The sequence below is a fragment of the Stenotrophomonas maltophilia genome (genome assembly GCF_002799245.1).
Classification (GTDB): domain Bacteria; phylum Pseudomonadota; class Gammaproteobacteria; order Xanthomonadales; family Xanthomonadaceae; genus Stenotrophomonas; species Stenotrophomonas maltophilia_S.
Window position 1 is genome coordinate 1 of sequence record NZ_NEQV01000001.1, and the last position, 52,638, is coordinate 52,638.

The following is a 52,638-nucleotide window of genomic DNA, read 5'->3' on the forward strand; positions in this document are numbered from 1 at the left end:
GGGGCGGTGTGGGTTGGCAGGACCGTTGGCGCCATGGATTGCGCCATCGAGCCCCCAGGGACGGGTTTACGGCGTGTCCTGCCAACCCACACCGCCCTGCCATCCTAAAGAATGCCCGCTTCTGCTGTTGCTTCTGCTATTGCTGCTGAGGTTGCCGGCCAGCGGCCGGCACTACCACGGGTGCAGGGCGCAGCCCTGCCGATCCCCCCTCAACGGCGGCGGCGCTTGCGGTCCACGTACAGGGTCTTGGCGATGCTCAGCACGATGCCGACTGCGATACCTACCACGCACCCCAGCAGCAGGTTGTCGGCGCTCAGGCCTACGCCCACCCCCACCACGGTGGCGATCACCATTTCGACGGTGTGGGAAATCGGTTCGGGCTTCGGGGCGGACATGCAGGCTCCAGCATCAGGTCGGTTCATCGGTGGGGCCAGGGGCCCGGAAACGACGAAGCCGGGTTGCCCCGGCCTCGTCTGGTGTCACGTGCAGCGGGCCGTCAGTGCGATTCGGCCGGGCCTGCGATCGGCGGCAGCGGACGGGCGTCGCCGCCCTTGTCGTTGCCACCATCCTTGTTCGACTTGTTCCAGCCGGCCGGCGGCGGCGGATCGCGGCCTTCCATGATGGCGTCGATCTGCGGCGCATCGATGGTCTCGTACTGCAGCAGCAGCTGGGACATGGCGTGCAGCTTGTCCAGGTTGGCCGTCATCAGCTCGGTGGTGCGCGCGTAGGCTTCGTCGAGGATGTTGCGGACTTCCTCGTCGATGCGACGTGCCGTGTCGTTGGACACGCTCTTGTGCTGGGTGACCGACCGGCCCAGGAATACCTCGTCGTCCTCTTCGCCATAGGCGATCGGGCCGAGCTGGTCGGACAGGCCCCATTTGGTGACCATGTTGCGGGCCATCTTGGTGGCACGTTCGATGTCGTTGGAGGCGCCCGTGGTGACCTTGTCGGCACCGAAGATCAGCTCCTCGGCCACACGACCACCGTACAGCGAGCACAGCTGCGACTTGATCGCCACGCGGTTCATCGAGTACTTGTCGCCTTCCGGCAGGTACATGGTCACACCCAGCGCACGGCCGCGCGGAATGATGGTGACCTTGTAGACCGGGTCGTGCTCGGGCACCAGGCGGCCGACGATGGCGTGACCGGCTTCGTGGTAGGCGGTGAGGGTCTTCTCCTCTTCGCTCATGGCCATCGAGCGGCGCTCGGCACCCATCAGGATCTTGTCGCGGGCACGGTCGAAATGGTCCATGCGGACTTCCTTCTCGTTGCCACGCGCGGCGAACAGGGCCGCCTCGTTGCAGAGGTTGGCCAGGTCCGCACCGGAGAAGCCCGGGGTACCGCGCGCGATCACCATCGGCTCGACATCATCGGCCAGCGGCAGCTTGCGCATGTGGACCTTCAGGATGTGCTCGCGGCCCTTCACGTCCGGCAGGCCGACCACAACCTGGCGGTCGAAACGGCCCGGACGCAGCAGCGCCGGGTCCAGCACGTCCGGACGGTTGGTCGCGGCGATCACGATCACGCCTTCGCCGCCTTCGAAACCATCCATCTCGACCAGCAGCTGGTTCAGGGTCTGCTCGCGCTCGTCATGACCGCCGCCCAGGCCGGCGCCACGGTGGCGACCGACGGCGTCGATTTCGTCGATGAAGATGATGCAAGGGGCGTGCTTCTTGGCCTGCTCGAACATGTCACGCACGCGGCTGGCGCCAACGCCAACGAACATTTCCACGAAGTCCGAACCGGAGATCGAGAAGAACGGCACCTTGGCTTCACCGGCGATGGCCTTGGCCAGCAGCGTCTTGCCGGTGCCCGGCGGGCCCACCATCAGCACGCCGCGCGGAATCTTGCCACCCAGCTTGGTGAACTTGGACGGGTCGCGCAGGAAGTCGACCAGCTCGCCCACTTCTTCCTTGGCCTCGTCGCAACCGGCGACGTCGGCAAAGGTGACCTTGATCTGGTCTTCGCCCTGCAGCTTGGCGCGCGACTTGCCGAAGGACATCGCGCCCTTGGCACCGCCACCACCGCCCTGCATCTGGCGCATGATGAACAACCAGAAGCCGATGATCAGGATGACCGGCAGGAAATTCATCAGGATCGCACCCAGGGAGATGCCGCTGGACGGCTCCTCCTGGACGATTTCCACGTTCTTGGTGCGCAGCACGTTGATCAGGTCACGATCGAACGGTGCGGTGATGGTGGACGACTGCCCACCCCGGGTGGTGTAGGTCAGCTGGCTGGTGCCGCCGCGCATGTCGCCGCCGAAGGCGACCTTCTGCACGTTGCCGCTGTCCACCTGGTCCAGGAACTGCGAGTACGACGCACCCTGCGCCCCAGCCCCGGAGGTCTTGGGCGAAAAGCTCTGGAAGACCACCATCAGCACGACGGCGACGACCACCCATAGCAGGAGGTTCTTGGTCAAGTCGTTCATCCTCATTGGCTCCGGTGTTCCTCTCAGTGCTGGCGTTGCGTTGGGGTCGAACTTGCGTACGTTGCGAGCTTACTTCATGTGGGCGCGTTTTCCCTGACCCAAGGCATACACCTCGGGAGAGCGCTTGCGCGAGGCTTCCGGCTTGCGGATGGAGACCTTGTCGTACCGGCGGCGCATATCGCGCACGTAGTCGTCAAAGCCCTCGCCCTGGAACAGCTTGATCAGGAACGCCCCACCGGTCTTCAGGTGGTTGTCGGCAAAATCCAGTGCAAGCTCCGCCAGGTGCATCATCCGCGGCTGGTCGACCGCGCCCACACCACTCTTATTGGGGGCCATGTCCGACAGCACAAGGTCTACCGGCTGATCCCCGAGCATGGCTTCAAACTGCGATAGGACGGTTTCTTCCCTGAAGTCACCATGAAGGAACTCCACGCCGGCCAGTGGCGGCATGTCCAGGATGTCCAGGGCCAGCACGCGACCGGTGTCGCCGATCTGTCTCCGAACCTGCTGAGACCAGCCCCCCGGCGCCGCGCCGAGGTCGACCACCACCATGTGCGGCTTCAGCAACCGGTCACGTTCGAGCAGCTCTTCGAGCTTGTAGGCGGCGCGCGAGCGCATGCCTTCGGCCTGCGCCTTCTTCACGAAGGGGTCGGAGAAGTGTTCCTTGAGCCAGCGCTGGCTGCTTTTGCTGCGGGTAGCCATTGAAAATAGGGGCTGATGGGGTCCTCATGATACCCTGATCGCCCCATTCAACCGTGTTTTCCTGCATGTCCATCGCCCTGACCGCCTCCCAGACCCGTTTCCTGCGCGGCCAAGCCCACGACCTGAAGGCCCTGCTGCAGACCGGCGGCAAGGGCGTGACCCCGGCCTTCATCGCTGAGCTGAACGAAGTGCTGGAGCGCCACGAACTGGTCAAGGTGAAGGTCGCTGCCGAGGATCGCGACGCCCGTGACGTGATGATCGGCGAGATCGTCGAAGCCACCGAAAGCGCGCTGGTACAGCGCATCGGCCACGTTGCCGTGCTGTACCGCCCCAGCAAGGAACAGCGCCAGATCGTGCTGCCGCGCGGCTGATCGCCCTACTGCCATGCAGCTGAACCACGAACCGCCTGACTACGCCTACAGCCTGCGCGCCGCCGATGGTCGCTCGGCCAAGGTCAATGACCAGGTGCTGGACAGCAGCTTTTTCCTGACCCCGGACCAGCTGGTCGCCCGATGGCCGGTGGCGGGTGCCGCCGCGCTGCAGGTAGCTGACCTGGAGCCGATCCTGGCGATGAACCCGGCGCTGATCGTGCTCGGCACCGGCGACCGCCAGGTGTTCCCGCCGGCGGTAGTGATGGCCGCCTGCCTGTCACGCGGCATCGGCCTGGAAGTGATGAACAATCCGGCCGCCGCCCGTACCTTCAACATCCTGGCCGGCGAAGGCCGCAAGGTTGCAGCCGCCTTCATTCTGGAAGGCTGAACGCTTGAGCCGCCGAGCATGGCCCGGCGCCATCCTGGATCACAGCCTGTCCGTAGCGCCCGAGCCCATGCTCGGGTGGCGGCGCGCAGCGTCGTGAAGAGCAGCCGAGCGCAGGCTCGGCTCTACCGGTGGCAGTGGCAACCGGGATATCCGTAGCGCCCGAGCCGATGCCCGGGCGGCGGCGCGCAGCGTCGTGAAGAGCAGCCGAGCGTGGGCTCGGCTCTACCGGCGGCAGTGGCAACCGGGATATCCGTAGCGCCCGAGCCGATGCCCGGACGGCGGCGCGCAGCGTCGTGAAGAGCAGCCGAGCGTGGGCTCGGCTCTACCGGCGGCAGTGGCAACCGGGATATCCGTAGCGCCCGAGCCGATGCTCGGGCGGCGGCGCGCAGCGTCGTGAAGAGCAGCCGAGCGTGGGCTCGGCTCTACCGGCGGCAGTGGCAACCGGGATATCCGTAGCGCCCGAGCCCATGCTCGGGTGGCGGCGCGCAGCGTCTGAAGAGCAGCCGAGCGCGGGCTCGGCTCTACCGGTGGCAGTGGCAACCGGGATATCCGTAGCGCCCGAGCCGATGCCCGGGCGGCGGCGCGCAGCGTCGTGAAGAGCAGCCGAGCGCGGGCTCGGCTCTACCGGTGGCAGTGGCAACCGCGATATCCGTAGCGCCCGAGCCCATGCTCGGGCGGCGGCGCGCAGCGTCGTGAAGAGCAGCCGAGCGTGGGCTCGGCTCTACCGGCAACAGTGGCAACCGCGATATCCGTAGCGCCCGAGCCCATGCTCGGGCGGCGGCGCGCAGCGTCGTGAAGAGCAGCCGAGCGTGGGCTCGGCTCTACATATCGGCACGCCGGGCATTGCCCGGCGGGACCGCATCTGTTCGCATCAGCGCGCCGGCAGGTACTGCTGCGGGTCGACCGGCTTGCCGTTGTAGCGAATCTCGAAGTGGACCATGTCGCGGTTTGCGCCGGTGCGGCCCATCTCGGCGATCTGCTCGCCAGCCTTCACGCTCTGGCCTTCGTTCACCAGGCGCTTGCGGTTGTGGCCATAGGCCGACAGCCACTGGTCGCTGTGCTTGATGATGATCAGCTCGCCGTAGCCCACCAGACCGGCACCGGAGTAAACCACCACGCCATTGGCGGTCGCCTTGACCGCCTGGCCGCTGGTGCCGGCGATGTCCACGCCCTGCTTGGTCGCGTCACCGGCCACGTAGCGGCCAACGATCGCGCCATCGGCCGGCCAGCGCCAGGCGATGTTGCTCTTCACCGGACCGACCGGTGCCGGCGCCGGCGCGGTGCTGCCACCACTGCTGCCACCCGAGCGCGGCGGGGTAACCACCGTGGTGGGCGCGCGGCCACCGCTGGCGCCGGCCGGATACAGCCGGATCACCTGGCCCGGATGGATGGTCGAGGGGTTGTCCAGGCTGTTCCAGGCAATCAGGTCCGCCGGAGTGATGTCGTGGATGCGGGCCAACGCATAGATGGTGTCGCCCTTGCGCACCACCACGGTCTGCCCGGGCTTGGGCACCGAGGTCTTCGGCGTGGTCACGCCACCGGCGTTGCCGCCGCCCGGACGGACCACGGTGGCGGTGCCGCAGGCGGCCAGGGTGGAAACCAGCAACGCCAGCGCGCCGATGCGCACTCCCTTGCTCAGACGATCAGGACTCATGCGAACTTCGACCTCCATACAAGCCAGGCGATCAGCACCACCACCAGCGCGGTGGCGATCCAGCCCAGCGGTTCAATCCAGCGACGCAATGCCGCTTCGGCACGCGCACCACCGATACGGATGACCGCGGCCAGCACGAATACGCGCTTGCCGCGACCGATCAGCATGCTCAGCAGGTACTGCGGCATCGGTACGCCGACGATACCCGATGCCCATGTGAAGACCTTCATCGGGATGGGCATGAAACCGCCCAGCACCAGGAAGGTGAACACCGCCCACGGCGACTCGACCATCTTCGCCTGTACGGTGGTGATGCCCTGCTCGATCGCCGGCAGCATGCCCAGCGCTTCGAACAACGGCTTGACCGCCTCGAAAGCGTAATGACCCAGCGCGTAGCCGACCAGCGCGCCGACCATCGAGCCAGCCAGGCTGAGGGTGGCGAACCACCAGCCGCGCTTGGGCTGGGCCACGCACATCGGTGCCAGCATCACCTCCGGCATCACCGGGAAGATGATCGCCTCGAAGAAGCTCAACACCGTCAGGTAGGTCGGCGCCCGTTCGTGCGCCGCCCACTTCATCGCCCGCTCGTACAGCGGCCCGAAAATCTTCATGCAACCCTGCTCCGTGGATTAGTCGAGCATGCCAGACAGCAGCGGCACGAACGTGACCGGCGCCAGCACGCGTTGTTCGATGCTGCCATCGGGCTTGCGGTCCAGCTGCACCAGTGACTGCCCGCCCGGGCCACCGACCGGCGCCACCAGGCGCCCGCCTTCGGCCAACTGCCCGACCAGTTCATCGACCAGTGCAGGCGCGGCGGCGGTGACGACGATGGCATCGAACGGACCGTGCTCGGCCCAGCCGGCGCGGCCGTCGTCATGCTTGGTGCGGATGTTCATGCCCAGTGCGCGGAAGCGCTTGCGTGCCTGGCGCAGCAGGTCACCGATGCGTTCCACGGTGTAGACCTCCAGGCCCAGTGCGCCGAGGATGGCGGCCTGGTAGCCGGAGCCGGTACCGACTTCCAGCACGCGCTTCGGCGCGACCTGGAGCACCGCCTCGGTCATCCGCGCAACCACCCAGGGCTGCGAGATGGTCTGGCCATGTCCGATCGGCAGCGCGGTGTCTTCATACGCGCGCGAGGCCAGTGCTTCATCGATGAACAGATGGCGCGGCACCACCCGGATCGCGTTCAAGGTGGACTCGTCGACGATGCCGGCCTCACGCAGGCGGTCGACCAGACGATCACGCACGCGCTGCGAGGTCATGCCGATACCGACGGCTTCCGGCTGCAGTCGCAGGCGTGGACTCATGCCGGCCGGTCCAGCGCGGCACTGAGGCCGCCAACCCAGCTGGCCACTTTCTCCAGCGCCTGGTAGCGGGTCAGGTCGACCTGGATCGGGGTGATCGAGATATGGCCGGTGCGCACCGCGTGGAAGTCGGTGCCGGGGCCGGAGTCCTGCTCACGGCCGGCCGGGCCGATCCAGTACACCTCGTTGCCACGCGGGTCCTTCTGCGCGATGCAGCCCTCGGCACGATGGCGGTTGCCGAGGCGGGTGACCTCGAAGCCCTTGACCTCGCCCCATGGCAGGTCCGGCACGTTGACGTTGAGGATGGTGTCAGCCGGCAGCGGATCGGCCTTGAGCCGGGCGACGATCTCCACCGCGGCACGCGCGGCGGTCTCGAAGTGCTTCGGATCGTGGTTGCGGCTGACCAGCGAGACCGCCACGGCCGGCAATCCCAGGAAGCGACCTTCCATCGCCGCCGAGACGGTGCCGGAATAGATCACGTCGTCGCCGAGGTTGGCGGCGTTGTTGATGCCGGACACGACAATGTCAGGCTCGAATTCAAGCAGGCCGGTCAGCGCCAGGTGCACGCAGTCGGTCGGTGTACCGGCCACCGAGACGGTGTAGTGGTCGATGCGCTTGAGCCGGATCGGCAGGTCCAGGGTCAGCGAATTGCTGGCACCGGAGCGATCGCGGTCGGGCGCAACCACCGTGACTTCGTGTCCGGCCTCGCGCAGGACCGAGGCAAGCATCCGGATGCCTGCAGCGTCGACACCATCGTCATTACTGACCAGGATTCGCATCTTCGATTTAACCGCTTGATTTTCCAAGAATTCGATTCCATCACCGTGCAGTGTGGGCGGGACCGTCGCGCTTCCCTGCGGAAGCCGTCGACCCTGCAAGGGCATCGTCTATTGTGCCGCATGCGAGCCGCCGGTCCTACCCTGCCGGCGGTCACGACCGACATCGAACCGTCATAGGCAGACCCGCGCCGGCGGTTTACCCTGTGCGCATGTCGCACCCTGAAGACGAAGATCCGGCCGCGCTGTTCCGTGCGGCCATCGGCGAAGTGACGCCGTTGCGCAAGGATGCCGAGCCGGCGCCTGCTGCGCCCCGGCCGAAGCCGCGCGCACGCATGGCCGAACGTGACGAGGCCGAAGCCGCCGGCGAGTTCGCCCGGCTGCTGCGTGACAGTACGCCACTGGAAGCCGGCGACGTGGCCAGCTATCGCCGTGACAACCTGCCACCACGCCTGTTCCAGCGCCTCAAGCGCGGCCAGTATTCGGTGCAGGACGAGCTGGACCTGCACGGTGCCACCGCCACGCAGGCGGAAACCCTGCTGCGCCAGTTCCTGCTGGAGGCGCATGCACATGAATATGGCTGCGTGCGCATCATCCACGGCAAGGGATTGCAGTCCGATGGCGGTGCACCGGTGCTGAAGAACCTGGTTGATCGCCTGCTGCGGCTGCGCAACGACGTACTGGCGTTTCATTCGGCGCCGACCGGGCAAGGTGGCACCGGCGCGGTACTGGTGCTGCTGGCACGCCGCTGAAAAAAAGGGGACGGAGGGAATTAAGTCGTTTGTGCCACAAACGACTTAATTCCCTCCGTCCCCTTTTTCTGTCAGGGCTGTGAGGCGTCTTCGATCGGGCCGAGCTCGTGCAGCACGGCGGTGGCGTAGCAGCCCGGCGGCAGCGCGAACGACAGCTCCAGCACGTCATCGGCCAGCCATTGGTGCTGCAGCAGCGCCGGGCGCAGGCGCAGTGCACGGCGCTCCTGCTTCAGGCGCGCGTCTTCCAGGCCGGCCCGCAGTGCTTTTGATTCTTCATCATCCAGCGCGGCCAGCTCCAGCTCACGTGCCGCGTCGGCACTGCGCAGCTCGCCCTCGCCCCACAGCGGTGCACTGGGATGGATGTCGAAACGTGCCAGGCGCTCGGCCAGCACATCGGTGTACGCCTCGGGGCCGAATACACTGCGGCTGCCATCGAGCATCCACACTTCACCGTCCAGCGGCTGATCCCAGTTGCCCTGCTCCACGCGCGCGGCCAGCACGCGATTGAACAGCGCCGAGCGGGCGGCTGACAGCAGCAGCGAACGCTGGTCCTTGCGCATGCGGCGGCCACCGAACATCGCCAACGCCGCCGGCACGTTGCCACCATCGCGGCCGAAACGCTGTTCGCCAAACCAGTTCGGCAGGCCACGCCCGGCAATCTGCTGCAGGCGCTCGCTGATGGCGGCAGCATCGCCGCGCACCTCGCGCAGCACCAGCTTGAAGCGGTTGCCGGCCAGAGCGCCGCGCTGCAGCTTGCGGTTGTGCCAGGTGGCTTCAAGCACTTCGATCTCGTCGCTGGCCAGCTCGGCCAGATCCGGCGCAATCCGCTTGGGCAGGTGCACGCTGAAACGCTGGGTCGTGACCGCATGGCGATCCTTCATGCCAGCGTAGCTCACCGCCATTTCCGGCAGGCCCGCCCACTTGGCCAGCACCTTGGCCACATGCACGGTATTGGCCCCACGCTTGCGGATGTGCAGCAGCAGATGCTCACCTTCGCCGGTGGCCTCGAACGCCGGCAGTTCATCCACCTGGAAATCTTCCGGCGTGGTGCGGATGCGCGCCGTCAACAACGGCGCACCAAACGCCAACGGCAGCGGGATCATGCCGCCACCAGCAGCACAACCGCCTGTGCGGCAATGCCTTCACCACGGCCGGTGAAGCCCAGCTTCTCCGAGGTGGTGGCCTTGACGCTGACCGCATCCAGCGGCAGCTGCAGCAGGCCGCCGATGCGCTCACGCATGGCCAAGGCATGCGGGCCGACCTTCGGACGCTCACAGATTACGGTGATGTCGGTGTTGCCGACGCGCCAGCCACGCTCGCGCAGCAGGCTGTCGCAGTGGCGCACGAAATCGCTGCTGTCGGCGCCCTTCCAGCGGTCGTCACTCGGCGGGAAATGCTGGCCGATATCGCCCAGCGCCAGTGCGCCGAGCATCGCATCGCACAGGGCGTGCAGGATCACGTCGCCATCGCTGTGCGCGAGCACGCCACAGCTGTGCGGCACGTTCACCCCGCCGAGCATGATGTGATCGCCTTCGCCGAAGGCATGGACGTCGTAGCCCTGGCCGATGCGGACGGGCGGGAACGGTGCGGTGCTCATGGATGCAACCCTTGCAACAGGGCCGCGCGGACGGTCAGCCGGCGCGGCGGGAAAGTACGAATTCGAACCGGTCCAGATCGGCCGGGGTGGTGACCTTGAAGTTGTCCTCGCTGCCTTCCACCAGCAACGGGCGCTGGCCCTGACGCTCCATGGCCATGGCTTCGTCGGTGACTTCAACACCGGCGGAGGCGGCTTCGGACAGCGCGCGGCTGAGCTGGTGGCGGCGGAACAGCTGTGGTGTCAGTGCGCGCCACAGACGCTCGCGCGGCTCGGTGCCATCGATGCCACCGTCGTCGCCCGCGCGCTTGAGGGTGTCGCGCACCGGCGCAGCCAGGATCGCCCCGACCGGATCGGCACGACCGACTTCAAGCAGGCGGCCCAGGTCGGCCAGGGACAGGTTGGGCCGCGCGGCATCATGGACCAGCACGAATTCATCGGCGCGCACCGAGTCCGGCAGCGCCTGCAGCCCCGCGAGCACCGAGGCGGCACGGGTCGCGCCGCCGATGCAGGTCAGTACCGGCTTGCCGGTCCATTCATTCCAGCCCGGCCAGTCGGCATCGTCCTGGCCGATCACCACCATTGCGCCGGCCACGGCCGGGTGCGCCAGCAGGGCGTCCAGGGTATGGGCGAGCAGGATCTGCCCGCCCGCCTGCAGGTACTGCTTGGGCAGCGGCGCGCCGAAGCGGGTGCCACGGCCCGCAGCCGGAACCACCACCCAGATCGCCGCGCTCATGGCACGTCCGCCGGGTGTTCGCCGGCCTGGGCATTGACGCCTGCGGCGGGCTGCGCCGGACGGACCGGCGCATCCTCGACCACGCGGTAGAACTTCTCGCCGGGCTTGATCATGCCCAGCTCGCTGCGCGCGCGCTCCTCGATGGCGGACTGGCCTTCCTTGAGGTCCTTCACTTCGGCGGCCAGCGCGTCGTTGCGCTGCTGCAGACCCTCATTGTCCCGCTCCTGGTTGGCGACCTGGGCTTCGAGCATCATCACTTCACCCGAATTGCCCGGACCGAACCAGAAGCGGTACTGCAGCCAGCCCAGCAACAGGGCCAGCACCAGCAGCATCCAGCGCCAGTCGCGCATCGGCTCAGCGCTTCAGCGAAACGAACGCGTCACGACCGGCGTAACGCGCGCCGGCGCCGAGGGCTTCCTCGATGCGCAGCAGCTGGTTGTACTTGGCCACGCGATCGCTGCGGCACAGCGAGCCGGTCTTGATCTGGGTGGCCGTGGTGGCCACCGCGATGTCGGCAATGGTGGTGTCTTCGGTTTCGCCCGAGCGGTGCGAGACCACGGCGGCGTAACCGGCACGGTCGGCCATGGCGATCGCTTCCAGGGTTTCGCTGAGGGTGCCGATCTGGTTGACCTTGATCAGGATCGCGTTGGCGGTGCCCGAGTCGATGCCTTCCTGGAAGATCTTCGGGTTGGTCACGAACAGGTCGTCACCGACCAGCTGCACCTTCTTGCCGATGCGATCGGTCAGCAGCTTCCAGCCGGCCCAGTCGTTCTCGGCCAGGCCATCTTCAATCGTGATGATCGGGTACTGCGCGGCCCAGTCGGCGAGGAAGTCGACGAACTGCTCGGAGGTCAGGCGCTTGTTCTCGCCGACCAGGTTGTACTTGCCGTTCTCGAAGAATTCGCTGGAGGCCACGTCCAGGCCCAGCAGCACGTCTTCACCGGCGGTGTAGCCGGCCTTGCCGATCGCTTCGAGGATGGTGTCGAGTGCTTCGACGTTGCTGCGGAAGTCCGGCGCGAAGCCACCTTCGTCGCCCACCGCGGTGCTCAGGCCGTGGCCCTTCAGCACCGACTTCAGCGAATGGAAGATTTCGGTGCCGGCGCGCAGCGCTTCGGAGAACGAGGTGAAGCCCACCGGCAGCACCATGAACTCCTGGAAGTCAACGTTGTTGTCGGCATGCGCGCCGCCGTTGATGATGTTCATCATCGGCACCGGCAGCGACGGGGTCACACCGGTCTTGGCTGCCAGGTACTGCCACAGCGCCTGCTTGTTCGATGCAGCAGCAGCGTGCGCGGCGGCCATCGAAACACCCAGCAGTGCATTGGCGCCCAGGCGGCCCTTGTTCTCGGTGCCATCGAGGTCGATCAGGCGGCGATCAAGGCCAGCCTGGTCGCCAGCCTCGAAACCCTTCAGGGCATTGGCAATGGTGGTGTTGACGTTGTCGACGGCCTTGCGCACGCCCTTGCCCAGGTAGCGGGTCTTGTCGCCGTCACGCAGCTCGACCGCTTCCTTGGTGCCGGTCGAGGCGCCGGAGGGAACTGCGGCGCGACCGAACGAACCGTCCTCCAGGATGACTTCGGCTTCCAGCGTGGGGTTGCCACGGCTGTCGAGGATTTCACGGGCGTGGATGCTGCGGATCGTACTCATGGTCGGGCCGGTTACCTGTCTGGAGAGGGGGCGACAAAACGAATGCCGCGTGATTATCCCCGGCTGCCCGCCACTTGCCAAATAGCCTGGCTGGCGTCAGCCCCAGCTGGACCCGATGACCACCAGCAGCAGCGACACCAGCAGCGTCAGCAGGGCACCGGCAATCGCCGAACAGATGGCCCCGCGCCGGCGTCGCCAGGCCAGCACCATCGCCACCAGGCTGCCGACGAAGGACAGGCCCAGCGTAGCCAGCGCGGCCAGTATCCAGTACTGCATGGCCTGCATCCCGTGGTTGCCATCACCCGGCGAGCCGAAGCTGGCAGCAAAGGCCAGCACGCCCATCAGCAGGGAGGCCCAGGCAAGCACGGACAGCCCCAGCGCGATCAAGCCCCAGGGCCAGACACGCGCCGCCGTGATCGTATTCATCAAAGCAATCCGTAGAACAGGGCGCCGAGCCACAGCGAAAGCAGGATGACCGCCAGCGCGGCGGCCACCTTGCCACGGTTCAGGCGCCAGGCCAGCACAGCCGAAGCCACGCAGCCCACGGCAGCCAGCAATTCCCCGGCCAGCAGCGCAATGAAGTACGCCCGCAGATTGAGCGCGCTGCCGCCATCACCCGGTGGTCGCACGGACGCAGCAGCGATCAGCACCAGCCCGCACATGCCCAGGGTGAACAGCACGGCCAGGCCCAGTGCGACCAGGCCCCATGGCCACTGTTTCCAGTGCCGGCGATGGCGCTGGGCTTCCAGCGCCACCCACGGGTCACGACTCACGCGAAGCGCGAGAAGCCGTGCTTCTTGGTCACCGCGTCGAGCTCCATCAGGGTCTCGAGCAGCGCCTCCATCTGGTCCAGCGGCCACGCATTGGGGCCATCGGACAGGGCCTTGGACGGATCCGGATGGGTCTCGGCGAACAGGCCGGAGATACCCACCGCCACGGCGGCGCGGGCCAGCACCGGCACGTGTTCGCGCTGGCCACCCGAGCTGGTGCCCTGCCCGCCCGGCAGCTGCACCGAATGGGTGGCATCGAACACCACCGGGCAACCGGTATCACGCATCACCGCCAGCGAGCGCATGTCACTGACCAGGTTGTTGTAGCCGAAGCTGGCACCGCGCTCGCAGACCATGATCTGCTCGTTGCCGGTGGCCTTGGCCTTCTCCACCACCGGCTTCATGTCCCACGGCGCCAGGAACTGGCCCTTCTTGATGTTGACCGGCTTGCCGGCCGAGCACACCTTGCGGATGAAGTCGGTCTGGCGGACCAGGAACGCCGGGGTCTGCAGCACATCCACCACCGAAGCCACTTCGTCCATCGGGGTGTACTCGTGGACGTCGGTCAGCACCGGCACGCCGATCTGCTTCTTGACCTCGGCCAGGACCTTCAGGCCCTCTTCCATGCCCGGGCCACGGAAGGCGGTGCCCGAGGTGCGGTTGGCCTTGTCGAAGCTGGACTTGAAGATGAAATTGACGCCGAGCCTGTCGGTGATCTCCTTCAGCTTGCCGGCGGTATCGAGCTGCAGCTGCATCGACTCGATCACGCAGGGGCCGGCGATCAGGAACAGGGGCTGGTCCAGCCCGACCTCGAATCCACACAGTTTCATGGCGTTTCCTTGTTGTCCGCGGCACCGGCCGGGCCGGTACGCTGGGGGTTGAAGCGTGCAAGATGGGGGCCGGCGGCCCCCATCACAAGTCAGGCGCGGGCTTCCTGCAGCAGCTTGCCACCGGCCTTGCGCTCGCGCGCGGCGCGGATGAAACCGATGAACAGCGGGTGGCCGTCGCGCGGGGTGGACAGGAATTCCGGGTGCGCCTGGCAGGCCAGGAACCACGGGTGTGCGTCGCGCGGCAGCTCGACCACTTCCACCAGGGTGTCGTCCATCGACTTGCCGGCGATCACCAGGCCCGCATCTTCCAACTGGGTGCGATAGCGGTTGTTGAACTCGTAGCGGTGGCGGTGGCGCTCGGCGACCACGTCCTTGCCGTACAGCTCGCGGGCCAGCGTGCCCGGCTTCAGCCGCTGCTCCTGCAGGCCCAGGCGCATGGTGCCACCCAGGTCGCTCTTGTCGTCACGCTTCTCGACATCGCCGGTGGCGGTGCGCCATTCGGTGATCAGGCCGATCACCGGGTTCGGCGACTGGCGATCGTTCTCGGTGCTGTTGGCGCCTTCCAGGCCGACCACGTTGCGTGCGTAATCGACGACGGCCGCCTGCATGCCGTAGCAGATGCCGAAGTACGGCACGTGCTGTTCGCGGGCGAACTTCGAGGTCAGCACCTTGCCTTCGAAACCACGGTCACCGAAGCCGCCCGGCACCAGGATGCCGTCGACATCGGCCAGTGCGGCCATGTCGGTGCCTTCCAGGTCCTGTGCCTCCAGCCACTTCAGGTTGACCTTGGTGCGCTGGCGCAGGCCGCCGTGCTTGAGCGCTTCGCCGACCGACTTGTAGGCATCCTGGTGATCGACGTACTTGCCGACCACGGCGATGGTCACTTCGTCCAGCGGGTGCAGGGTCGCATCGACCGCGTCTTCCCACATCGACAGGTCGACCGGACCCACCTTGTCGGCCAGCTTCAGCTGGTTGACCACGATCTCGTCCAGGCCCTGCGCGTGCAGGCCCGACGGAATGCGGTACAGCACGTCGACGTCCGGCACGCTGATCACCGCGCGCTCGGAGACGTTGGTGAACTGGGCGATCTTGCGACGCTCCGAATCCGGCACAGCCTGTTCGGAGCGGCACAGCAGCACGTCCGGCTGGATGCCGATCGAGCGCAGTTCCTTCACCGAATGCTGGGTCGGCTTGGTCTTCAGCTCACCGGCAGCGCCGATGTACGGCACCAGGGTGAGGTGCATGAACAGCGCCTTCTCCGGGCCACGCTCGGTGCGCACCTGGCGGATCGCTTCCAGGAACGGCAGCGACTCGATGTCGCCGACGGTGCCGCCGATCTCGACCAGTGCCACGTCGTAGCCCTCAGTGGCTTCATCGATGCAGCGGCGGATTTCGTCGGTGATGTGCGGAATGACCTGCACGGTCGCACCCAGGTAGTCGCCGCGACGCTCCTTGCGGATCACGTTCTCGTAGATGCGGCCGGTGGTGACCGAGTTCTTGCGGCTCAGGCGGGTGCGAACGAAGCGCTCGTAGTGGCCCAGGTCGAGGTCGGTCTCGGCACCGTCGTCGGTGACATAGACCTCACCGTGCTGGAACGGGCTCATGGTGCCCGGGTCGACGTTGATGTACGGGTCGAGCTTCATCATCGTGACCTTCAGGCCACGGGCTTCGAGAATGGCGGCCAGTGACGCGGCGGCAATGCCTTTGCCGAGCGAGGACACCACGCCGCCGGTTACGAAAATCAAGGGAGTCATGGCTGCAAGCATCCTGTCTGGAAATGGAAAACGGCAGCACCACGCGCACCCGGAGGGCGGGCATGGTGCTCGGAGGGGGTTTTCCGGTTCGCTGAGGCAGCGAGGGAGGTGCGGATCCGTGCGGCGGCAGGCGCCGGACGGGAACCATCGTGCGAGGTCGGGGCGGCCGTGCCGGTCAAATCGACCGTCACCTGCGACCCGCCATGCTGGAAGCCACGCTTGGCCGCTCCAGCCCATTCGCAAATGGTGGACACGCACTTACTCCCGGAAAGCCATAGTTTACAGATTGATGGCCGCCAACCCAAGAGGCAGTTGCGGCAGTCACCCAAATAAAACGCCCCGCTGAGCGGGGCGTCGGGGGGCGAATCCCTTGCGGCAAGGGCTTCAGAGGGCGGAAGCGTTACTTCTTCTTCCGCGCCTCTTCTTCCTCTTCCTGCTGCGGGGCCGGCTGGCCCTGCGCCTTCATTTCGGCATTGGCCTGGGCACGGCGCTTGGCCTTGGCATCGGCTTCGGCCTGCGCCTTGTCGGCCTGGCTACCCTGCTGCGGGGCCGGCTGGCCGGCGTTCTGCGCCACCACCAGCGGTACTGCAACGGCGGCAGCGGCCAGGATCGCAATGGTCAGCAACTTCTTCATGAGGTCCTCCTCGCGGTATGGCTTGGACGTTTCGACCCAACGGGGGTCGCCGGCGTTCAGATTCCAGCGGCTGCCATTTTACCCCCTCTGCGTCGCCGAGACTGAACCGCAGGCGTGCAAATTCCTGTGCCAGACCCCACACTTGCCCGTCGCTCCAAGCTTTCGAAGACAGATGAACGCCCGCTATAACGCCGCCGATATTGAAGTCCTGTCCGGCCTTGACCCGGTCAAGCGCCGTCCCGGCATGTATACCGACACCGCGCGCCCGAACCACCTGGCGCAGGAAGTGATCGACAACTCGGTGGACGAGGCCCTCGCCGGCCACGCCCGCTCGATCGAGATCACCCTGTACAAGGACGGCAGCGTGGAGGTCAGCGATGACGGCCGTGGCATGCCGGTGGACATCCATCCGGAAGAGAAGATCCCGGGCGTCGAGCTGATCCTGACCCGCCTGCATGCAGGCGGCAAGTTCAACAACAACAACTACACCTTCTCCGGCGGCCTGCACGGCGTCGGCGTCAGCGTGGTCAACGCGCTGTCGACCCTGGTGGAGGTACACATCAAGCGCGAAGGTGCCGAACACCGCATCACCTTCCGCAACGGCGACCGCGCCACTCCGCTGGAAGTGGTCGGCACCGTCGGCAAGAAGAACACCGGTACCCGCGTGCGCTTCTGGCCGGACCCGAAGTACTTCGATACGCCCAAGTTCGCGGTGCGCGCGCTGAAGCACCTGCTGCGCGCCAAGGCCGTGCTGTGCCCGGGCCTGACCGTGAAGCTGACCGACGAAGCCACCGGTGAAGTCGATACCTGGTACTACGAAGATGGCCTGCGTGATTACCTGAAGCTGGAACTGGGCGAGCGTGAATCGTTGCCGGCCGACCTGTTCGTCGGCAACCTGAAGAAGGACACCGAGGTGGTGGACTGGGCCGTGGCCTGGCTGCCGGAAGGCGAGCTGGTGCAGGAAAGCTACGTCAACCTGATTCCCACCGCCCAGCACGGCACCCACGTCAACGGCCTGCGTACCGGCCTGACCGAGGCGCTGCGTGAATTCTGCGACTTCCGCAACCTGCTGCCGCGTGGCGTCAAGCTGGCCCCGGAAGACGTGTGGGACCGCGTCTCGTTCGTGCTGTCGCTGAAGATGACCGACCCGCAGTTCAGCGGCCAGACCAAGGAACGCCTGTCCTCTCGCCAGGCGGCCGGCTTCGTCGAAGGCGCCGCCCACGATGCCTTCAGCCTGCTGCTGAACCAGAACGTGGAACTGGGCGAGAAGATCGCGCAGATCGCCATCGAGCGCGCCAGTGCGCGCCTGAAGACCGAAAAGCTGGTCGTCCGCAAGAAGGTCACCCAGGGCCCGGCCCTGCCTGGCAAGCTGGCCGACTGCATCAGCCAGGACCTGTCGCGCACCGAACTGTTCCTGGTGGAAGGTGACTCGGCAGGCGGCAGCGCCAAGCAGGCGCGCGACAAGGACTTCCAGGCGATCCTGCCGCTGCGCGGCAAGATCCTCAACACCTGGGAAGTCTCGTCCAACAGCGTGCTGGCCTCGGAAGAAGTGCACAACCTGGCCGTGGCCATCGGCTGCGACCCGGGCAAGGACGACATCACCGGCCTGCGTTACGGCAAGGTGATCATCCTGGCCGACGCCGACTCGGACGGCCTGCATATCGCCACCCTGTTGACCGCGCTGTTCCTGAAGCATTTCCCGGCGCTGGTCGATGCCGGCCACGTGTTCGTGGCGATGCCGCCGCTGTTCCGCATCGACGTGGGCAAGCAGGTGTTCTACGCCCTGGATGAGGAAGAAAAGCGCTCGATGCTGGACAAGATCGAACGCGAGAAGATCAAGGGCGCCATCAACGTGACCCGCTTCAAGGGCCTTGGCGAAATGAACCCCCCGCAGCTGCGCGAGTCGACCATCCATCCGGATACGCGCCGCCTGGTGCAGCTGACCGTGGACGATGGCGAGCAGACCCGCTCGCTGATGGACATGCTGCTGGCCAAGAAGCGCGCCTCCGACCGCAAGGGCTGGCTGGAGTCGAAGGGCGACCTCGCCTCCCTGGAAGTCTGACTCCCGCAGCCCTCCTGTAGAGCCGAGCCCACGCTCGGCTGCATTCCGCGCCGTGCCGGGCAGCCGAGCATCGGCTCGGCTCTACAGAGATCCCGCCCCCATCTGCAAACCCGGCGGCGCCATAATGCGCGTCCATCCGCGTGGACCACCGTATTGGCCAGCCACTCGCTGCTGTTCCCCGGCCTGCCGCTGCACAGTGCACGGCTGGTCCTGAGCCCGATCCGCCGTGACGACACCGCCGCGTTGTTCACATTGCAGTCCAACCCGGATGTGATGCGCTGGTGGAATCATCCGGCCTGGACGCGGCAGGCCGAAGCGCGCGAGCAGATCGACGATGATCTCGCCGCCCATGCCATCGGCACCCAGCTGAAGCTGGCCGTGCGCGAATCGCTGGACGGCCCGCTGCTGGGCATCTGCGTGGTGTTCGCGGTGGACCGGGATGCAGCGCGCGCCGAGATCGGCTACCTGCTGGCACCTGATCGCCAGGGCCAGGGCTATATGCACGAAGCCCTGCAACAGGTACTGGCCTACCTGTTCCGCACCCTGCACCTGCATCGTGTGGAAGCCGAGATCGACCCGCGCAATGCACCCTCCGCGCACGTACTCGAACGCCTGGGATTCCACCGCGAGGGGGTGCTTCGCCAGCGCTGGCGCATCCAGGGGGAACTGGCCGACTCGGCCGTCTACGGCCTGCTGGCCGATGACGAAGCGGCAGCCACCCTACCCGCTTGACCCAATCTGGCCAGTAGCGGCCCTGAGGCACGGCCATGCCTTTGGACACATACGGCATGGCCCGCCACCGGCCTAGCATCGGAACCCCTTCCGCTGCCGATCCGGTGCCATGAAGTCCCTGCTGCACACTGCCGCGCTCTGCGTCGGCCTGCTCATCGCCCCTGCCAGCGTACTGGCTGCGCCCGACGCCGACGCCAAGCCCGACCCGAAAGACGACAAGACCGAGGCACCTGCGCTGCCCGCGGACGCCTCGGCCCGCCAGAGCCTGCGCCTGGCCGGCCGCACCCTCGACTACACCGCCACCGTCGGCACCCTGCCGGTACGCGATGCCAAGGGCAAGGTGATCGCCGACGTGGTGTTCACCGCCTACACGATGCCGGGCAAGGACCGGCCGGTGACCTTCGCGCTCAATGGCGGCCCCGGGGCATCGTCGGTGTACCTCAACATGGGCGCGATCGGGCCCAAGGTAGTGACCTTCGGCTCCGAGGGTGACAGCGCATCGGCGCCGGCCACCCTGCACGACAACCCGGGCACCTGGCTGGACTTCACCGATCTGGTGTTCATCGATCCGGTCGGCACCGGCTTCAGCCGCGCACGCATCGGCGACGACGAGGCCAAGAAGGCGCTGTACAACCCCAGTGCCGACATCGAATACCTGTCACGCTCGATCTACGACTGGCTGCTGCGCAACCAGCGCATGGCGTCGCGCAAGTACCTGACCGGCGAGAGCTATGGTGGCTACCGTGGCCCGCGCATCACCCACTTCCTGCAGACCCGGCTGGGCGTGGCGATGAACGGCCTGGTGCTGGTCTCGCCCTATCTGAGCCCGACCCTGGAAGACAACGCCGATGTGTCGCCGATGGCGTGGATGCAGACGCTGCCGTCGATCGCCGCAGCGCACCTGGAGCGCCAGGGCAAGCTGACCGACGCCGCGATGCAGGAGGTGGTGGAATACACCCGTGGTGACTATGCCACCGCGTTGATGAAGGGCCGCAGCGATCCGCAGGCGACCGAAGCGATGCTGCGCCGGGTGACCGAACTGACCGGGCTGGATCCGCAGTTCGTGCGCCGTGCCGGTGGTCGCCTGGAAACCCAGGCCTACCTGCGCGAAGTGTTCCGCGACAAGGGCACGCTGGGCAGCCGTTACGACTCCAACGTGACCGCCTTCGATCCGTTCCCGAATGATCCGGAGCAGCGCGCCAACGATCCGCTGCTGGACAGCATCATCGCGCCAACCACCACGGCGATGGTCGACTTCGTGACGCGCGTGGTCGGCTGGAAGGTGGACGCACGCTACCAGGCACTGAACTACGACGTGAACCGCCTGTGGGACCGCAACGGTGAGCTGCGCCAGGGCGCGGTGACCCAGCTGCGCCAGGCGGTGGCGATCGATCCGCACCTGCAGGTGCTGATCGTGCACGGCTGGAACGACCTGTCGTGCCCGTTCATGGGTTCGATCCTGACCGTGGACCAGATGCCGACGATGGGCAGCAATCCCAACCGGGTGCAGGTGCGCAGCTATCCGGGCGGGCATATGTTCTACAGCCGGGCCGACAGCCAGGCGGCGTTCCGCAAGGATGTGCAGGCGCTGTTCCAGCGTAACTGAGAGGGCCGGCCGGGCCTGCGGCCCGGCACCCGCCGGATCAACGGCAACTGCAACGGCAACGTCAAAAGCAGGGTTTCCGTGGGCTGGCGAGGTTCCTGCTGCTGTTGGTGGGTGCCGACCGTTGGTCGGCTGCTTGTGGGTGCCGACCGTTGGTCGGCACGCTGGATATGAATAATGATCTGCCACAAAAAAAGCCCGCCGGAATCCGGCGGGCTTTTTCTTTTCCGGGGTCAGATCCCTTTTCCGCAGGGAAAGGGATCTGACCCCAAGGCTGCGGGCGTCAGGTCCAGCCGAACAGTTCGAACAACTTCAGGATCAGGTAGGCACAGCCGCCGGCCGCCGGGATGGTCAGGATCCAGGCCCAGACGATGCGTTCGATCACGCCGAACTTCAGCGAGCGCGGGTTCTTGGCAAAGCCAACGCCCATGATCGCGGTGGAGATGCTGTGCGTGGTCGAGACCGGCATGCCGAAGTGGGCGGCCAGGGTCAGGATGGTGGCCGAGCTGGTCTCCGCGGCGAAGCCGTGGATCGGGTGCAGCTTGACCATCTTGTGGCCCAGGGTCTTGATGATCTTCCAGCCGCCCGAGGCGGTACCGGCCGCCATCACCACCGCACAGGTCAGCACGATCCACATCGCGATGCCGTCACCGGCGTGCGCGTCCGGGTGCATGAAGGCCAGCCAGGACGGCAGGTCGTTCAGTGCGCCGGTGGCTTCGGCACCAATCAGCGTCATGGCGATGATGCCCATGGTCTTCTGCGCGTCGTTGTGGCCGTGGGCGAAACCCATGTAGGCCGCCGAGGCGATCTGCGCCTTGCCGAAGAAGGCATTGACGATGCGCGGGCGGGCCAGGCGGCCGATGGCACCACCGATCTTGGCCAGGCCGGCGATCAGCGCCCACAGCAGCACCATCACTACGATGCCAAGCAGGAAGCCGGCGATCGGCGAGGTGATCATCGGCACGAACACCTTCCACAGCAGGCCCTTGTTCTGTGCCCAGCTGCCCAGCCGCTCGGACCAGATCAGTGCGTCCCAGTTGTTGTGGGCCGCGGCCAGGCCAGCGCCGCAGAGGCCGCCGATCAGTGCATGCGAGGACGAGGACGGCAGCCCCTTCCACCAGGTGATCAGGTTCCAGATGATGCCGCCCAGCAGGGCGCACAGGATCACCTGCGGGGTGACGTCGACCACGTTGGTGTTGAGCAGGCCCGAAGCGATGGTCAGCGCCACCGCAGTACCGGTCAGCGCACCGAGGAGATTCATGAAGGCGGCCAGCATCACCGCCCAACCGGGCGAGAGCACCTTGGTCGCCACCACGGTGGCAATGGAGTTGGCGGTGTCGTGGAAGCCGTTGATGAACTCGAAAACGAGTGCGGCCAGGATCACCACCAGGACAAGGGTCAACATGCGGCGGCGTCCGTCAGCTGTTCTTCAACACGATCTGGTACGCCACCACGCCGGCCTCGCGGCAACGGTCGATGGCCTTTTCCAGGATCTCGAAGAATTCCTTCAGCAGGAACATCTGCAGGTTGTCCAGGCGGCCCGAATAGATGTCGCGGTACAGCTCGAGCATCAGGCGGTCGGCCTCGTTCTCCAGCGAACGCAGCTTCTCGTTGAGCGCGGTCATCCGGTCCAGGTTCATGTGGCGCAGGTCGGCCACCATCTCCACCACCACGCCGGCGGCCTGTTCCAGCATCGCCGCGCGCGGCGCGAAGTCGATGTGTTCCAGGTGGGTCGTGGCCAGCGAGTAGCGATCGGCGAACTTCTCGATCTGCTTCGGAATCTTGTACAGCGCCGAGCCCAGCGCTTCGATGTCTTCGCGCTCGATCGGGGTCATGAAGCTGTCCACCAGCGCCTGGCTGATCTTGTCCGAGGCCGCGCGTTCGCGCAGGCGGGCCAGCTTGAAAGCGTCCAGCGCGGGCTGGCGGTCTGCCTCGCGCAGCATGGAATGCAGCGCCTTGGCGGCGTCGGAAGCCGCGACGGCAGCCTCATCGAGCAGGGTGTAGAACTGTTTGCCGGAACCGAAAATGGTCTGCAGAGAGAACATTGAGAAACCTGTCAGCCGTCGCGGGAAGGACGGCACCAGATGGAATTATGACGGCTAGATGACCATCACGGGTATCCCCGCGCCCTTCCGGGGCTCTGGAACCCCAAACCTGAACAGGCGGTTGCCACCCTGCCACGCCCCTTTGCTAAGATGCCTGCGCGCCTTCGGGCGCACCTTATGGACGACGACCCTTATCCCCCTGCGCCGCGCCGGACCCTGTTCCTGAGCGCCAGCCGCCATCGCCAGCACCCGCCCTCCCTGCCACCAACCGGGGACGACGCCCGTGTTTGAAATGATCCTGATTGTCTTCGCGCTTGTTCTGCTGAACGGCTTCTTCGCCATGTCCGAGATGTCGGTCATGACCTCGCGCAAGAGCCGCCTGAAGCAGATGGCCGCCACCTCCAAGCGGGCCGCCAAGGCGCTGGAGCTGTCGGAGAAGCCGGAGAGCTTCCTGTCCACCGTGCAGATCGGCATCACCGTGATCGGCGTGCTGACCGGCTACCTCGGCGGCGAAGCGCTGGGTGAAGCATTCGCCGGCTGGATCCAGGGCCTGATGCCGGGCTTCGCCTATGCCGGCAACGTCGGCACCGCGCTGGCGGTCAGCCTGATCACCTTCATCACCCTGATTTTCGGCGAACTGGTGCCCAAGCGCCTGGCACTGACCCGCTCCGAGGCCATTGCCGGCCTGGTGGCGATGCCGATGAGCTGGCTGGCCAAGCTGGCCCTGCCCTTCGTCTGGCTGCTGTCCAAGACCACCCAGCTGGTACTGCGCCTGTTCGGCCTGGGCAAGGATGAAGTCGCCTCGGTGACTGAAGAAGAAATCCGCATGCTGGTGGCCGAAAGCCACGAGGCCGGCGTGATCGACGCCCACGAGCGCGACATGATGAACCGCGTCATGCGCCTGGGCGACCGCACCGCCGACAGCCTGATGACTCCGCGCAACCGCATCGCCTGGCTGGACACCCAGGCCGGGCTGGAGCGCAACCTGGAAATCATGGCCGAGCACGAGTTCTCGCGCTACCCGGTGCTGCGCGACAACGACATGGACGTGGTCGGCGTGCTTGAACTGAAATCGCTGGCCACGCGCATGGCGCGCGGTGACAACGCGCTGTTCCAGACCCTGCGCGAACCGCTGTACGTCTCCGAATCGACCCACGCAATGAAGCTGCTGGAGATCTTCCGCGAGGAACAGCAGTCGATGGCGCTGGTGGTGGACGAGTACGGCGAGATCCAGGGCCTGGTGACCATCAGCGACCTGATGGGCGCCGTGGTCGGCCGCCTGCAGGCGGTGGAGAACGCCGACGAAGATGCGCTGGTGGTGACCCGCGAAGACGGTTCGCTGCTGGTGGACGGCTCGCTGCCGATCGAGGACCTGCGCGAGCTGATCGGCAGCAACGACCTGCCCGATGCCGAGGACGGCGACTACTACACGCTGGCCGGCATGTGCATCCACTACTTCGGCCGCATCCCGCACGCAGGCGAGTACTTCGACTGGGCGGGCTGGCGCTTCGAGGTGGTCGATCTGGACGGTGCGCGGGTGGACAAGCTGCTGCTGCGCACGCTGTCCGACGAGCAGGCCGATGAGCTCACCGCCTGAGGCCGGCCAGGGTCCGGGCGATGAGCGCCCGACCTACCGCAACGAGGGCATCCGTACCCTGCTGGAGATGTTCGCCTCCGGCGATCCCGCCGAGCACATGCCGCTCGGCCAGATCCTCAGCAACCTGCAGCAGAGCGCGTTTGGCGTGTTCCTGTTCGTGGCGATCCTGCCATCGTTCATCCCGATCCCGGGCATGGGCGGTGCAGTCAGTGGCCCGCTGGTGATCCTGATCGGCCTGCAGATGCTGTGCTGCCTGCGCCGCCCCTGGCTGCCCGGCTTCATCGCCCGCCGCGGCCCCAGGCGCAGCACCATGCACCGCTTCCTCGACCGCATCGACCGCCCGCTGCGGCGCCTGGACAAGATGCTGACGCCACGCCTGCCGCAGCTGCTGACACCACTGCCGGCACACGCCTTCAGCGGCCTGCTGCTGGTGCTGCTGGGCATCCTGCTGTCGCTGCCGATTCCGTTCACCAACTTCCTGTTCGGCTTCCAGCTGTTGCTGTTCGCCCTGGCGCTGCTGGAGCGCGATGGCGCCCTGATGCTGTTCAACTGGATCGCAGCGTTGGCGGCGATCGCCTTCTTCGGTTTCAGTTCGGGGCAGCTGGTGGGCTATACGGTGGAGCTGTTCCAGCGTTGGTTCTGAAGCCGGAATTCTCCGGGCACACCCCATCCACGCATGGCGTGGATCTACTGGGGGGATGCGGGTATCTGGATTCAGTAGATCCACGCCATGCGCGGATGGGGCGCGCCCTCAGCGCAGATCGATGAAGCCGTTGTCGGCCAACGACGCCGGCTCATCCTGCACGGCCGACAGCACGAAATTCAGCGCGGTCCCCAGCAGCGTGCCCGGCCCATCCCAGTACTCGGCCGAGTCGGCGCGCACCTGGATCAGGCGCAGGTTCGGGTCGTCCTTGCCACCCGGAAAGAACAGCTTCATCGCCGGCGACCACAGCTCCTCGATCTTCGCGCGGTCGTCGACGATGCGCGCACGCCCTGCCACCGACACATAGGTGTTCTTCGAAGGCGAAGCGTAGGCCACGTTGACGTGCGGATCGAGCGCGATCTCGGCCACCTTCGGGCTGTCGGCAGTGATGACGAACCACAGGTCACCATCGAAGCTGACCTGCTGGGTGGCCAGCGGCCGGCTGTAGAGCCGTCCGTCGACGCCGGTGGTGGTGAACATCGCCACCTCCACGTCCTTGATCAGTTCCGCCAGTTGGGCGATGTGTTCGGCGCGGGTGTCAGCCATGGGGGGGCTCCATTGGTGTGAGCCCCCATCAGACGCGCTTCGGCTGCAATGGGCCGTGACGCAATTGTTCAGCCCGCGTGGCGGGCGTGCCAGGCCTGCATGGCCAGTTCAAACGAGCGCAGGCGCGCGCGGTGGTCATACAGGTTGGCGGTGAGCATCAGCTCATCCGGCTTGTGGCGTTCGACGAAGGCGGCGATGCCTTCCGCCACCTGCTGCGGATCGCCCAGCACGGTACAGGCCAGCGCCCGCTCCACCCCCAGTTTTTCATGCGGCTCCCAGAAGGCCTCGATGTCGTCGATCGGCGCGGGAATCTTGCCCGGCCGGCCACGCCGCAGGTTCACGAAACTCTGCTGCTGGCTGGTGAACAGACGGCGCGATTCGGCCTCGCTGTCGCTGGCGACAACGTTCAGCGCCAGCATCGCGTGCGGTTGTTTCAACGTCGCCGAGGGGCGGAACTCGCGGCGGTACACCGCAAGCGCTTCGTCCATCACGTCGGGTGCGAAGTGCGAGGCGAATGCATATGGCAGGCCCATCGAGGCGGCCATGCGCGCGCCGAACAGGCTCGAACCAAGGATCCAGGTCGGCACCCGCAGGCCCCCACCCGGAACGGCCTGCACCGCCTGCCCGGGCTGCACCGGCTCGAAGTAGTGCAGCAGCTCGCGCACGTCCTGCGGGAACTGGTCGGCGCTGTCGAAATAGCGGCGCAATGCACGCGCGGTCGGCTGGTCGGTGCCCGGCGCACGGCCCAGGCCGAGGTCGATGCGGTCCGGATACAGCGAGGCCAGCGTGCCGAACTGCTCGGCCACCTGCAGCGGTGCATGGTTGGGCAGCATGATCCCACCGGCACCGACACGGATGCGCTGGGTGCCGCCCGCCACGTGGCCGATCAGCACGGCGGTAGCGGCGCTGGCGATGCCGGGCATGTTGTGGTGTTCGGCCAGCCAGTAGCGGCGGTAGCCCAGCGCATCGGCGTGCTGCGCCAGTTCCAGCATGTTGGCAAAGGCGGCGGTGGTGTCACTGCCCTCGCAGACCGGGGCCAGGTCAAGGATCGACAACGGGATCATCAGGCGTTTTTCCGTCACAGGATCCCCCATGCATGGGGTCGGCCGGGCGCGGCGGCCAGTGACGGTGGCAGGATGCTGATTCCCGTGGGGCGGGTTCAGGGCCCGCCGGATCGTGTAGAGCCGAGCCCATGCTCGGCTGCCTTTCGTCGACAGAAAGCAGCCGAGCATGGGCTCGGCACTACAGGAGGGGGTCAGAACGCGCTGGGACGTGGCTCCGGCAGCGGCTGGTCGACCATCGGCTTCAGTTCGGCATCCAGCGCGACGCGCTCATCGAACACGAAGCAGCGGCCTTCGTAGCCTTCGCCGCCCACCTCCTCGAAGTAGCCGAGGATGCCGCCATCGAGCTGCAGCACATTGTCCATGCCGTCGTTGACCATCCACAGCGCAGCCTTCTCGCAGCGGATGCCGCCGGTGCAGAAACTGACCACGGTGCTGTCCTTCAGCGCTTCGCGGTGCAGCGCCAGCGCCTCGGGCAGGTCGGTGAACTTGTGGATGGGCAACACCAGCGCATACTTGAAGGTGCCGTATTCCACTTCCTGCAGGTTGCGCGTATCGAGCATCACCACCGGCTTGCCGGCGTCATCGTGCCCCTGCCGCAACCAGCGCTGCACGGTGGCCGGATCAACCGCCGGTGCGCGCGGATAGTCCAGCGGCTGGCCGTCATCACGGCGGAAGCTGATGATCTCGTCCTTCACCTTGGCCTTCAGCCGCGCGAACGGCTGGTGCTCGCTCAGGCTGGTCTTGACCCGCATGTCGGCAAAGCGCGCATCGGCATGCAGCGCCGCATAGAAGTCCTCGACCGCCTCCGGCGCACCGGCCAGGAACAGGTTCAGTCCCTCGCCCGCCACCAGGATCGTGCCGCGCAGCTGCGCCGCCTCGGCGCGCGCCAGCAGCTGGTCGCACAGGGCCTGGGGAGCGTCGATGACGGCGAAATGGTAGGCAGCGGTATTGGCGATCATGCCGCCATTTTAGCGCCAGACCGCCCCAGGGTCAGATTTGCCCGTTCATCCCCGCAGGGCGCGGATCTACTGCAGCTCGACAGATCCAGCGGTCAGAGCCCTCTGCGCAGCAGAAGGATCCGACCCCGCTCCCCTTACCCCCGCAGCAGCACGAACGGCAGCAGCACCAACGCCGCCGCGCCCGCCATCCCCAGCAGTACCAGCACCACGAACACCGGCCGGCGCCGGAACAGGCTGCCGAAGGTTTCCGCCGTGCCATCACGCAACGCCTGCTCGCGCTCGGCCCGCACGCGCACGCCGCGCGCTGCCTGGTACTCCGCCATCAGCGCCTTCGCACGCGGATGATCGGTGTCCTCGCGCAGCCATAGGCCGCCATTGGAAATGCCCCAGGGGCTGGGTTCGGTGCGATACCAGGCGATGCCGTGCTGGTCGAGCAGCGTGCAGACATCGGCATATTCGTCGTCGCCGACATTGCGCAGATTGAGCAGGAGTTTTGCCATGCCCCCATGATACCCGGCGCCGATGCGCTACCCTTGCCGCCCTCACCCTGCGCCCTTCCGGAGACGCCCGATGCGCCGCCTGCTGCTTCCCCTGCTGCTGTCCCTCGCCGCCGCCGGCTGCTCGACCGAACCGTCCGGCCCGCCGCCCGGCGGCACCCTGACCACCTTCGAGCGCATCGATACCGTGCCCGGCACCGGCGCCGAAGCCGTCTCCGGCAGCAAGGTGACCGTGCACTACACCGGCTGGATCTACGACAACCGCACCGGAACCAAGCACGGCAAGACCTTCGACAGCTCGGTCAGCCGTGGCGAACCGTTCACCTTCGCGCTCGGCGCCGGCCAGGTCATCCGTGGCTGGGACGAGGGCGTGGCGGGCATGAAGGTCGGCGGCAAGCGCACGCTGATGATCCCGCCGGATTACGGCTATGGTGACCGCCGGGTCGGCCCGATTCCGGCCGGTTCGTCGCTGGTGTTCGATGTCGAGCTGCTCGATGTCAAACCGTAATACCGCAACGCCCCATCGGGTCGCCGTCATCGGCGGTGGCCCGGCCGGCCTGTTCGCCGCCGAGCGCCTGCGCGCCGCTGGCCTGGAGGTCGACCTGTATGAGGCCAAGGGTTCGCCCGGCCGCAAGTTCCTGATCGCCGGCAAGGGGGGCCTCAACCTCACCCATTCCGATCCGCGGCCGCTGTTCGACAGCCGCTACCGCGAGCAGTCCACTGCGGTGGGCCGCTGGCTGGACGGCTTCGACGCGCAGGCACTGCGCGACTGGGCCGCCGGCTTTGGCGTGGAGACCTATGTGGGCAGCTCAGGCCGCGTGTTCCCGGTCGACCGCAAGGCAGCGCCACTGCTGCGCGGCTGGGTGCGACGACTGAAGGAACAGGGCGTGCGCCTGCATGCCAATCACCGCTGGATCGGCTGGGGCAACGACGGCGCGCTGCGCTTGGCCACCGAAGCGGGCGGGATTGAAGTCCACGCCGATGCCACGGTGCTGGCAATGGGCGGCGGCAGCTGGCCTCAACTGGGCAGTGATGGCGCCTGGGTCGCGCCCCTGCAGGCGTGTGGCGTGGACATCGCGCCGCTGCAGTCGGCCAACTGCGGTTTCGACCTGGACTGGACTCCGTTCTTCGCCCAGCGCAATGCTGGCGCGCCGCTGAAGCCGGTCGTCGCGCACTGGATCGACCTGGCCGGCCAATCGCAGTCGCTGCAGGGCGAATGCGTGGTCAGCGAATACGGCATCGAAGGCAGCCTGGTCTATGCACTGGCGGCAGACCTGCGCGAGACCATCAACCGCGATGGCCACGCCATGCTGTGGCTGGACCTGGTTCCGGGCCGCGACGAGGCGCGCCTGCTGGCCGAGCTGTCGCGCCCGCGCAAGGGCCGCAGCTTCGGCGAGCACCTGCGTCGCCAGGCCGGGCTGGATGCGGTGAAGTCGGCGCTGGTGTTCGAAATCCTGGGCAAGGACGCAGGCCATGACCTGCCTGCCGTGGTCGCCACGCTCAAGCGTCTGCCACTGCGCCTGCAACGGCCACGGCCGATGGCCGAAGTGATCAGTACCGCCGGCGGCGTGCGCCTGGAGGCGCTGGATGATGGCCTGATGCTGCGGGCAATGCCCGGCGTGTTCTGTGCCGGAGAGATGCTGGACTGGGAGGCGCCCACGGGGGGTTACCTGTTGACCGCGTGCTACGCCAGCGGCCTGCGGGCCGCCGAGGGCGTGATCGGGTGGCTGGCAGGGCGGTAGGCTCTGTTCTGTAGGGCCGAGCCCACGCTGGGATTGAATCAACAGCAGCCGAGCGTGGGCTCGGCTCTACAACATGAGGCAGCCGAGCATGGGCTCGGCTCTACAACATGAGGCAGCCGGGCGTGGGCTCGGCTCTACACAAGCAGGAAGCAGGCACTCACCACGGCCTGCGCATGCTCACCGAGGCCAACGCCACACCGCTGGGATGCGGATAGGCTTCGTCGCGCACGCTGACAAATCCCTGTCGTTGATAGAACGGCACGGCATTGAGCGAGGCCGACAGCACCACCTCACGCCCAGGATCAGCCATCGCCAACAGGCGCTGCATCAGCGCCTGGCCGATCCCCTTGCCGCCACGATCCGGGTCGACGAACAGCGCGTCGATTTCATTGGCATCGGCATCGAACACGCCGAAACCGAGCAGGCCACCCTGCCCGTCCTCGGCCACCACGCAACCGCCCTGCTCCAGCAGCCGCGTGTACTGGGACGGCGGCGGCGAGGCCGACCATGGCGCGATGACCTCCGGTGGATAATGGCTGCTGCAGGTTTCGCGCACACAGCGCGTTCGCAGCGCCCACAGCGCATCGACGTCTTCGCTGGTGCCGGTCCTGAACTGCATGGCATTTACCGCGACTTGCTGGCACGCAGCGCCTGGATCTTCGGCGGCGGCTGGAACGAATCGCTGCGCGCATCGGCCCAGAACGCATGGAATACCGCATGGTCCGGCACCTTGTGCAGCAGCTCGCCCGGTTCCAGGTAGCGGTACAGCGAGGCCAGCGAACGGATTTCCACCGGAGAGACACGGCGCAGGATGTGCTCCGGCCCCAGCTCGGCCGGATCGTTCAGGCCCGCGGCACACAACAGTTCCTTCAAGGCATGCAGCGTGTGCTCGTGGTAGCTGTGCACACGGGTCGCCTTGTCTGCTGCATCCAGGTGCTTCCAGCGCGCCGGGTCCTGGGTGGCGATGCCGGTTGGGCACTTGTCCGTATGGCAGCTCAGCGACTGGATGCAGCCCAGCGCGAACATAAAGCCGCGGCCAGCATTGCACCAGTCGGCGCCGAGCGCGATGGTGCGGGCGATATCGAATGCGCTGGTGATCTTGCCGGCTGCACCGATGCGGATGCGCTCGCGAAGATCCAGGCCGACCAGGGTGTTGTGCACCAGCAGCAGTGCTTCGTGCATCGGTACGCCGACATGATCGACGAATTCGGCCGGCGCCGCGCCGGTGCCTCCCTCGGCTCCGTCGACCACGATGAAGTCCGGCAGCAGCCCGGTTTCCTGCATCGCCTTGGCGATGCCGAACCATTCCCAGGGGTGGCCGATGGCCAGCTTGAAACCGACCGGCTTGCCACCGGACAGCTCGCGCAGGCGGGCCACGAACTGCAGCAGCTCGACCGGCGTCGAGAATGCCGAATGGCGCGACGGCGATACGCAGTCCACGCCCATCGGCACGCCACGGGTCACCGATATCTCGGCGGTCACCTTCGGTGCCGGCAGCACGCCGCCGTGGCCCGGCTTGGCCCCCTGCGACAGCTTGATCTCGATCATCCTGACCTGGTCGTGGGTGGCGTTGGCAACGAAGCGCTCTTCGCTGAACCCCCCCTTCTCGTCACGGCAACCGAAGTAGCCCGAGCCGATCTCCCAGACCAGATCGCCGCCCATCTCGCGGTGGTAGGGCGAAATCGAACCTTCGCCGGTGTCGTGATAGAAACCACCGCGTCGTGCGCCTTCGTTCAGTGCGCGAATCGCATTGGCCGACAGCGAGCCGAAGCTCATCGCCGAGATATTGAACACGCTGGCCGAATAGGGCTTCGCACAGTTGGCGCCGATCAGCACGCGGAAATCGTGCTTGGCGATGGCGGTCGGCGCCAGCGAGTGGTTGATCCACTCGTAATCCACTGCATAGGTACTGCGCAGGGTGCCGAACGGCACCGTGTCCATCTCGTTCTTGGCGCGCTGGTAGATCAGCGCACGCTGCTGGCGCGAGAACGGCACGTCTTCCAGGTCGCTCTGCACGAAGTACTGGCGGATTTCCGGGCCGATTGATTCCAGGCCGTAGCGGAAATGCGCCATCACCGGATAGTTGCGGCGCAGCGTGCTGCGCTTCTGCAGCAGGTCCCAGGTCCCCAGCGCCACCATCGCGGCAGTCAGGCCGACGCCCCAGTACCAGGCCGGCCAGATCGTGGCCAACCACAGGCAGATGGGAAACATCAGGATGGCGAGCAGGTAGACGATATACCGGTGCATGGCGTTCCTTGGTTGCAACTGCCTGCGAGTCTACCGCGCCGGATGCCACCGTCGCTTACAGGCGGCCGTCAACCACATTGCGTGGCCAGGCCGATTTCACGTCGTAGACGATGCCACCGGGCGCCAGCAGCCCACGGATGGCCGCGTCATCCAGGGCCTTGAACCGGGCATGGGCCACTGCCAGCACGACCGCGTCGTAGCTCCCCGCCGCCGGCTCGGCCAGCCAGTGCACGCCCGCGTCGGCCAATGCCGCCGGGCCGACCCAGGGGTCGCTCACCTCGACCTGTGCACCGGCATCGCGCAGGCGCTGCGCCAGTTCCAGCGCGCGGCTGTTGCGCAGGTCCGGGCAATCCTCCTTGAAGGTCACGCCCAGCACCAGGATGCGCGACTGCCCAGGCGCGCGGCCGCGTTCGGCCAGCATCGCCAGCACCCGCGACGCCACGTGCTCGCCGACGCGGTTGTTGACCTGCCGCGCGGTGTGGATCAGGTCCGGGTGGTAGCCCACGCTCTCGGACTTGTGCAGCAGGTAGTACGGATCCACGCCGATGCAGTGGCCGCCGACCAGGCCCGGCCGGAATGGCAGGAAGTTCCACTTGCTGCCGGCAGCGTCGAGCACGTCCTGGGTATCGATGCCGAGCCGGTCGAAGATCAGCGCCAGCTCGTTGACCAGCGCGATGTTGACGTCACGCTGGATGTTCTCGACCACCTTGGCCGCTTCGGCCACGCGCATCGAAGGCGCCGGGAAGGTACCGGCGGCGATGATGCGCCGGTACAGGCCATCGATCACCGCAGCCACTTCCGGTGTCGACCCCGAGGTGATCTTGCGGATATCGGCCAGGCGCCGCTGGCGGTCGCCGGGACTGACCCGCTCAGGGCTGTAGCCACAATAGAAATCTTCGTTGAAGCGCAGCCCGGAGACCTGCTCCAGCAGCGGCACGCAGACCTCTTCGGTGGTGCCGGGGTACACCGTGGACTCGTAGATCACCAGGTCACCCGCGCGCAGATGGCTGGCGATCAGCCGCGTAGCCGAACGCAGCGGCTCCAGATCGGGCTGCTCGTAGGCATCAATCGGGGTCGGCACGGTGACGATGTAGACATTGCACGCATCGAGCAGGACCGGATCGCTGCCGTACTGCAGCTGCCGCGCACTGGCCAGCTCATCGGCCTCCACTTCCAGCGTATGGTCCTGGCCATCGCGCAGCTCGGCGATGCGCCCGGCATCGATGTCAAAGCCCAGCGTCGGCCAGTGCCGGCCGAAGGCCACCGCCAACGGCAGGCCGACGTAGCCCAGCCCGATCACCGCGAAACGCGGGGCCTCCGCTGCCGCCAGGGGCGCGCTCACTGGCGCATCCCGTGCAACGGATGAAATCGCATGCGTGCTGCCAGGGCCACGGCCGACCTACTCATTCGCTGTGCCACTCCAGGCAGATCCACACCAGAAAGGCTACAGCCTAACGGCCCGGGTGCCCGGCCGCCAAGGCAGGATCAGGAGCCCAGTGCGACCGCGGCCGGTTCCAGCTCACCATCGGCGCCGGTCCAGGCCTGCAGCAGGCGCTCGAAACCACCGCTGCCAAGCAGGAAACCCGGCCATGCCGCGTCGACGATCTGTGCCAGCAGGTCCGCATCGATGCGCCGGGTCCCCATCGACCAGCGCGGAAACGCCCGCTGCGCCACCGGCGCGCGGCACAACACCTTCAGCTGGCCATGGCTGCGCGCATTGACGATGCGCTGGTACACCGAATCGATGCCGTCCTCCGGGCCTTCCAGGTACTGCAGGAAGCGGCTGCCATCGAACATCAGCACACCTGTGACACCGGCGACACGGTTGAATGCCGTGGCATCGGCAAGCAGGCGGTCAAGATCGGTTGTCTGCAGTTCGGCGCGGGCCTCACTGGCATAGGCAATCGCGTGCAGCGACATCGGACGGCTCCCCCCCTGGGAACGATGGCTTGGACTATGACATGAATGGGAGCGACAGTTAAGCACGCCACCACCCCAGCGCCATCCGGCTGCGATTCCGCAGCTGAGCTACAATCGGCGCCGCGCTGCAGGCCCGGATGGCGAAACTGGTAGACGCATCGGACTTAAAATCCGCCGGGGGCAACCCCATGCCGGTTCGATTCCGGCTCCGGGCACCAACATCGCAGTGCGCTATGGCGTCCGCCCCACGAGGCATTGCACAAGGAACCCGCGCATGAAGCTGTCCACCCTGATGCTTCCCCTGCTCTGCATCGCCAGTGTTCCGGCGTTGGCGCAGTCGTCGCTGAGCCAGCGCGTGACGTCCGACACCTCCCGGACGGAATACAGCGATGGCTCCACCGGTTCCAGCAGGCGCGACATCTCCGGGAACGTGTCCAGCCGCTACAGTGATGGCAGATCGTCTTCGACGAGACGGCTCGACATTTCCGGGGACACCCGCACCGGATACAGCGATGGCAGCTATTCGACCTCGAGCAGGGACATCTCCGGCAACGTCCGCACCCGCTACAGCGATGGCAGCACCTCGTACTCGCGCACCGATGTCGGTGGCAGGACCCGCACCGAGTACAGCGATGGCAGCTACTCCACGTCGTACACCGACATCGGCGGCCGGGTCCACACGACCCACAGCGGGCATGGCATGGCCGCCCGGCATCCGGAGCGCGGCGTCGGCAGGAAGCGCTGAGCCGTCAGATCGCACGCGAGTAGCGCGGCTGCTCGTGGGCGGCACGCAGGTACGGGTCGAAGCACATCGCCAGCAGACGCAGCAATGGCCGTCCCGGCTCGCTGGCGCGCACGACACCGTGGCGGTATTCGGCCAGGCCGTCGTCCTGCAGCCGCTGCACCGAACGCAGGTCTTCGGCGAAGTACTGCTCGAAATCGACGCCATGGCGCTGGCCCAGCAGGGCACCGTCCACTTCGCCCTGGCACATCAGCTGCTGGATCAGCTCCGCGCGCAGCTGGTCATCGGCGCTCAGCGCCACGCCGCGCCAGACCGGTAGCTGGCCCTGGTCCACCGCATCCTCCCACGACGGCAGGTCGCGCGGATTCTGGCTGTAGGTGGCACCGATATGACTGATCGCACTCACGCCCAGGCCGAGCAGGTCGGTGTCGGCGTGGGTGGTGTAGCCCATGAAGTTGCGATGCAGCTGCCCGGCACGCTGCGCGCGTGACAGATCCTCTTCCGGCAACGCGAAATGATCCATGCCGATGTACTGGTAGCCGGCCGCAGAGAGCTTCTCCACCGCCAGGCCCAGCAGCGCCAGCTTGTCTTCCGGCGTGGGCAGGCGGCTTTCGTCGATCTGCTTCTGTGCGCGGAACAGATGCGGCAGGTGTGCGTAGCCGTACACCGCCAGGCGGTCCGGGCGCAGCGCCAGCACCCGTTCCAGGGTGCGGCCGAATCCTTCCAGACTCTGTCCCGGCAATCCATAGATCAGATCGACATTGACCGAACGCATGCCGCTGTCGCGGCAGGCATGCAGGATGTCCAGCGTCTGCTGCACGCCCTGTATGCGGTTGATCGATTCCTGCACGTACGGATCGAAATCCTGCACGCCCAGGCTGGCCCGGTTGAAGCCCAGCCGCGCCAGCATGGCGACATCGCGGGTATCGATGAAGCGCGGATCCAGTTCGATCGAAAAATCGCGCTGCGGCGAGTCGCTGAAATCGAAGCGGCGGCGCAGGCCTTCCACCAGCGTGGTCATCGCCTCGGCATCGAGGAAGTTCGGCGTACCGCCGCCCAGGTGCAGCTGAATGACCTCACGACCGTCCTCGAACTGCGGTGCCAGCAGGTCGGCCTCGGCCAGCACGCGCGAGACGTAGCTGTGACCCCGGCCGCGATCGCGGGTGATCACCCGGTTGCAGCCGCAGTAGAAGCAGGGACTGGAGCAGAACGGCACATGCACGTACAGCGACAGCGCGCGGGCCAGCTGGTTGCTGTCGGCGATCGCCTGGCGCAACGCCGGCGCATCGAAGCCATCGTGGAAGTGCGGCGCGGTCGGGTACGAGGTGTATCGCGGCCCTGGCCGGTCATGCCGGCGCAGCAGGTCGGGGTCGAAGGTCCAGGCCAGGCCACCGGCAGCGGGAGAGAACGTGTCCATGCCACCAGCATCGCGCCGGGCGGCCGTGACTGCCTTGACCCAGATCAATCCCGGGTGGGGATTCCCAGCACCGGCAGGCCGACCTGCGGCCAGCGCAACATCTGGTAGCGCTTCCAGAAGGTGTCACCGATGCGTGCGGCCACGTCGTTGGCCAGCTCCTGCATGGGCGGGTTGGCGCACTCGGCGGTGGTGATCCGGAACAGCACCAGCCAGCGGTCGAACAGGTCCTTGTCCAGCTCGATGGCCATGTGCTTGGACATCGGCGAGCCCTTGAAGCGGCGTGTGCCGCGCAGCATCGCCGACCAGAAATCGACCAGCTGCGCGAGGTGTTCCGGCCAGTCGTGGACGTGCGCCTCGAATACCGGCCCCAAGCGCTCTTCTTCGCGCACGCGCGCATAGAAGTCGTGGACCAGGCGGGTCACTTCCTGCTCGGTGCACAACCCAGGCGAGGCGACGGGAAGGGCAGATGGCGGTATTGCGTTCATCGGGGCACCCAAAGCTTGCCGGCAGTGTGCCGCAGCCGGCCGGCACCACCGTTGATCCAGATCAATGTCGGCGCAGTCCGCTGCACCTAGGCTGGCACGCTTGCAGGAAGCATGCCCTGCGGATGCTGCGCCAGCCCCGGCGAAGTATACGCGCCGCCCTCATTCCGATCCGGGACAGCATGAACAGACCCTCTCCCAGCCGACGCCAGCAGCTGATCCAGCACTGGGGCGCCATCCTCTGGCCCAGCTTCATCGCTGCGGGCCTGGCCAGCGTGGTGTTCTTCGCCTTCGTCGACCCACTGCGGTTGCAGGCGATCAGCTTCCCGGGCACGGCGATCAGCCGCGAACTGGGCTATACGGCGGGATTCTTCATGTTCTGGTCGGTGACCGCACTGTCCAGCGCGGTCACCTGGTACCTGCAGCGGCCCATGCCGAGCGATGACGACGACGAGCTGCCGCTGGGATGAGTACGTCCTGCACTGGAATCCCACGCCCCTGGCGTTGGCGCGGCGCGCTCAGCGTGTTCCTGCTGGCCCTGTTCTATGCCATGCCATGGTTGCGCTGGAATGGGCACCAGGCCCTGCTGCTGGACATCAACGCACGGCGCTTCGACCTGTTCGGCTGGACGTTGTGGCCCGACGATGTCGGCGTGCTGATCGGGATGCTGGCGGTGCTGGCGATAGGCCTTGCGCTGCTCACCCACCTTGCCGGCCGCATCTGGTGCGGCCACGCCTGCCCGCAGACGTTGTGGCGCCGTGCCTTCGACTGGATCGCACATGGCATGGCCCTGGTCTTGCCAGTGCCGGCCGTGCGCCCTGCCACCCAGGCGGCCTGGGGACTGCTGTCGTTGTGGACCGGCATCACTTTCGTCGGCCTGTTCAGCCCGATCAGGGAGCTGCTGGGCGCTGCGCCACACATTGGCTGGAGCGGCTGGGAAACGTTCTGGGTGCTGTTCTATGCCGCAGCTACCTGGGGCAATGCCGGGTTCCTGCGCGAGCAGGTGTGCCGTTCGCTATGCCCGTTCGCGCGCATGCAGCCACTGCTGACCGATCCGCATACGCCTCGCATGTTGTACGACGCGCGCCGCGGTGAACCGCGCGGCATGCGCCCGTCGGGCCACGGCGGCGTGCTCGGCCGCGGCCGCGGCCTGCTCGACCCGACCACCGCACAGGACTACGTGTTCCGTGCCGCGCATCCGCTGCTGGCTGGACCGATGCCCACCTTCAGCGCCGACCGCCTGGGCGACTGCACCGATTGCGCCGCTTGTGTCAGCGCATGCCCGATGCAACTGGATATCCGCCAGGGACCGCAGGCCGATTGCCTGGCCTGCGGCGCCTGTCTGGACGCGTGCTCGCGACAGCAGCACCAGGCCGGTTTCGGCCCGGGCCTGGTGCGCTACTGCAGTCCGCAGGCAATGGCCGGGCAACCGCGGCAGTGGTGGCGACCGCGGACCCTGGCACTGCTGTCGATGCTGCTGGCGCTGTTGGCCTGTGGCGCCTGGCGCCTGCTTTGAATCAACGGGTCAACGCGGCCCGTTGGCGTGCGGTGGTACCAGCTGCGCACGTCGGACGATGCCGAGCTGCTCGATGATCAGCGCCATTTCATTGGTGACTTCGGTACGCTCGGTCCCCTGCGGAACCAGGCGGTCCAGCACCTGCTGGTAGGTATCCCAGAACGCCGGACCGCATCCGTGTTTGTGATAACTGGCTTCCAGTTCGCGGCGTACCCGTTCAGCCAAGCCATGCATGCCGTATTCCATACGACCTCCGTTGGACTTGTTCTGCATCGTTGACGGTCTACCGACTCACTTGCGAGCTACTGAAAGACTCCCGGGCTTCACGTCCGGTTGATTCCAATTAGTCATAGATTTCACGACAGGTCAATTACATACAGCGACTTTCGTGATCGAAATTATTAATCGTTCACGAAACCACATACGGGGAGACGGGGTCCCCGGATGGGTCGGACCCGACACACTACCCGATCCCCCCGCCCCCTGCTCCGGTAGACACGACCAATGGCGAAGCGCCGCGCCATCGAAATTACCTATATTGCTAAGCATACTTAGCAAACAACGCTTAGAGTGCTGTATGCGACAAAATGCGGCGCCGGTAAGGTTTATTCGGCCTGCGTCACCCCAGTCACCGGGAACAGATCGGGATAGCGCTGATGCAGGATGTACTGGCGTAGCGCGGGAATTGGGGTGTTCTTGGGCCATTGCGACACTGCGGATCGGCTTATGCCAAAGAAGTGCGCCAGTTCGGCATCGGTGCGGAAACCCAGCCGCGCGCGCACCTGCCGCTTGCTCCAGAATTCGGTCACGGTCGGTCCTTTTGTTAACCAGACTTATTCTTGGAACAAGAGATCTTTGCGATCCACGGGTTAAGCTGGCTTGCATAGATGAATACTCTCGGCCAACGACTCGCCATTGCCATGAAGAAAGCCGGGCACCCTCGCCCGGCCGATCTGGCCCGCGCCGCCGATTCGACGACGGCAACCATCAGCAACTGGCTCAACGACCATGTCAGCCCCGCCCATGTGAAGGCCGAACAGCTGTTCCGCATCGCCGATGCGGCCAAGCTGGACGCCCGCGAACTGCTGTATGGCGTGAGCGGGCTTGGCGTCGGGGAACGGGGCAATACCTATATCCCCAGCCAGGCCCATCTGGATGTCTGGCAGGACGCCTACGAACTGGTCAGCCATCTGGTCGAGGAGAAGGGGCTGGAGATCGACCATCGCCGCCACGCGGCACTGGACCTGCTGGCCTTCGAACTGCTGATGGACGGCTTCAGCCGGAGCAAGGTCATCCGCGTGCTGACGACCTCGATGACGTGAACGCACTACCGCTGGTAGCATGATCATCGATGGGGATGGGGCTCCCCCGATAACCGCCTGAAAGGGCTGATGGCTCCTGCCAGGACGAACCGGTGTTCGTCGATGGCAGGCCGTGCCTGCCCTCGGCGTTCGCCATCGAATCAGCGAACCCGTACCCGAGGCACGTGATGCACGCATTCAACAACTACTTGCTGGTCTTCATTGGTGGCGGGCTCGGCGCCTGCCTTCGCCATGCCTGCAACCTGATCGGCGCGCGGGTGGCGGTCGGCAGTCCCTGGCCATGGTCGACCTTCCTGATCAACATCAGCGGTGCGCTGCTGATGGGCGTGCTGGTCGAAGCCTTCGCCATGCGCAATGGAGCCTCCCCACAGCTGCGCCTTCTGCTGGCCACCGGCGTCCTCGGCGGCTACACCACGTTCTCCACCTATGCGCTGGAAATCGGTCTGCTGCTGCAGCGCGGCCAGCACGGCCTGGCAGCGCTGTACGCCGGCGGTTCGGTGGCACTGGGCCTGGTCGGCCTGTTCGGTGGCATGAAACTGGCCCGGCTGGTGCTGGGCTGAGGCTCAGGCCACGCCGGCGCGGGCCTGTCCGCGCCATTCCCGCGGCGACTGCCCGGTGTGCGCCTTGAACGCGCGCGACAGCGCTGCTTCGCTGCCGTAGCCCACATCGTCGGCAATCCGCTTGAGCGGCCTGCCCTGACGCAGTGCCTGCTGTGCCAGGCCCACCCGCCAGCCCTGCAGGTACTGCCCGGGCGTGGTGCCCATCGCCTCGCGGAAGCTGGCAGCAAACACGCTGCGTGACATGCCGGCGACCTCGGCCAGGTCTTCCAGGGTCCAGGACTGAGCGGGCGCTTCATGCATCGCCACCAGCGCCAGCCGCAGCCGCGGATGCCCCAGCCCGGCGAACAGGCCACCACGCATCTCGCCACCTTCCATCAGCTGGCGCAGCACCTGGATCATCACCACCTCGAACAGCCGGTTGACCATCGCCGCACGCCCGCAGCGCTGCTCGAAGGCCTCTTCGAACAGCAGCTCCAGCGCCGCGTTGCCGCCGTAGAGATCCACCAGCGGCATGCAGATGAAATCGGGCAGCGCAGCGCTGATCGGGTTGAGCCGACCGCCCTCGAAATGCAGGTTGGCGCAGGCCATGTCGGCGCCGTGCTGCGGATCGGTGCTGAACCGATGCGGCATCGGCCGCGGGTACAGCAGCAGGCTGGGCTCCTGCACCTGCACGGTCTGCTGGCCGTGGCTGACCTGCAGCGGGCCACGTCGCACCAGGTGCAGCTGCCCGGCTTCATCCTCACCCTCCAGCGTGTTGATGCCGCACAGCGCGCCAGCATGGAACACCGAGGCGGTGACCGCGAAACGTTCAAGCAGAATGGCAAGGCGGTCGACCATGGCGGGACTCCGGATCAAGCGAGATGATCTCGATCCAACAGATCGTATCGGAATCAACACGGGAAAGAACGGCACTGGCCGCCTCGTTGCTCGGGCGCTATACAGGCCGCACATCCCCGCGCATGGAGGCACCGATGTCGCTCCGCATCGCCCTGGCCCTGTTGCCGCTGCTGCTCGCGGCCCCGCACGCACAGTCGGCCTCACCGTCGAAGATCGAACACCTGGCCTGGCTGGCCGGTTGCTGGCAGCTGGATGGCCAGCCTGCCGGTGCTGGCGAACAGTGGTCCACCCTGGCTGGAAATACCCTGTTCGGCAGCAGCCGCAGCCTGCGTGACGGCCGCACCGTCGGTTTCGAATTCATGCAACTGCGCCAGCATGACGACGGCCGCCTGGTGCTGACCGCCCTGCCCTCCGGGCAGAACGCCACCGACTTCAACGCCACCCGGGTCGATGCCAACGAGGCGGTATTCGAGAATCCGGCCAACGACTTCCCGCAGCGCATCCGCTATCGGCGCCTCGACGGCCAGCGCGCACATGCGCGCATCGACGTCGCGCAGGACAACCCGGAGCAGGCAGTGGACTTCCCCATGCACCGCGTTGCCTGTGGTGGACCATCGCCCACCCACTGAAATGCAGACGCCCCGGACCGGCCGGGGCGTCTGCACGGAATCGACGCAACGCAGGCCTTTACCCGGCCAGCGTGGATTCCAGCGCCGCCAGGCCGTCGCGGTAGATACCTTCAAACAGCGCGGACGCTTCTTCGTCGCTGACGCCCGCCGGGGTGAACTCACCGGACCAATCGATCCTCGAACCACTGCCCTGCTCGACCACACGCAGGGTGGAACGATAGCCGGTGACCGGGAACGGTGCCTGCAGGATCGAGTAGCTGTAGCTGTGACCGGCCTGGTCGAAGGCTTCCAGGCGCTCGACGATGGCATCGCCATCGGGATTGGCCAGATGGCGTACACGGCCGCCTTCGCTGAGCGTGCTGCGGGGAATGTACGCAAGCCAGTCGGGCAGCGAACCGAAGCCGCCGATGAGTTTCCAGACCTGATCGGCCGGGGTCGGAACGGTGATGGATACAGAAGCAGTTGCCACGGGATGGTCTCCTCGGGGGCTCAGATGGTGTCGATCGGCAGCGGGGCGTTGGGGGCAACCAGACCCTGGGCGCGCAGTTCCTGCCAGAACCCGGCCGGGATGACTTCCTTCAGCGCGGCGTAGTCTTCGGCGATGCGCCCGGGACGGCTGGCGCCTGGAATCACGGCAGCCACGGCCGGGTTGGCGAGCGAGAACTGCAGGGCGGCCGCCTTGATGCTGATGCCATGCCCGGCCGCGATGGCCTTGATGCGCTCGACCCTGGCCAGGATCTCCGGCGACGCCTTCTGGTACTCGAAGTGGCTGCCACCGGCCAGCACGCCGGAACTGTACGGGCCGCCGACCACGATGCCGGTGTTGCGCTCAGCCGCCTTCGGCATCACCCGCTGCAGCGCACGCTCGTGGTCGAGCAGCGAGTAGCGGCCGGCCAGCAGGAAGCCATCCGGACGGGCTTCGTCCAGGTCCAGGGTCAGCTCGATCGGCTCGACACGGTTGACACCCAGGCCCCAGGCCTTGATCACGCCTTCCTCGCGCAGGCGCGTCAGCACCTTGAAGGCGCCGCGGCGCGCGGTCTCGAAGTAGGACAGCCACTCATCGCCGTAGAAGTCCTGGGCGATGTCGTGCACCCAGACAATGTCGAGGCGATCGGTCTTCAGGCGCTTGAGGCTGTCGTCGATCGACCGCAGGGTGGCATCGGCCGAGTAATCGTTGACCAGCTTGTTGGGGCGGCCGGCGACGAACAGGCCGCCCTTCTCGCCGAGGTCGCGGGCGCTGGTGTCTTCCACTTCGTCCAGAACCAGGCGGCCGACCTTGGTGCTGAGCACGAAGTCGTCGCGGTTGCGCCTGGCCAGCGCGTCGCCGAGCCGGATCTCGGCCAGGCCGGCACCGTAGAACGGGGCGGTATCGAAATAACGGGTGCCCTGCTCCCAGGCCGCGTCCACCGTGGCCTGGGCCTCGGCTTCCGGAATGTCACGGAACATGTTGCCCAGCGGCGCGGTACCGAAGCCGAGGGTCTTGCCGGCCAGCAGATTGTTGATGCTCATGGGGTTCCCTTGGGGGAGGTTGTTGAGGTTGAGGCACAGGCTAGGCTTGCCCGATAAGACTGTCCAAGACATAATTTATCCATCTTAAGTCCCTGAAGGTCTCATGCTCGATCTCCGCCAACTGCGCTACTTCGTGGCCGTCGCCGAGGACGAACACGTCGGCCGTGCCGCCGAGCGCCTTCACATCTCCCAATCCCCGCTCAGCCGGCAGATCGCCCAGCTGGAGGAACGGCTGGAACTGCAGCTGTTCGAACGCTCGCAGCAGCGCATCCGGTTGACCGCTGATGGACGCACCTTCCTGGCCGAGGCGCGGGCACTGCTGACCCACGCCAACCGGCTGGAATCGCTGGCACGCCGGCTCGGCCGCGGCGATGAAGGCGGCCTGTGCATCGGCTACCTGGAGTACGCGATGCACTCCGGCGTGTTGCCCACCGCCCTGCGCGAACTGCGCGGCGACCGTCCTGCCGTGCACATCGCGCTGTACAACCAGCAGTCGGACGTGCAGTTGGAAGGCCTGCGGCAACGCAGCCTGGACATCGCCCTGGTCTGCGAACCACCCGCGTTCGACGATCCGGACCTGGAAGCCACGCAGGTGCTGAACGATCCGATGCTGCTGGCCCTGCCGGCCGGCCACCCACTGGCCAGTGCCGAGACCATCACGCCCGATGATCTGGCCAGCCAGCAATGGATCGGCGTGATGCACAAGGAAAGCGCGCTGCGCCATGACACCTTCATCGCCGCCTGTGCGAAGGCCGGCTTCACCCCGGCCATCGCCATGGAAGCGACCGAGCCCTTGGCCGCGCTCGGCCTGGTCGCCGCCGGGCTGGGCCTGACCACCCTCCAGTGCAGCCTGGACCACCAGGCACCGGAGGGCGTGGTGCTGCGCGAGCTGCCGTGGTTCAGCTACCGCACGCCGCTGTGGGCGGCCTGGCACCGCGTCAACCTGCGCCCGCTGGTCGAGACTTTCCGCAGGACGCTCGTGCAGACCGCCACCGAAGGCAAGCCGGCCTTCACCGATTGAACCGACAATGTCGGTCGATGAGAGAGGTTGCATGTGCAGGGCCATGCAACCCGCGCAGAACGCAGCACGGTCGACCGCCAACCCCCTGCGGCAGTGCAGCGCGCGCAACGTTTCGCGGGCATCTATGCTCGGCGGCATTACCGCGTGGAACGACCCCGATGCGCCCCTTGCTTCGATGTGCCCTCGCCCTCGGCCTGCTGCTGCCAACGGCGGTAGTGCCGGCTGCACCGCCCACTGCGGCACGCACGCTCAGCGGCGAACTGCAGGGCGCACCGTGGCGGCTGGATGTGCCGGCCAACTGGAACGGCGACCTGGTGATGCTGGCCCACGGCTACGAACCGGTCGGCGTGCCGCGCACCGCCCCCATGGCGGCCAATGACAGCACCGTACCGCTGCTGGACGCAGGTTACGCCGTCGCGCAGAGCGCCTATGCCAGCCAGGGCTGGGCGGTGGCCGATGCGATCACCGATATGGAACGCCTGCGCCAGCAGGCCGTGGGCGAACTCAAGCATGTGCGCCACACCTGGATGCTGGGATTCTCGATGGGAGGTGCCGTGACCATCGCCAGCCTCGAACGCTTTCCGCACCACTACGCCGGCGGTGTTTCACTGTGCGGTGCCAATCTCAGTGGCGAACAGCTCGCGAGCGATCTGCTGACCACGCTGGTCGCATTCGATTATTTCTTCCCCAAGGTCGATGGGCTGCCGTCCGCCGGCCTGGTATCACCCGAAGCCGCCGCGCTGCCGCAGGGCGCGTTGTACCAGGGCATCGCCAATGCACTGCAACGCGATCAATCACACGCCGCGTTGCTTGCGCGGCGGCTGCAGGTCTCCCCGGATGCGCTGGCCGGCACGATCAGCCTGCACGCGCTGGTCCTGCATGACTTGGCCACGCGCAGCGGCGGCATGCCGGTCGGTAACCCGGGTGTGGTGTACAGCGGATTCGGTGACGACGCCGCGTTCAATGCCGGCGTGCGGCGCATCGATCCCGAGCCTGCGGCACAGGCGCATGTCCGCAACACGCTGGCCATGACCGGCGCAATGAAACGACCGCTGGTGATCCAGTTCAATCACAACGACCCGACCATCGTGCCGCACATGCAGACGGTGTATCCGCAGCTGGCCGCGCGCGCCGGTGCCCGGCCACTGCCACGCGTGCTGCCGCCGGTGGGCGATGGGCATTGTGGCTTTTCTGGCGCGCAGGTTGTCGAGGCGCTCAAGGCAGTGCAACGCTGAGTCCACCGCCTGTCCCCTGCTTCCGACCGTGCGACCGTAACCACAAGGGGCGGCGTCAGCCGCCCAGCGTACCCATGGTGAAGGTGTAGCCGGAGTTCATCAGGAACTCGCGCATGCGCATTTCCGCGCGCCGCGGGGAGGCCAGATTGGCCGGTGCATACAGCGCGTAGACCATGCCCGCACCTTCGATGGACTCGCGGCGCACCCCGCAGTGGCGGGTCTCCGAAGCGACCACCCATCCATCCTTCAATCGATCTGGTCCGATCGACTGGCCATTCATCAGCCGGAACGTCAGCCAACGTACTTCCACAGAAGATTTGCTCATTGCCGGCGCACCACCAGCGTGCCGCGATCGTTCATGTCCTTGCTCGCCATTGCAGCTCCCTGAGACCTGGAACTCGACCATAGCGCCTTGCCATGTCGCAGGTGGCTGAGACTGGCCCTTGAAACTGCATTAGGCCTAATGCATATTGCCAGCCATGAAACACGCCGCCGGGCTGGGCGAACTGCTTCGCTACACCGCCGAACTCGTGGACCAGGGGGCCGAACAGGTCTACCGGGACATGGGCCTGAACTACCGCGCGCGCTACACCCCGGTGATGCGCGCCCTCGCCGGCGGCGCCCGCACTGTGGGCGAAATCACCGAAGCCAGCCGACTCACCCAGGGCGCGATCAGCCAGACGGTGGGCCTGATGATCGAGCAGGGGCTGCTGCGGCGGCAGCCGATGGCCGAAGACGCGCGCAAGAGTGCACTGGTCCTCACCGCTGAGGGCCAGGCACTGTTGCGCCGCCTGGAGCCACACTGGTCGCTGATCTTCGAAGCCATCGGCAGGTTGGAAACCGAGATCGGCCATCCACTGCTCGATGCCCTCGAAGCCACCGCGCGCGCGCTGGAACAGCGCGACTTCGCACAACGCCTGACCGACGTACGGGGACTGCATCAATGAGCCCACAGAACTGGTTCGACCAGGGCGGCCGCAACTACGCCGCACACCGTCCCGACTATCCCGCCGCACTGGCCGGTTTCCTTGCGTCGTCATGCAGCGCGCGCGCATTGGCGATTGATGTCGGTTGCGGTAATGGCCAGCTCACCTGCCTGCTCGCACCGCACTTCGATGCCGTGCTGGGCATGGACCCGAGCGCGGACCAGATTGCCAACGCTGCGCCTGCCGCAGGCGTCAGCTACCAGCAGGCCTCGGCCGAACAGCTGCCATTGGCGGATGCCAGTGCCGATCTGATTGCCGTCGCCCAGGCCGCGCACTGGTTCGATCTGCCGGCCTTCTACGCCGAAGTGCGCCGCGTCGCCGTGCCCGGTGCCGTGCTGGCGCTGGTCAGCTACGGCACACCGCAGCTGGAGGCCGACCTGCAACCGCGCTTCGCCCGTTTCTACGGTACCGACATGGGCAGCTACTGGCCGGCCGAACGCCGCCTGGTCGACAGCGGCTATGCCGACCTGGCGTTTCCGTTCGACGAATTCGCCTACCCCGCATTGGCGATCGAGCGCGACTGGAACCTGGCCGAGACGCTGGGCTACTTCAGTACCTGGTCGGCGGTGCGGCGCGCGCGCGAAGCCGGCCAGCAGGCACTGCTGCAGGACTACGCAGACGAACTCGCCACGCATTGGGGCGACCCGCAACAGCGCCGTGCGATCCATTGGCCGATCAACATGCGGATCGGCCGGGTATGACCGCACCGCCGTTGTGGAGATGAAGGCCGGCCTGCGTCATGCGGAATCGCAGATGGTCAGCGAACGCCAGCAGATGCCGGATGCCGCGCCGGAATGGGGGGCTTCGATCGAAGCTGATCGTCGACGTCGCACGCTTCCCGCGGAAGCTGGAACGTTGAGGCTGGCGCGGTCGCCCGTCAGCCGCCGAAGCTGTGGATCGAAAACAGGCGCGCAAAGGCGGCCTGCCCTGCCGGGGTGATCCGCAGCTCGCGCCGGTTCTCCACCCTTCGCAGCCAATCGTTGTGCAGGAAACTGTCCAGCATCGCTTCCCCGACCATACCGGCCAGGTGCGGTCGTCGCTCGGTACAGTCCAGGCAGCCCCGGCAGTGCCGCGCAGGCTTGGCCGCCCTCGGCTGCTGCAACAGATCGGCCAACGGTTGCCCGATCTGCTGCAGGAAGGCCGCTCCGGCATCGGTCACCTCCCAGTGCGCCGCCTGCATGCGCACATGCCCTGCGTGCAGCAGATGGTCGGTGATCGCCACCGCGTGCACGCCGGCCAGATGCCGGTAGCAGGAACGCGCCTGGCGCAGCGCCGGCATCCTGCGCGATGCCGAAGCCGTACAGGACGGCGTGCGGTCGGCAACGCGCAGGATGCCTTCCAGCATGTCGGCAACCTCGTGCGAGGCGAGCCGGTGGTAGCGGTGGCGCCCCTGCGCGACAGCAACCAGCAGATCGCCCTCGACCAGCCTGCGCAGATGCGTGCTCGCCGTCTGCGGTGTCACCCCGGCCACGCGTGCCAGCTCCATCGCGGTATAGGCACGTCCATCCATCAACTGCAGCAGCATGGCCGCGCGCGCCTGGTCACCGACCAGGGCACCGACGCTGACAAGGGAACCGGAGGTGTGGACCATGCCCGCATTGTGGCACGCCGTTGCGGGCCGACAGTTCGATGCAGGCCGAAGCGTCGGCCCCCGCTGCCAAGGCACAGTGGCCCCCCGATACCGCAGGGACTGCAATGAAAGCCACTTCGATCCCCCGCCGCCGCATCACCCCTTCGGTCCTGTACCCGGGCACGCCGGTGCTGCTGATGACCACGCTGAACGACGACGGCAGCAGCAACATCAGCCCGCTGTCTTCGTTCTGGGCCTTGGGCAACCGGGTGGTGCTCGGCCTCGGCGTGCAGGGTCAGGGCTATCGCAACCTGCAGCTGCGCAACGAGTGCGTGCTGAACTTCCCCTCATCCGCGCAGGCCGCACAGGTCGAGGCGATCGCGCGGGCAACCGGCTGCGAGCCGGTACCGGCCGCCAAACAGGCGATGGGCTACGTGCACGTCCGCGACAAGTTCGCGCTGGGTGGATTCAGCGCGGTCGACTCGACCCACGTCGCACCGGTGGCGATTGCCGAGTGCCCGTTGCAGGTGGAAGTCAGCGTGATGGCGATGCACCCGCCCGGCGAGGACGATGGCCAGGGCTTCGTGATCGTCGAAGGGCGGATCCGTTGCGTGCACGCGCACGAAGCGATCACCGTGACCGGCACCCAGCACATCGATGTCGCCCGCTGGAAACCGCTGATCTATCTGTTCCGCCACTACCTGGGCGTGAGCGATCCGGTCGGGCACAACTTCCGCGCGGAAACGTCACCTCCGCTGCGTGCTTCCGCCCAGTGACGACGATTCAGCGCGTGGTCGCCGGTGTGTTGTTGAGCTTGTCGCGTACCGAGCGCTCACGGTAACGGCGGGTCGAAGCATACTGCTCGCGTGCGTTCGCCATCTGCGTATCGGCCGCGACCCGTTCCGCACTCAGCGATTGCTGCAAGCTGGCGATCTGTGCGCGGATGCCCGAATCCTGGGTTGCCCCGGCCAATGTGGCGTTGGTCGTGGCCAGTTGCCGATTCAATTCGGCGATCTGGCGCCCTACCTGCTGGCCTCGCGATTCCAAGCGCCACGATGCGGGGGTTTGGCCGCAACTGCACGCAGGTGCCGTCTACACCGTTTCCCCCTGCAGATCGAGCACAGCGGTGGTCCATCGCCGCGCGCCCAAGGCGGCAACCATGCCGCCTCGATAGACGAACCGGCGGGCCTCGCCCTCTTCAATGAAGCAGGTCTCGTTCTGCATCGGCTCATAGCCGGCGGAGGCGTAATGCCGATGATCCAGGGCGAACAGCACCGCAAACGCGATGCCGTGTCGACGCAGCTCGGCATGCGTTGCCTCGATCAAGCGCGAGGCAACGCCCCGTCGGCGGGCATCAGCACGCACCACCACGCCGCCGATCATGCCGATCCGTTCCGCGTTGCCGTCCAGCAAGACGTTGCGTTCGTACAGTGCGAGGTGGGCGACCACCTGATCGCCTTCCAGGGCCAGGGCCAGCGCGACCGGCCCCGGGGTGGCGTAGCCGTCGCCCTGCATGTCCGGGAAAGCGCTCCGCACCAGCTCCACCGCCTGGCGACGCTGCCCGGGTACAACCTCATCCCAGCTCGATACCTGTACGTGCATTGCCTGCGCTTCATGCATTGAGGGGGTACACCATCGTGCCATGGAACCACGCCCCTGCCCGCGCCGTATGACAGCAGGCCCCCTCAGTGCAGCGATACCCGGTACGCGACCAGATCCGTGTACCCGCCTGCGCGCTTCACCGCCTGCGGCTCCCTGCCGAACACAGTGAATCCCAATGATTCGTACAATCTGCACGCGGCAACATTGTCCGCCAGCACCGTAAGGGTGAGCGATTCAATGCCCTCCGCGCGCGCAGCCGCGAATGCCGCGAGCAACAGCTTTCGCGCGATTCCCTGGCCGCGATGGCCCGCATCCACATGGACACTGTGCACCTCTGCGGTATGCCGGCGTGCGATGCGGTCCGGGCGCACGTAGCGCAGGAAGCCGACAAGAGCGCCTTCAACGAACGCACCGAAATAACGCGTCCGGGGATCAGCCAGTTGGCCCTGCATCACCTCCGCGGTGTCTTTCTCCGCCTCGGCAAGCGTCGACAGGAATGCCGCGGGAGAGTCACGAAGGGCCCGCAATCGCGCAGCCCAGAGAATGTCCGCATCATTGCCGGTCAGTGGCCGGAGGGTCATGCCAGGTGCCTGCAGCCGTTCATGCGCAGGGGCCAGCGTAACAGCCCCGCCTCAGCGACGGAGGTGCCTCTGCCGCAGTTCCAGCGCCGCAAAGGAGTACCAGCCGAACGCCGGCAGCAGCGCGATACGCTGGGTCAGGCCATGGTACGGCTGCGGATCGAAGCCGGACATCATCAACCACAGATAGGCCATGCCCAGCAGCGATGTGGCCGGGGCCACCCAGGCCATGCGCGGGGACGCATCAGCGCCCAGCGCTGCCTGGAACAACAACGGCGTCAGGATCGAGAAGATGCCGATGGCATACATGCCGTGCAGCGGGCTGCCCGTGGTGAAGGCACCGTTGCTGAACATCGCCACGCCGAACAGCGTGGAGGTAAACGCGGCGAGCGCGAAGCGACGCCCCCATCCCAGCAGCGCAAGGCTGAAGACAATGATGGCCGTTCCACTCAGCATCGATGCGACCTGCACCGCTCTGGCCGGCAGGCCGGGCATCAGCCCCAGTTCGCTCAGGTGCTGGGACAGGGAGTGATAGCCAGGCACGGTGAGCGCGAATGCGATCAGCGCCAACATGGCGCCCAGCGGAAGGTACTGTGCTTGCCGGATTGCCATATCACGCACGGAACCCACCTCCATCGGCCAAGGAACGCGGACGGTAGCAGGGGGCCGTGCACAGGCATATATGCGGTTTGGCAGGGGGCATCGCGCAGGGCGCGGTGCAGAAACAAAAGAACCGTGACCAGAGTCAGGCCCCCAATATAAACACACCATGAACAATCCTTGTCCGGGTGCGGGGGGAATGGTCACCAACCCACGTTAATCGCAGTGGACAGAATCGAGACTTCAGCCGACGCCCCCCCCCTCTGCCCTGGCCGTGCCACCTGGAGATCGGAATGCAGATTGAGTCTCGAACCGCTGGAACACCTTATCGACGCCGTCTGTTTTCCTTTTCCCTTGTCTTCTTCGCAGCAACGCTAACCGCCTCTTGTTCAAGGCCGGAAGGAACGCCGGTTCAGCCGGAAACCGGGACAACACCCCGATCAGAACGGCCTTCCTCCGCAGCCCATCTGCAGACTGCAACACCCAGCCTGGATCCATTCGCAGGGGGAATCGTCGCCGCGCAACAGCTCCCGAAAGTTCCATTCGCGGATCTTTACCCCGCGCTTCTTGCAAGAGCGGAAGCGGGTGACTCCGAAGCGAAGCGCCAATTGTTCCTGGTCCTGAATGAGTGCCGCACGAATGTGCAGCTTCACGAACCCTCTTACGGCACCGACACAATCGTTGATCCGGAACTACTCAGATCTACAGGGATGACCCGCGAGCAGTTCCTGGCCGATCAGCAACGTCGCTCCCTCCTCAGCACAGACCGAACGCTTGAGGAGTGCGCGGCATTGCCGGCAGGTGCCATCGGGGATGCAGCCAAATGGTTGGCAGAAGCGGCTGAAGGTGGAGACGCCTATGCCCAACTGACCTACTTCAACTACGCCGATCTGATTGTTGGCCCGCCCAAAGAACAGCTCAGATCACCGGACAGAGTCGAAGAGTTCAATGCCAACTCAATGAGGTATCTGCTGGGGCTGGCTGACCAGCGAATCCCGGAAGCATTCGACTCTCTGAGCTCGGCCTATGAACTGGGAATCATCACGCCCAAGGATGTGGTTCGCGCCTATGCGTACAAGAAGGCTGCTGGAGACATTGCACCGACCCCGGGAAACGAGAGAGCGCTGCAGATAATGGCCAAGGGCATGACCCATGAACAGATTTCGAAAGCGAAACAGCTAGCTCCGCAACTGGCCCAAAGGAGTGTGAAATGAAAGGAAAGCTGGTCGTAGGCTGCCTATTGGCGCTACTGGCAATGATGTCGATCTATGTCGTTGCGCAGTCGAGCCCAGGATCCCGGAAAATTGGATCCCATGGCTGTAGTACATGTGTACTTGGATATCCCAGACCTGACTCGCAAACGAAGAACACGCTGATCAGCATCCGCGATTCATTCAACCTTGGAAAAACATCAAACCAATGGATTGCGGTCGGCGACATCATTACCGTCTGCAATGGATCAGCCTGCGTCGACTATCAGGTGACCGTTGGCGGGGACGGCTATCTCGGCGTAAAGAATGAGCCCCAGACCACTACGCCGCCCCCACGAACTGGCGGTGGTGGCGGCGCTGGCAGCGGCGGTCGAGCAGGCGGCACTGGCGGAGCCAATCCGGGTGCCGGATGCTACGGCAACTGTGGCGGAGGGAGCGGCAACGTCAGCGTAGGCAAGCCCAAACCCGTGGTGATCAAGCCGATTTGACCCTTCAAGCAAGGAGCGGCCCCCCCTGCCCTACTCTTGAGGATCGCCCTCACATCGGGCCGAACGCCAGACAAAAAAGCCCTGACCGGAGTCAGGGCTTTTCATTTGGATGCCTCAAGCGGTATCGAGTCGAGGGCAGGTCGGGCAGCGGCTCAAGCAGCTCGCTGGGCGTGGTGTCCAGAAGCCTCGCCACCGCCGCCCGCGGGCGCAACTCGGGGTAAGCCGGACCCTGCACCAGCGTTCGGCGCAGCGCTTGTCCTGGGCGATGCTGGC

The 52,638-nt window shown here is 66.3% G+C and carries 63 protein-coding genes, 1 tRNA gene and 1 riboswitch; of the genes, 24 read left to right on the plus strand and 40 right to left on the minus strand.

The annotated features are described in order from the left end of the window. Positions 1 to 209: 209 nt before the first annotated feature. The 3 genes from B9Y64_RS00005 to rlmE form a co-directional block, all read right to left on the minus strand. A complete protein-coding gene (locus B9Y64_RS00005; protein ID WP_100438991.1) occupies positions 210 to 395 on the minus strand; it encodes a hypothetical protein in 186 nt (61 codons plus the stop codon). 101 nt (positions 396 to 496) lie between these two features. Further along, the gene (gene ftsH / locus B9Y64_RS00010; protein WP_014036751.1) at positions 497 to 2,431 is read right to left on the minus strand and encodes an ATP-dependent zinc metalloprotease FtsH; all 1,935 of its coding nucleotides are present in this window, start codon (positions 2,429 to 2,431) and stop codon (positions 497 to 499) included. Positions 2,432 to 2,500: 69 nt separating this feature from the next. Further along, on the minus strand, positions 2,501 to 3,133 hold the full coding sequence (gene rlmE, locus B9Y64_RS00015; RefSeq protein ID WP_004152870.1) for a 23S rRNA (uridine(2552)-2'-O)-methyltransferase RlmE: 633 nt from the start codon (positions 3,131 to 3,133) through the stop codon (positions 2,501 to 2,503). A 65-nt stretch (positions 3,134 to 3,198) separates the two neighbouring features. Here rlmE and yhbY point away from each other — a divergent pair, with 65 nt between their 5' ends. Continuing rightward, positions 3,199 to 3,504, plus strand: coding sequence for a ribosome assembly RNA-binding protein YhbY (gene yhbY / locus B9Y64_RS00020; RefSeq protein WP_004152868.1), 306 nt, complete (start codon positions 3,199 to 3,201; stop codon positions 3,502 to 3,504). A gap of 13 nt (positions 3,505 to 3,517) precedes the next feature. After that, on the plus strand, positions 3,518 to 3,892 hold the full coding sequence (locus B9Y64_RS00025) for an Mth938-like domain-containing protein (protein WP_100438992.1): 375 nt from the start codon (positions 3,518 to 3,520) through the stop codon (positions 3,890 to 3,892). 871 nt (positions 3,893 to 4,763) lie between these two features. Here B9Y64_RS00025 and B9Y64_RS00030 read toward each other — a convergent pair. Genes B9Y64_RS00030 through surE form a run of 4 tightly spaced genes read right to left on the minus strand, consistent with a single transcriptional unit; the run spans position 4,764 to position 7,629 of the window. Then, on the minus strand, positions 4,764 to 5,546 hold the full coding sequence (locus B9Y64_RS00030; protein ID WP_100438993.1) for a peptidoglycan DD-metalloendopeptidase family protein: 783 nt from the start codon (positions 5,544 to 5,546) through the stop codon (positions 4,764 to 4,766). Continuing rightward, the gene (locus B9Y64_RS00035) at positions 5,543 to 6,157 is read right to left on the minus strand and encodes a YqaA family protein (RefSeq protein ID WP_100438994.1); all 615 of its coding nucleotides are present in this window, start codon (positions 6,155 to 6,157) and stop codon (positions 5,543 to 5,545) included. Before B9Y64_RS00035 ends, B9Y64_RS00030 begins: the two co-directional genes overlap by 4 nt. An 18-nt stretch (positions 6,158 to 6,175) precedes the next feature. After that, the gene (locus B9Y64_RS00040; RefSeq protein ID WP_005416032.1) at positions 6,176 to 6,853 is read right to left on the minus strand and encodes a protein-L-isoaspartate(D-aspartate) O-methyltransferase; all 678 of its coding nucleotides are present in this window, start codon (positions 6,851 to 6,853) and stop codon (positions 6,176 to 6,178) included. After that, positions 6,850 to 7,629 (minus strand): 5'/3'-nucleotidase SurE, encoded by a 780-nt coding sequence (gene surE / locus B9Y64_RS00045; RefSeq protein ID WP_100438995.1) that lies wholly within the window; start codon positions 7,627 to 7,629, stop codon positions 6,850 to 6,852. The genes B9Y64_RS00040 and surE overlap by 4 nt, the downstream gene beginning before the upstream one ends. A gap of 209 nt (positions 7,630 to 7,838) precedes the next feature. On the opposite strand from surE, the gene B9Y64_RS00050 reads away from it, so the two are divergent. Further along, positions 7,839 to 8,378: a Smr/MutS family protein gene (locus tag B9Y64_RS00050; protein WP_100438996.1), complete on the plus strand. Its 540-nt coding sequence runs from the start codon at positions 7,839 to 7,841 to the stop codon at positions 8,376 to 8,378. A 71-nt stretch (positions 8,379 to 8,449) separates the two neighbouring features. Here the strand turns inward: B9Y64_RS00050 and truD are convergent, their stop codons facing one another. The 10 genes from truD to B9Y64_RS00100 form a co-directional block, all read right to left on the minus strand. Next, positions 8,450 to 9,481 (minus strand): tRNA pseudouridine(13) synthase TruD, encoded by a 1,032-nt coding sequence (truD, locus tag B9Y64_RS00055; RefSeq protein WP_100438997.1) that lies wholly within the window; start codon positions 9,479 to 9,481, stop codon positions 8,450 to 8,452. Beyond that, positions 9,478 to 9,975 (minus strand): 2-C-methyl-D-erythritol 2,4-cyclodiphosphate synthase, encoded by a 498-nt coding sequence (gene ispF / locus B9Y64_RS00060; RefSeq protein ID WP_005409005.1) that lies wholly within the window; start codon positions 9,973 to 9,975, stop codon positions 9,478 to 9,480. The genes truD and ispF overlap by 4 nt, the downstream gene beginning before the upstream one ends. Positions 9,976 to 10,009: 34 nt before the next feature. After that, positions 10,010 to 10,708 carry a 2-C-methyl-D-erythritol 4-phosphate cytidylyltransferase gene (gene ispD, locus B9Y64_RS00065; RefSeq protein WP_100438998.1) on the minus strand — a complete coding sequence of 233 codons (699 nt, stop codon included), beginning with the start codon at positions 10,706 to 10,708 and terminating at the stop codon, positions 10,010 to 10,012. After that, complete coding sequence (gene ftsB / locus B9Y64_RS00070; RefSeq protein WP_049445679.1) at positions 10,705 to 11,058, minus strand: cell division protein FtsB; 354 nt, start codon at positions 11,056 to 11,058, stop codon at positions 10,705 to 10,707. Before ftsB ends, ispD begins: the two co-directional genes overlap by 4 nt. A 4-nt stretch (positions 11,059 to 11,062) precedes the next feature. After that, positions 11,063 to 12,355, minus strand: a complete 1,293-nt coding sequence (gene eno / locus B9Y64_RS00075) for a phosphopyruvate hydratase (protein ID WP_100438999.1) — start codon at positions 12,353 to 12,355, stop codon at positions 11,063 to 11,065. 96 nt (positions 12,356 to 12,451) lie between these two features. Then, positions 12,452 to 12,781, minus strand: coding sequence for a hypothetical protein (locus B9Y64_RS00080; RefSeq protein ID WP_100439000.1), 330 nt, complete (start codon positions 12,779 to 12,781; stop codon positions 12,452 to 12,454). Beyond that, complete coding sequence (locus B9Y64_RS00085) at positions 12,781 to 13,128, minus strand: hypothetical protein (RefSeq protein WP_100439001.1); 348 nt, start codon at positions 13,126 to 13,128, stop codon at positions 12,781 to 12,783. The genes B9Y64_RS00080 and B9Y64_RS00085 overlap by 1 nt, the downstream gene beginning before the upstream one ends. Continuing rightward, positions 13,125 to 13,955, minus strand: a complete 831-nt coding sequence (gene kdsA, locus B9Y64_RS00090) for a 3-deoxy-8-phosphooctulonate synthase (protein WP_006431480.1) — start codon at positions 13,953 to 13,955, stop codon at positions 13,125 to 13,127. The genes B9Y64_RS00085 and kdsA overlap by 4 nt, the downstream gene beginning before the upstream one ends. A gap of 89 nt (positions 13,956 to 14,044) precedes the next feature. Further along, a complete protein-coding gene (locus B9Y64_RS00095; RefSeq protein WP_032130113.1) occupies positions 14,045 to 15,709 on the minus strand; it encodes a CTP synthase in 1,665 nt (554 codons plus the stop codon). A gap of 400 nt (positions 15,710 to 16,109) precedes the next feature. After that, positions 16,110 to 16,343, minus strand: a complete 234-nt coding sequence (locus B9Y64_RS00100; protein WP_100439002.1) for a hypothetical protein — start codon at positions 16,341 to 16,343, stop codon at positions 16,110 to 16,112. Positions 16,344 to 16,515: 172 nt separating this feature from the next. On the opposite strand from B9Y64_RS00100, the gene parE reads away from it, so the two are divergent. The 3 genes from parE to B9Y64_RS00115 all read left to right on the plus strand — a co-directional run bounded on the left by parE (position 16,516) and on the right by B9Y64_RS00115 (position 20,743). Continuing rightward, complete coding sequence (gene parE / locus B9Y64_RS00105) at positions 16,516 to 18,405, plus strand: DNA topoisomerase IV subunit B (RefSeq protein WP_100439003.1); 1,890 nt, start codon at positions 16,516 to 16,518, stop codon at positions 18,403 to 18,405. 153 nt (positions 18,406 to 18,558) lie between these two features. Continuing rightward, positions 18,559 to 19,137 carry a GNAT family N-acetyltransferase gene (locus tag B9Y64_RS00110; protein WP_100439004.1) on the plus strand — a complete coding sequence of 193 codons (579 nt, stop codon included), beginning with the start codon at positions 18,559 to 18,561 and terminating at the stop codon, positions 19,135 to 19,137. 109 nt (positions 19,138 to 19,246) lie between these two features. After that, on the plus strand, positions 19,247 to 20,743 hold the full coding sequence (locus tag B9Y64_RS00115; protein WP_100439005.1) for a S10 family peptidase: 1,497 nt from the start codon (positions 19,247 to 19,249) through the stop codon (positions 20,741 to 20,743). A gap of 280 nt (positions 20,744 to 21,023) precedes the next feature. Here B9Y64_RS00115 and B9Y64_RS00120 read toward each other — a convergent pair whose 3' ends face one another. Both B9Y64_RS00120 and B9Y64_RS00125 read right to left on the minus strand, forming a co-directional pair. Continuing rightward, positions 21,024 to 22,145 carry an inorganic phosphate transporter gene (locus tag B9Y64_RS00120; protein WP_057499497.1) on the minus strand — a complete coding sequence of 374 codons (1,122 nt, stop codon included), beginning with the start codon at positions 22,143 to 22,145 and terminating at the stop codon, positions 21,024 to 21,026. A gap of 13 nt (positions 22,146 to 22,158) precedes the next feature. Beyond that, a complete protein-coding gene (locus B9Y64_RS00125; protein WP_004152833.1) occupies positions 22,159 to 22,785 on the minus strand; it encodes a DUF47 domain-containing protein in 627 nt (208 codons plus the stop codon). A gap of 292 nt (positions 22,786 to 23,077) precedes the next feature. Here B9Y64_RS00125 and B9Y64_RS00130 point away from each other — a divergent pair, with 292 nt between their 5' ends. Continuing rightward, a complete protein-coding gene (locus tag B9Y64_RS00130; RefSeq protein ID WP_100439006.1) occupies positions 23,078 to 24,382 on the plus strand; it encodes a hemolysin family protein in 1,305 nt (434 codons plus the stop codon). Beyond that, entirely contained in the window at positions 24,366 to 25,025 is a 660-nt protein-coding gene (locus B9Y64_RS00135) for an exopolysaccharide biosynthesis protein (protein WP_100439007.1), read from the plus strand. The genes B9Y64_RS00130 and B9Y64_RS00135 overlap by 17 nt, the downstream gene beginning before the upstream one ends. Positions 25,026 to 25,133: 108 nt before the next feature. Here B9Y64_RS00135 and B9Y64_RS00140 read toward each other — a convergent pair whose 3' ends face one another. The 4 genes from B9Y64_RS00140 to B9Y64_RS00155 form a co-directional block, all read right to left on the minus strand. Beyond that, positions 25,134 to 25,631 (minus strand): pyridoxamine 5'-phosphate oxidase family protein, encoded by a 498-nt coding sequence (locus tag B9Y64_RS00140; RefSeq protein ID WP_100439008.1) that lies wholly within the window; start codon positions 25,629 to 25,631, stop codon positions 25,134 to 25,136. A gap of 68 nt (positions 25,632 to 25,699) precedes the next feature. Beyond that, positions 25,700 to 26,695, minus strand: coding sequence for an LLM class flavin-dependent oxidoreductase (locus tag B9Y64_RS00145; RefSeq protein ID WP_100439009.1), 996 nt, complete (start codon positions 26,693 to 26,695; stop codon positions 25,700 to 25,702). Positions 26,696 to 26,886: 191 nt separating this feature from the next. After that, on the minus strand, positions 26,887 to 27,654 hold the full coding sequence (locus B9Y64_RS00150) for a sulfurtransferase (RefSeq protein ID WP_100439010.1): 768 nt from the start codon (positions 27,652 to 27,654) through the stop codon (positions 26,887 to 26,889). 134 nt (positions 27,655 to 27,788) lie between these two features. Further along, positions 27,789 to 28,154 (minus strand): DUF6164 family protein, encoded by a 366-nt coding sequence (locus tag B9Y64_RS00155; RefSeq protein WP_100439011.1) that lies wholly within the window; start codon positions 28,152 to 28,154, stop codon positions 27,789 to 27,791. Between the two features lie 70 nt (positions 28,155 to 28,224). On the opposite strand from B9Y64_RS00155, the gene B9Y64_RS00160 reads away from it, so the two are divergent. Both B9Y64_RS00160 and B9Y64_RS00165 read left to right on the plus strand, forming a co-directional pair. Further along, complete coding sequence (locus B9Y64_RS00160; RefSeq protein WP_100439012.1) at positions 28,225 to 28,659, plus strand: FKBP-type peptidyl-prolyl cis-trans isomerase; 435 nt, start codon at positions 28,225 to 28,227, stop codon at positions 28,657 to 28,659. Next, positions 28,646 to 29,893 (plus strand): TIGR03862 family flavoprotein, encoded by a 1,248-nt coding sequence (locus tag B9Y64_RS00165; RefSeq protein WP_100439013.1) that lies wholly within the window; start codon positions 28,646 to 28,648, stop codon positions 29,891 to 29,893. Before B9Y64_RS00160 ends, B9Y64_RS00165 begins: the two co-directional genes overlap by 14 nt. 157 nt (positions 29,894 to 30,050) lie before the next feature. Here B9Y64_RS00165 and B9Y64_RS00170 read toward each other — a convergent pair whose 3' ends face one another. The 4 genes from B9Y64_RS00170 to B9Y64_RS00185 all read right to left on the minus strand — a co-directional run bounded on the left by B9Y64_RS00170 (position 30,051) and on the right by B9Y64_RS00185 (position 34,060). Continuing rightward, positions 30,051 to 30,512, minus strand: a complete 462-nt coding sequence (locus B9Y64_RS00170; protein WP_100439014.1) for a GNAT family N-acetyltransferase — start codon at positions 30,510 to 30,512, stop codon at positions 30,051 to 30,053. A gap of 5 nt (positions 30,513 to 30,517) precedes the next feature. Next, positions 30,518 to 32,140 carry an FMN-binding glutamate synthase family protein gene (locus B9Y64_RS00175; RefSeq protein WP_100439015.1) on the minus strand — a complete coding sequence of 541 codons (1,623 nt, stop codon included), beginning with the start codon at positions 32,138 to 32,140 and terminating at the stop codon, positions 30,518 to 30,520. A gap of 55 nt (positions 32,141 to 32,195) precedes the next feature. Then, on the minus strand, positions 32,196 to 33,482 hold the full coding sequence (locus B9Y64_RS00180; RefSeq protein ID WP_100439016.1) for a nucleotide sugar dehydrogenase: 1,287 nt from the start codon (positions 33,480 to 33,482) through the stop codon (positions 32,196 to 32,198). 143 nt (positions 33,483 to 33,625) lie between these two features. Further along, on the minus strand, positions 33,626 to 34,060 hold the full coding sequence (locus tag B9Y64_RS00185; RefSeq protein WP_100439017.1) for a BLUF domain-containing protein: 435 nt from the start codon (positions 34,058 to 34,060) through the stop codon (positions 33,626 to 33,628). Between the two features lie 131 nt (positions 34,061 to 34,191). Here B9Y64_RS00185 and B9Y64_RS00190 point away from each other — a divergent pair. Further along, positions 34,192 to 34,278 (plus strand) — tRNA-Leu (locus tag B9Y64_RS00190). 56 nt (positions 34,279 to 34,334) lie between these two features. After that, a complete protein-coding gene (locus B9Y64_RS00195; RefSeq protein WP_100439018.1) occupies positions 34,335 to 34,805 on the plus strand; it encodes a hypothetical protein in 471 nt (156 codons plus the stop codon). A gap of 4 nt (positions 34,806 to 34,809) precedes the next feature. Here B9Y64_RS00195 and hemN read toward each other — a convergent pair whose 3' ends face one another. Both hemN and B9Y64_RS00205 read right to left on the minus strand, forming a co-directional pair. After that, positions 34,810 to 36,219 carry an oxygen-independent coproporphyrinogen III oxidase gene (gene hemN, locus B9Y64_RS00200; RefSeq protein WP_100439019.1) on the minus strand — a complete coding sequence of 470 codons (1,410 nt, stop codon included), beginning with the start codon at positions 36,217 to 36,219 and terminating at the stop codon, positions 34,810 to 34,812. Between the two features lie 44 nt (positions 36,220 to 36,263). After that, on the minus strand, positions 36,264 to 36,704 hold the full coding sequence (locus B9Y64_RS00205; RefSeq protein ID WP_100439020.1) for a group III truncated hemoglobin: 441 nt from the start codon (positions 36,702 to 36,704) through the stop codon (positions 36,264 to 36,266). A gap of 179 nt (positions 36,705 to 36,883) precedes the next feature. On the opposite strand from B9Y64_RS00205, the gene B9Y64_RS00210 reads away from it, so the two are divergent. Next, positions 36,884 to 37,171 (plus strand): hypothetical protein, encoded by a 288-nt coding sequence (locus B9Y64_RS00210; RefSeq protein ID WP_014036651.1) that lies wholly within the window; start codon positions 36,884 to 36,886, stop codon positions 37,169 to 37,171. After that, entirely contained in the window at positions 37,168 to 38,217 is a 1,050-nt protein-coding gene (locus B9Y64_RS00215; protein ID WP_100439021.1) for a 4Fe-4S dicluster domain-containing protein, read from the plus strand. The genes B9Y64_RS00210 and B9Y64_RS00215 overlap by 4 nt, the downstream gene beginning before the upstream one ends. Before the next feature lie 9 nt (positions 38,218 to 38,226). On the opposite strand, the gene B9Y64_RS00220 is transcribed toward B9Y64_RS00215, so the two are convergent. Further along, the gene (locus B9Y64_RS00220) at positions 38,227 to 38,463 is read right to left on the minus strand and encodes a hypothetical protein (protein ID WP_005416001.1); all 237 of its coding nucleotides are present in this window, start codon (positions 38,461 to 38,463) and stop codon (positions 38,227 to 38,229) included. Positions 38,464 to 38,822: 359 nt separating this feature from the next. Further along, positions 38,823 to 39,026: a hypothetical protein gene (locus tag B9Y64_RS00225; protein ID WP_100439022.1), complete on the minus strand. Its 204-nt coding sequence runs from the start codon at positions 39,024 to 39,026 to the stop codon at positions 38,823 to 38,825. A 111-nt stretch (positions 39,027 to 39,137) separates the two neighbouring features. Here B9Y64_RS00225 and B9Y64_RS00230 point away from each other — a divergent pair, with 111 nt between their 5' ends. Further along, positions 39,138 to 39,539, plus strand: coding sequence for a helix-turn-helix domain-containing protein (locus B9Y64_RS00230; RefSeq protein WP_005415999.1), 402 nt, complete (start codon positions 39,138 to 39,140; stop codon positions 39,537 to 39,539). 22 nt (positions 39,540 to 39,561) lie between these two features. Further along, positions 39,562 to 39,625: riboswitch (Fluoride riboswitch) on the plus strand. Positions 39,626 to 39,706: 81 nt separating this feature from the next. Then, a complete protein-coding gene (gene crcB / locus B9Y64_RS00235) occupies positions 39,707 to 40,099 on the plus strand; it encodes a fluoride efflux transporter CrcB (RefSeq protein WP_100439868.1) in 393 nt (130 codons plus the stop codon). Positions 40,100 to 40,102: 3 nt separating this feature from the next. Here the strand turns inward: crcB and B9Y64_RS00240 are convergent, their stop codons facing one another. Further along, positions 40,103 to 40,936, minus strand: a complete 834-nt coding sequence (locus tag B9Y64_RS00240; RefSeq protein WP_100439023.1) for an AraC family transcriptional regulator — start codon at positions 40,934 to 40,936, stop codon at positions 40,103 to 40,105. 134 nt (positions 40,937 to 41,070) lie between these two features. Here B9Y64_RS00240 and B9Y64_RS00245 point away from each other — a divergent pair, with 134 nt between their 5' ends. Then, on the plus strand, positions 41,071 to 41,565 hold the full coding sequence (locus B9Y64_RS00245) for a DUF6265 family protein (RefSeq protein WP_100439024.1): 495 nt from the start codon (positions 41,071 to 41,073) through the stop codon (positions 41,563 to 41,565). A 58-nt stretch (positions 41,566 to 41,623) separates the two neighbouring features. Here the strand turns inward: B9Y64_RS00245 and B9Y64_RS00250 are convergent, their stop codons facing one another. Together B9Y64_RS00250 and B9Y64_RS00255 are read right to left on the minus strand one after the other, a co-directional pair. Next, positions 41,624 to 42,034 carry an SRPBCC family protein gene (locus B9Y64_RS00250; RefSeq protein ID WP_100439025.1) on the minus strand — a complete coding sequence of 137 codons (411 nt, stop codon included), beginning with the start codon at positions 42,032 to 42,034 and terminating at the stop codon, positions 41,624 to 41,626. A 20-nt stretch (positions 42,035 to 42,054) separates the two neighbouring features. Further along, a complete protein-coding gene (locus B9Y64_RS00255; RefSeq protein ID WP_100439026.1) occupies positions 42,055 to 43,074 on the minus strand; it encodes an aldo/keto reductase in 1,020 nt (339 codons plus the stop codon). A 103-nt stretch (positions 43,075 to 43,177) separates the two neighbouring features. Here B9Y64_RS00255 and B9Y64_RS00260 point away from each other — a divergent pair, with 103 nt between their 5' ends. Both B9Y64_RS00260 and B9Y64_RS00270 read left to right on the plus strand, forming a co-directional pair. Beyond that, the gene (locus tag B9Y64_RS00260; RefSeq protein WP_100439027.1) at positions 43,178 to 44,095 is read left to right on the plus strand and encodes a LysR family transcriptional regulator; all 918 of its coding nucleotides are present in this window, start codon (positions 43,178 to 43,180) and stop codon (positions 44,093 to 44,095) included. A 158-nt stretch (positions 44,096 to 44,253) separates the two neighbouring features. Beyond that, positions 44,254 to 45,330 (plus strand): alpha/beta hydrolase family protein, encoded by a 1,077-nt coding sequence (locus B9Y64_RS00270; protein ID WP_100439029.1) that lies wholly within the window; start codon positions 44,254 to 44,256, stop codon positions 45,328 to 45,330. 55 nt (positions 45,331 to 45,385) lie between these two features. On the opposite strand, the gene B9Y64_RS00275 is transcribed toward B9Y64_RS00270, so the two are convergent. Further along, positions 45,386 to 45,655 carry a hypothetical protein gene (locus B9Y64_RS00275; protein ID WP_100439030.1) on the minus strand — a complete coding sequence of 90 codons (270 nt, stop codon included), beginning with the start codon at positions 45,653 to 45,655 and terminating at the stop codon, positions 45,386 to 45,388. 154 nt (positions 45,656 to 45,809) lie between these two features. On the opposite strand from B9Y64_RS00275, the gene B9Y64_RS00280 reads away from it, so the two are divergent. Both B9Y64_RS00280 and B9Y64_RS00285 read left to right on the plus strand, forming a co-directional pair. Continuing rightward, complete coding sequence (locus B9Y64_RS00280; protein ID WP_100439031.1) at positions 45,810 to 46,277, plus strand: MarR family winged helix-turn-helix transcriptional regulator; 468 nt, start codon at positions 45,810 to 45,812, stop codon at positions 46,275 to 46,277. Continuing rightward, a complete protein-coding gene (locus B9Y64_RS00285) occupies positions 46,274 to 47,017 on the plus strand; it encodes a class I SAM-dependent methyltransferase (protein ID WP_100439032.1) in 744 nt (247 codons plus the stop codon). The genes B9Y64_RS00280 and B9Y64_RS00285 overlap by 4 nt, the downstream gene beginning before the upstream one ends. A gap of 176 nt (positions 47,018 to 47,193) precedes the next feature. On the opposite strand, the gene B9Y64_RS00290 is transcribed toward B9Y64_RS00285, so the two are convergent. Then, positions 47,194 to 47,907, minus strand: coding sequence for an ArsR/SmtB family transcription factor (locus tag B9Y64_RS00290; RefSeq protein ID WP_100439033.1), 714 nt, complete (start codon positions 47,905 to 47,907; stop codon positions 47,194 to 47,196). Positions 47,908 to 48,011: 104 nt separating this feature from the next. Between B9Y64_RS00290 and B9Y64_RS00295 the strand changes: the two genes are divergently transcribed. Beyond that, positions 48,012 to 48,662: a flavin reductase family protein gene (locus tag B9Y64_RS00295; protein ID WP_100439034.1), complete on the plus strand. Its 651-nt coding sequence runs from the start codon at positions 48,012 to 48,014 to the stop codon at positions 48,660 to 48,662. A gap of 7 nt (positions 48,663 to 48,669) precedes the next feature. Here the strand turns inward: B9Y64_RS00295 and B9Y64_RS00300 are convergent, their stop codons facing one another. The 4 genes from B9Y64_RS00300 to B9Y64_RS00315 all read right to left on the minus strand — a co-directional run bounded on the left by B9Y64_RS00300 (position 48,670) and on the right by B9Y64_RS00315 (position 50,639). Continuing rightward, positions 48,670 to 48,891 (minus strand): hypothetical protein, encoded by a 222-nt coding sequence (locus B9Y64_RS00300; RefSeq protein WP_238379821.1) that lies wholly within the window; start codon positions 48,889 to 48,891, stop codon positions 48,670 to 48,672. Positions 48,892 to 48,978: 87 nt separating this feature from the next. Next, on the minus strand, positions 48,979 to 49,401 hold the full coding sequence (locus B9Y64_RS00305) for a GNAT family N-acetyltransferase (RefSeq protein ID WP_238379822.1): 423 nt from the start codon (positions 49,399 to 49,401) through the stop codon (positions 48,979 to 48,981). A 170-nt stretch (positions 49,402 to 49,571) separates the two neighbouring features. Next, the gene (locus tag B9Y64_RS00310) at positions 49,572 to 50,069 is read right to left on the minus strand and encodes a GNAT family N-acetyltransferase (protein WP_100439036.1); all 498 of its coding nucleotides are present in this window, start codon (positions 50,067 to 50,069) and stop codon (positions 49,572 to 49,574) included. Between the two features lie 51 nt (positions 50,070 to 50,120). Then, on the minus strand, positions 50,121 to 50,639 hold the full coding sequence (locus tag B9Y64_RS00315) for a DUF998 domain-containing protein (RefSeq protein WP_157804463.1): 519 nt from the start codon (positions 50,637 to 50,639) through the stop codon (positions 50,121 to 50,123). A gap of 320 nt (positions 50,640 to 50,959) precedes the next feature. Here B9Y64_RS00315 and B9Y64_RS21840 point away from each other — a divergent pair, with 320 nt between their 5' ends. Then, entirely contained in the window at positions 50,960 to 51,880 is a 921-nt protein-coding gene (locus B9Y64_RS21840) for a hypothetical protein (RefSeq protein ID WP_157804464.1), read from the plus strand. After that, positions 51,877 to 52,365, plus strand: coding sequence for a hypothetical protein (locus tag B9Y64_RS21845; RefSeq protein ID WP_157804465.1), 489 nt, complete (start codon positions 51,877 to 51,879; stop codon positions 52,363 to 52,365). Before B9Y64_RS21840 ends, B9Y64_RS21845 begins: the two co-directional genes overlap by 4 nt. Positions 52,366 to 52,638 lie beyond the last annotated feature (273 nt).

Bases quoted from the DNA above. Each gene is read 5' to 3' on its own strand.
- B9Y64_RS00195 (WP_100439018.1), top strand. From the start codon at position 34,335: ATGAAGCTGTCCACCCTGATGCTTCCCCTGCTCTGCATCGCCAGTGTT.
- B9Y64_RS00155 (WP_100439011.1), bottom strand. From the start codon at position 28,154: ATGGCAAAACTCCTGCTCAATCTGCGCAATGTCGGCGACGACGAATAT.
- B9Y64_RS00185 (WP_100439017.1), bottom strand. From the start codon at position 34,060: ATGTCGCTGCACGCGATTGCCTATGCCAGTGAGGCCCGCGCCGAACTG.
- B9Y64_RS00270 (WP_100439029.1), top strand. From the start codon at position 44,254: ATGCGCCCCTTGCTTCGATGTGCCCTCGCCCTCGGCCTGCTGCTGCCA.
- ispF (WP_005409005.1), bottom strand. From the start codon at position 9,975: ATGAGCACCGCACCGTTCCCGCCCGTCCGCATCGGCCAGGGCTACGAC.
- B9Y64_RS00170 (WP_100439014.1), bottom strand. From the start codon at position 30,512: ATGCAGTTCAGGACCGGCACCAGCGAAGACGTCGATGCGCTGTGGGCG.
- ftsB (WP_049445679.1), bottom strand. From the start codon at position 11,058: ATGCGCGACTGGCGCTGGATGCTGCTGGTGCTGGCCCTGTTGCTGGGC.
- B9Y64_RS00100 (WP_100439002.1), bottom strand. From the start codon at position 16,343: ATGAAGAAGTTGCTGACCATTGCGATCCTGGCCGCTGCCGCCGTTGCA.
- rlmE (WP_004152870.1), bottom strand. From the start codon at position 3,133: ATGGCTACCCGCAGCAAAAGCAGCCAGCGCTGGCTCAAGGAACACTTC.
- B9Y64_RS00285 (WP_100439032.1), top strand. From the start codon at position 46,274: ATGAGCCCACAGAACTGGTTCGACCAGGGCGGCCGCAACTACGCCGCA.
- B9Y64_RS00215 (WP_100439021.1), top strand. From the start codon at position 37,168: ATGAGTACGTCCTGCACTGGAATCCCACGCCCCTGGCGTTGGCGCGGC.
- B9Y64_RS00240 (WP_100439023.1), bottom strand. From the start codon at position 40,936: ATGGTCGACCGCCTTGCCATTCTGCTTGAACGTTTCGCGGTCACCGCC.
- hemN (WP_100439019.1), bottom strand. From the start codon at position 36,219: ATGGACACGTTCTCTCCCGCTGCCGGTGGCCTGGCCTGGACCTTCGAC.
- B9Y64_RS00230 (WP_005415999.1), top strand. From the start codon at position 39,138: ATGAAGAAAGCCGGGCACCCTCGCCCGGCCGATCTGGCCCGCGCCGCC.
- B9Y64_RS00210 (WP_014036651.1), top strand. From the start codon at position 36,884: ATGAACAGACCCTCTCCCAGCCGACGCCAGCAGCTGATCCAGCACTGG.
- B9Y64_RS21840 (WP_157804464.1), top strand. From the start codon at position 50,960: ATGCAGATTGAGTCTCGAACCGCTGGAACACCTTATCGACGCCGTCTG.
- B9Y64_RS00165 (WP_100439013.1), top strand. From the start codon at position 28,646: ATGTCAAACCGTAATACCGCAACGCCCCATCGGGTCGCCGTCATCGGC.
- B9Y64_RS00245 (WP_100439024.1), top strand. From the start codon at position 41,071: ATGTCGCTCCGCATCGCCCTGGCCCTGTTGCCGCTGCTGCTCGCGGCC.
- B9Y64_RS00035 (WP_100438994.1), bottom strand. From the start codon at position 6,157: ATGAAGATTTTCGGGCCGCTGTACGAGCGGGCGATGAAGTGGGCGGCG.
- B9Y64_RS00160 (WP_100439012.1), top strand. From the start codon at position 28,225: ATGCGCCGCCTGCTGCTTCCCCTGCTGCTGTCCCTCGCCGCCGCCGGC.
- surE (WP_100438995.1), bottom strand. From the start codon at position 7,629: ATGCGAATCCTGGTCAGTAATGACGATGGTGTCGACGCTGCAGGCATC.
- B9Y64_RS00175 (WP_100439015.1), bottom strand. From the start codon at position 32,140: ATGCACCGGTATATCGTCTACCTGCTCGCCATCCTGATGTTTCCCATC.
- B9Y64_RS00275 (WP_100439030.1), bottom strand. From the start codon at position 45,655: ATGAGCAAATCTTCTGTGGAAGTACGTTGGCTGACGTTCCGGCTGATG.
- B9Y64_RS00205 (WP_100439020.1), bottom strand. From the start codon at position 36,704: ATGAACGCAATACCGCCATCTGCCCTTCCCGTCGCCTCGCCTGGGTTG.
- B9Y64_RS00150 (WP_100439010.1), bottom strand. From the start codon at position 27,654: ATGATCGCCAATACCGCTGCCTACCATTTCGCCGTCATCGACGCTCCC.
- B9Y64_RS00130 (WP_100439006.1), top strand. From the start codon at position 23,078: ATGATCCTGATTGTCTTCGCGCTTGTTCTGCTGAACGGCTTCTTCGCC.
- B9Y64_RS00025 (WP_100438992.1), top strand. From the start codon at position 3,518: ATGCAGCTGAACCACGAACCGCCTGACTACGCCTACAGCCTGCGCGCC.
- B9Y64_RS00140 (WP_100439008.1), bottom strand. From the start codon at position 25,631: ATGGCTGACACCCGCGCCGAACACATCGCCCAACTGGCGGAACTGATC.
- B9Y64_RS00280 (WP_100439031.1), top strand. From the start codon at position 45,810: ATGAAACACGCCGCCGGGCTGGGCGAACTGCTTCGCTACACCGCCGAA.
- yhbY (WP_004152868.1), top strand. From the start codon at position 3,199: ATGTCCATCGCCCTGACCGCCTCCCAGACCCGTTTCCTGCGCGGCCAA.
- crcB (WP_100439868.1), top strand. From the start codon at position 39,707: ATGCACGCATTCAACAACTACTTGCTGGTCTTCATTGGTGGCGGGCTC.
- B9Y64_RS00115 (WP_100439005.1), top strand. From the start codon at position 19,247: ATGAAGTCCCTGCTGCACACTGCCGCGCTCTGCGTCGGCCTGCTCATC.
- kdsA (WP_006431480.1), bottom strand. From the start codon at position 13,955: ATGAAACTGTGTGGATTCGAGGTCGGGCTGGACCAGCCCCTGTTCCTG.
- B9Y64_RS00080 (WP_100439000.1), bottom strand. From the start codon at position 12,781: ATGAATACGATCACGGCGGCGCGTGTCTGGCCCTGGGGCTTGATCGCG.
- B9Y64_RS00095 (WP_032130113.1), bottom strand. From the start codon at position 15,709: ATGACTCCCTTGATTTTCGTAACCGGCGGCGTGGTGTCCTCGCTCGGC.
- B9Y64_RS00220 (WP_005416001.1), bottom strand. From the start codon at position 38,463: ATGGAATACGGCATGCATGGCTTGGCTGAACGGGTACGCCGCGAACTG.
- B9Y64_RS00145 (WP_100439009.1), bottom strand. From the start codon at position 26,695: ATGATCCCGTTGTCGATCCTTGACCTGGCCCCGGTCTGCGAGGGCAGT.
- B9Y64_RS00120 (WP_057499497.1), bottom strand. From the start codon at position 22,145: ATGTTGACCCTTGTCCTGGTGGTGATCCTGGCCGCACTCGTTTTCGAG.
- B9Y64_RS00040 (WP_005416032.1), bottom strand. From the start codon at position 6,853: ATGAGTCCACGCCTGCGACTGCAGCCGGAAGCCGTCGGTATCGGCATG.
- B9Y64_RS00135 (WP_100439007.1), top strand. From the start codon at position 24,366: ATGAGCTCACCGCCTGAGGCCGGCCAGGGTCCGGGCGATGAGCGCCCG.
- B9Y64_RS00125 (WP_004152833.1), bottom strand. From the start codon at position 22,785: ATGTTCTCTCTGCAGACCATTTTCGGTTCCGGCAAACAGTTCTACACC.
- B9Y64_RS00315 (WP_157804463.1), bottom strand. From the start codon at position 50,639: ATGTTGGCGCTGATCGCATTCGCGCTCACCGTGCCTGGCTATCACTCC.
- B9Y64_RS00305 (WP_238379822.1), bottom strand. From the start codon at position 49,401: ATGCAGGGCGACGGCTACGCCACCCCGGGGCCGGTCGCGCTGGCCCTG.
- B9Y64_RS00310 (WP_100439036.1), bottom strand. From the start codon at position 50,069: ATGACCCTCCGGCCACTGACCGGCAATGATGCGGACATTCTCTGGGCT.
- eno (WP_100438999.1), bottom strand. From the start codon at position 12,355: ATGAGTACGATCCGCAGCATCCACGCCCGTGAAATCCTCGACAGCCGT.
- truD (WP_100438997.1), bottom strand. From the start codon at position 9,481: ATGATCCCGCTGCCGTTGGCGTTTGGTGCGCCGTTGTTGACGGCGCGC.
- B9Y64_RS00295 (WP_100439034.1), top strand. From the start codon at position 48,012: ATGAAAGCCACTTCGATCCCCCGCCGCCGCATCACCCCTTCGGTCCTG.
- B9Y64_RS00005 (WP_100438991.1), bottom strand. From the start codon at position 395: ATGTCCGCCCCGAAGCCCGAACCGATTTCCCACACCGTCGAAATGGTG.
- B9Y64_RS00260 (WP_100439027.1), top strand. From the start codon at position 43,178: ATGCTCGATCTCCGCCAACTGCGCTACTTCGTGGCCGTCGCCGAGGAC.
- B9Y64_RS21845 (WP_157804465.1), top strand. From the start codon at position 51,877: ATGAAAGGAAAGCTGGTCGTAGGCTGCCTATTGGCGCTACTGGCAATG.
- B9Y64_RS00290 (WP_100439033.1), bottom strand. From the start codon at position 47,907: ATGGTCCACACCTCCGGTTCCCTTGTCAGCGTCGGTGCCCTGGTCGGT.
- ispD (WP_100438998.1), bottom strand. From the start codon at position 10,708: ATGAGCGCGGCGATCTGGGTGGTGGTTCCGGCTGCGGGCCGTGGCACC.
- parE (WP_100439003.1), top strand. From the start codon at position 16,516: ATGAACGCCCGCTATAACGCCGCCGATATTGAAGTCCTGTCCGGCCTT.
- B9Y64_RS00050 (WP_100438996.1), top strand. From the start codon at position 7,839: ATGTCGCACCCTGAAGACGAAGATCCGGCCGCGCTGTTCCGTGCGGCC.
- B9Y64_RS00255 (WP_100439026.1), bottom strand. From the start codon at position 43,074: ATGAGCATCAACAATCTGCTGGCCGGCAAGACCCTCGGCTTCGGTACC.
- B9Y64_RS00030 (WP_100438993.1), bottom strand. From the start codon at position 5,546: ATGAGTCCTGATCGTCTGAGCAAGGGAGTGCGCATCGGCGCGCTGGCG.
- ftsH (WP_014036751.1), bottom strand. From the start codon at position 2,431: ATGAACGACTTGACCAAGAACCTCCTGCTATGGGTGGTCGTCGCCGTC.